The 57,671-nt window shown below is 54.4% G+C and carries 48 protein-coding genes and 1 pseudogene (2 of these 49 only partly in view); 35 read left to right on the forward strand and 14 right to left on the reverse strand.

The annotated features are described in order from the left end of the window. The 15 genes and pseudogenes from ACW17M_RS11120 to ACW17M_RS11190 all read left to right on the forward strand — a co-directional run. Positions 1-3,351 carry the 3' portion of an ATP-binding protein gene (locus ACW17M_RS11120; RefSeq protein ID WP_457547392.1) on the forward strand. 315 nt of this gene lie to the left of the window's left edge, so 3,351 of the gene's 3,666 nt are visible here — the last part of the coding sequence; the start codon falls outside the window, past its left edge; it ends in the stop codon at positions 3,349-3,351. Continuing rightward, positions 3,348-3,983 (forward strand): condensin complex protein MksE, encoded by a 636-nt coding sequence (locus tag ACW17M_RS11125; protein WP_144810569.1) that lies wholly within the window; start codon positions 3,348-3,350, stop codon positions 3,981-3,983. Before ACW17M_RS11120 ends, ACW17M_RS11125 begins: the two co-directional genes overlap by 4 nt. After that, a complete protein-coding gene (locus ACW17M_RS11130) occupies positions 3,980-5,221 on the forward strand; it encodes a hypothetical protein (protein WP_457547393.1) in 1,242 nt (413 codons plus the stop codon). The genes ACW17M_RS11125 and ACW17M_RS11130 overlap by 4 nt, the downstream gene beginning before the upstream one ends. Continuing rightward, positions 5,218-6,087 (forward strand): DUF7281 domain-containing protein, encoded by an 870-nt coding sequence (locus ACW17M_RS11135; RefSeq protein ID WP_457547394.1) that lies wholly within the window; start codon positions 5,218-5,220, stop codon positions 6,085-6,087. The genes ACW17M_RS11130 and ACW17M_RS11135 overlap by 4 nt, the downstream gene beginning before the upstream one ends. Before the next feature lie 173 nt (positions 6,088-6,260). Further along, a complete protein-coding gene (locus tag ACW17M_RS11140) occupies positions 6,261-7,004 on the forward strand; it encodes a hypothetical protein (RefSeq protein ID WP_457547395.1) in 744 nt (247 codons plus the stop codon). Between the two features lie 347 nt (positions 7,005-7,351). After that, positions 7,352-9,529 carry a KAP family P-loop NTPase fold protein gene (locus ACW17M_RS11145; RefSeq protein ID WP_457547396.1) on the forward strand — a complete coding sequence of 726 codons (2,178 nt, stop codon included), beginning with the start codon at positions 7,352-7,354 and terminating at the stop codon, positions 9,527-9,529. Positions 9,530-9,627: 98 nt separating this feature from the next. Then, positions 9,628-10,545 carry a hypothetical protein gene (locus ACW17M_RS11150; RefSeq protein WP_457547397.1) on the forward strand — a complete coding sequence of 306 codons (918 nt, stop codon included), beginning with the start codon at positions 9,628-9,630 and terminating at the stop codon, positions 10,543-10,545. A gap of 228 nt (positions 10,546-10,773) precedes the next feature. Then, a pseudogene (locus ACW17M_RS11155) lies at positions 10,774-10,973 on the forward strand (MBL fold metallo-hydrolase); the annotation flags it as partial. 104 nt (positions 10,974-11,077) lie between these two features. Continuing rightward, positions 11,078-11,905 carry an EamA family transporter gene (locus tag ACW17M_RS11160; protein WP_457547398.1) on the forward strand — a complete coding sequence of 276 codons (828 nt, stop codon included), beginning with the start codon at positions 11,078-11,080 and terminating at the stop codon, positions 11,903-11,905. A 381-nt stretch (positions 11,906-12,286) separates the two neighbouring features. Further along, positions 12,287-13,129, forward strand: a complete 843-nt coding sequence (locus ACW17M_RS11165) for a Dimeric alpha-beta barrel (protein ID WP_457547399.1) — start codon at positions 12,287-12,289, stop codon at positions 13,127-13,129. 84 nt (positions 13,130-13,213) lie between these two features. Continuing rightward, the gene (locus ACW17M_RS11170; protein WP_427769243.1) at positions 13,214-13,912 is read left to right on the forward strand and encodes a class I SAM-dependent methyltransferase; all 699 of its coding nucleotides are present in this window, start codon (positions 13,214-13,216) and stop codon (positions 13,910-13,912) included. Between the two features lie 98 nt (positions 13,913-14,010). After that, on the forward strand, positions 14,011-14,418 hold the full coding sequence (locus ACW17M_RS11175; protein WP_427769242.1) for a GFA family protein: 408 nt from the start codon (positions 14,011-14,013) through the stop codon (positions 14,416-14,418). A gap of 244 nt (positions 14,419-14,662) precedes the next feature. Further along, entirely contained in the window at positions 14,663-15,625 is a 963-nt protein-coding gene (locus tag ACW17M_RS11180) for a ribonuclease Z (RefSeq protein ID WP_427769241.1), read from the forward strand. Positions 15,626-15,734: 109 nt separating this feature from the next. Then, entirely contained in the window at positions 15,735-16,013 is a 279-nt protein-coding gene (locus tag ACW17M_RS11185) for a type II toxin-antitoxin system RelE/ParE family toxin (RefSeq protein ID WP_457547400.1), read from the forward strand. A 10-nt stretch (positions 16,014-16,023) separates the two neighbouring features. Continuing rightward, complete coding sequence (locus ACW17M_RS11190; RefSeq protein ID WP_022520034.1) at positions 16,024-16,311, forward strand: HigA family addiction module antitoxin; 288 nt, start codon at positions 16,024-16,026, stop codon at positions 16,309-16,311. Positions 16,312-16,417: 106 nt separating this feature from the next. On the opposite strand, the gene ACW17M_RS11195 is transcribed toward ACW17M_RS11190, so the two are convergent. Together ACW17M_RS11195 and ACW17M_RS11200 are read right to left on the reverse strand one after the other, a co-directional pair. After that, on the reverse strand, positions 16,418-16,837 hold the full coding sequence (locus tag ACW17M_RS11195; RefSeq protein ID WP_457547401.1) for a hypothetical protein: 420 nt from the start codon (positions 16,835-16,837) through the stop codon (positions 16,418-16,420). A gap of 546 nt (positions 16,838-17,383) precedes the next feature. After that, entirely contained in the window at positions 17,384-17,905 is a 522-nt protein-coding gene (locus tag ACW17M_RS11200) for an NADPH-dependent FMN reductase (protein WP_138800923.1), read from the reverse strand. A 665-nt stretch (positions 17,906-18,570) separates the two neighbouring features. Here ACW17M_RS11200 and ACW17M_RS11205 point away from each other — a divergent pair. Then, entirely contained in the window at positions 18,571-19,224 is a 654-nt protein-coding gene (locus tag ACW17M_RS11205; RefSeq protein ID WP_457547402.1) for a DsbA family oxidoreductase, read from the forward strand. Between the two features lie 99 nt (positions 19,225-19,323). On the opposite strand, the gene ACW17M_RS11210 is transcribed toward ACW17M_RS11205, so the two are convergent. The 3 genes from ACW17M_RS11210 to ACW17M_RS11220 all read right to left on the reverse strand — a co-directional run bounded on the left by ACW17M_RS11210 (position 19,324) and on the right by ACW17M_RS11220 (position 23,206). Beyond that, entirely contained in the window at positions 19,324-20,517 is a 1,194-nt protein-coding gene (locus tag ACW17M_RS11210) for an E22 family MetX-like putative esterase (RefSeq protein ID WP_457547403.1), read from the reverse strand. A 265-nt stretch (positions 20,518-20,782) separates the two neighbouring features. After that, positions 20,783-22,024, reverse strand: a complete 1,242-nt coding sequence (locus ACW17M_RS11215; RefSeq protein WP_022520027.1) for a PDDEXK-like family protein — start codon at positions 22,022-22,024, stop codon at positions 20,783-20,785. Positions 22,025-22,033: 9 nt separating this feature from the next. Continuing rightward, entirely contained in the window at positions 22,034-23,206 is a 1,173-nt protein-coding gene (locus ACW17M_RS11220) for a UbiH/UbiF/VisC/COQ6 family ubiquinone biosynthesis hydroxylase (RefSeq protein ID WP_457547404.1), read from the reverse strand. A gap of 106 nt (positions 23,207-23,312) precedes the next feature. Here ACW17M_RS11220 and ACW17M_RS11225 point away from each other — a divergent pair, with 106 nt between their 5' ends. Continuing rightward, positions 23,313-24,170 carry an NAD-dependent protein deacetylase gene (locus tag ACW17M_RS11225; RefSeq protein ID WP_457547405.1) on the forward strand — a complete coding sequence of 286 codons (858 nt, stop codon included), beginning with the start codon at positions 23,313-23,315 and terminating at the stop codon, positions 24,168-24,170. A gap of 50 nt (positions 24,171-24,220) precedes the next feature. Here ACW17M_RS11225 and ACW17M_RS11230 read toward each other — a convergent pair whose 3' ends face one another. Both ACW17M_RS11230 and ACW17M_RS11235 read right to left on the reverse strand, forming a co-directional pair. After that, positions 24,221-24,721, reverse strand: coding sequence for a PIN domain-containing protein (locus tag ACW17M_RS11230; RefSeq protein ID WP_138800933.1), 501 nt, complete (start codon positions 24,719-24,721; stop codon positions 24,221-24,223). Continuing rightward, entirely contained in the window at positions 24,702-25,925 is a 1,224-nt protein-coding gene (locus ACW17M_RS11235) for a helix-turn-helix domain-containing protein (protein WP_201304174.1), read from the reverse strand. Before ACW17M_RS11235 ends, ACW17M_RS11230 begins: the two co-directional genes overlap by 20 nt. 167 nt (positions 25,926-26,092) lie before the next feature. On the opposite strand from ACW17M_RS11235, the gene ACW17M_RS11240 reads away from it, so the two are divergent. The 7 genes from ACW17M_RS11240 to ACW17M_RS11270 all read left to right on the forward strand — a co-directional run bounded on the left by ACW17M_RS11240 (position 26,093) and on the right by ACW17M_RS11270 (position 32,855). Continuing rightward, positions 26,093-27,556, forward strand: a complete 1,464-nt coding sequence (locus ACW17M_RS11240; protein ID WP_457547406.1) for a protein adenylyltransferase SelO — start codon at positions 26,093-26,095, stop codon at positions 27,554-27,556. 44 nt (positions 27,557-27,600) lie between these two features. Next, complete coding sequence (gene dinB / locus ACW17M_RS11245; protein ID WP_457547407.1) at positions 27,601-28,647, forward strand: DNA polymerase IV; 1,047 nt, start codon at positions 27,601-27,603, stop codon at positions 28,645-28,647. Positions 28,648-28,777: 130 nt separating this feature from the next. After that, positions 28,778-29,605 (forward strand): alpha/beta fold hydrolase, encoded by an 828-nt coding sequence (locus tag ACW17M_RS11250; RefSeq protein ID WP_022520022.1) that lies wholly within the window; start codon positions 28,778-28,780, stop codon positions 29,603-29,605. Positions 29,606-29,614: 9 nt separating this feature from the next. After that, entirely contained in the window at positions 29,615-29,863 is a 249-nt protein-coding gene (locus tag ACW17M_RS11255; RefSeq protein WP_027957380.1) for a YkoF family thiamine/hydroxymethylpyrimidine-binding protein, read from the forward strand. A 133-nt stretch (positions 29,864-29,996) separates the two neighbouring features. Continuing rightward, positions 29,997-31,016, forward strand: coding sequence for a TRAP transporter substrate-binding protein (locus tag ACW17M_RS11260; protein WP_457547408.1), 1,020 nt, complete (start codon positions 29,997-29,999; stop codon positions 31,014-31,016). Next, the gene (locus ACW17M_RS11265) at positions 31,013-31,525 is read left to right on the forward strand and encodes a TRAP transporter small permease (RefSeq protein ID WP_457547409.1); all 513 of its coding nucleotides are present in this window, start codon (positions 31,013-31,015) and stop codon (positions 31,523-31,525) included. Before ACW17M_RS11260 ends, ACW17M_RS11265 begins: the two co-directional genes overlap by 4 nt. 25 nt (positions 31,526-31,550) lie before the next feature. Next, positions 31,551-32,855, forward strand: coding sequence for a TRAP transporter large permease (locus ACW17M_RS11270; protein WP_457547410.1), 1,305 nt, complete (start codon positions 31,551-31,553; stop codon positions 32,853-32,855). Between the two features lie 78 nt (positions 32,856-32,933). Here the strand turns inward: ACW17M_RS11270 and gabT are convergent, their stop codons facing one another. The 6 genes from gabT to csiR form a co-directional block, all read right to left on the reverse strand. Further along, the gene (gabT, locus tag ACW17M_RS11275; RefSeq protein ID WP_027957377.1) at positions 32,934-34,211 is read right to left on the reverse strand and encodes a 4-aminobutyrate--2-oxoglutarate transaminase; all 1,278 of its coding nucleotides are present in this window, start codon (positions 34,209-34,211) and stop codon (positions 32,934-32,936) included. Positions 34,212-34,305: 94 nt separating this feature from the next. Continuing rightward, complete coding sequence (locus tag ACW17M_RS11280) at positions 34,306-35,244, reverse strand: GGDEF domain-containing protein (RefSeq protein ID WP_457547411.1); 939 nt, start codon at positions 35,242-35,244, stop codon at positions 34,306-34,308. After that, positions 35,231-36,040, reverse strand: coding sequence for an EAL domain-containing protein (locus ACW17M_RS11285; RefSeq protein WP_027957375.1), 810 nt, complete (start codon positions 36,038-36,040; stop codon positions 35,231-35,233). Before ACW17M_RS11285 ends, ACW17M_RS11280 begins: the two co-directional genes overlap by 14 nt. 265 nt (positions 36,041-36,305) lie before the next feature. Next, positions 36,306-37,520, reverse strand: coding sequence for a CaiB/BaiF CoA transferase family protein (locus tag ACW17M_RS11290; protein ID WP_027957374.1), 1,215 nt, complete (start codon positions 37,518-37,520; stop codon positions 36,306-36,308). Positions 37,521-37,562: 42 nt separating this feature from the next. Then, positions 37,563-38,741: an acyl-CoA dehydrogenase gene (locus tag ACW17M_RS11295; RefSeq protein WP_022520013.1), complete on the reverse strand. Its 1,179-nt coding sequence runs from the start codon at positions 38,739-38,741 to the stop codon at positions 37,563-37,565. 136 nt (positions 38,742-38,877) lie between these two features. Further along, complete coding sequence (csiR, locus tag ACW17M_RS11300) at positions 38,878-39,597, reverse strand: DNA-binding transcriptional regulator CsiR (protein ID WP_022520012.1); 720 nt, start codon at positions 39,595-39,597, stop codon at positions 38,878-38,880. 361 nt (positions 39,598-39,958) lie between these two features. Here csiR and ACW17M_RS11305 point away from each other — a divergent pair, with 361 nt between their 5' ends. From ACW17M_RS11305 to ACW17M_RS11315, 3 genes are read left to right on the forward strand one after another with little or no spacing between them, the layout of a single operon-like run. Then, the gene (locus tag ACW17M_RS11305; protein ID WP_027957372.1) at positions 39,959-40,930 is read left to right on the forward strand and encodes a TAXI family TRAP transporter solute-binding subunit; all 972 of its coding nucleotides are present in this window, start codon (positions 39,959-39,961) and stop codon (positions 40,928-40,930) included. Positions 40,931-40,976: 46 nt separating this feature from the next. Next, positions 40,977-41,483 carry a DUF1850 domain-containing protein gene (locus ACW17M_RS11310; RefSeq protein WP_027957371.1) on the forward strand — a complete coding sequence of 169 codons (507 nt, stop codon included), beginning with the start codon at positions 40,977-40,979 and terminating at the stop codon, positions 41,481-41,483. Between the two features lie 32 nt (positions 41,484-41,515). Further along, entirely contained in the window at positions 41,516-43,534 is a 2,019-nt protein-coding gene (locus ACW17M_RS11315; protein WP_027957370.1) for a TRAP transporter permease, read from the forward strand. 118 nt (positions 43,535-43,652) lie between these two features. Here ACW17M_RS11315 and ACW17M_RS11320 read toward each other — a convergent pair whose 3' ends face one another. Beyond that, positions 43,653-46,178 carry a penicillin-binding protein 1A gene (locus ACW17M_RS11320; protein ID WP_027957369.1) on the reverse strand — a complete coding sequence of 842 codons (2,526 nt, stop codon included), beginning with the start codon at positions 46,176-46,178 and terminating at the stop codon, positions 43,653-43,655. Between the two features lie 202 nt (positions 46,179-46,380). Here ACW17M_RS11320 and pilM point away from each other — a divergent pair, with 202 nt between their 5' ends. The 8 genes from pilM to gltB form a co-directional block, all read left to right on the forward strand. Next, a complete protein-coding gene (gene pilM, locus ACW17M_RS11325) occupies positions 46,381-47,442 on the forward strand; it encodes a type IV pilus assembly protein PilM (protein ID WP_027957368.1) in 1,062 nt (353 codons plus the stop codon). 10 nt (positions 47,443-47,452) lie between these two features. Continuing rightward, a complete protein-coding gene (locus ACW17M_RS11330; RefSeq protein ID WP_027957367.1) occupies positions 47,453-48,025 on the forward strand; it encodes a PilN domain-containing protein in 573 nt (190 codons plus the stop codon). Beyond that, entirely contained in the window at positions 48,022-48,681 is a 660-nt protein-coding gene (locus tag ACW17M_RS11335; protein ID WP_027957366.1) for a type IV pilus inner membrane component PilO, read from the forward strand. The genes ACW17M_RS11330 and ACW17M_RS11335 overlap by 4 nt, the downstream gene beginning before the upstream one ends. Beyond that, complete coding sequence (locus tag ACW17M_RS11340; protein ID WP_027957365.1) at positions 48,678-49,244, forward strand: pilus assembly protein PilP; 567 nt, start codon at positions 48,678-48,680, stop codon at positions 49,242-49,244. The genes ACW17M_RS11335 and ACW17M_RS11340 overlap by 4 nt, the downstream gene beginning before the upstream one ends. Before the next feature lie 13 nt (positions 49,245-49,257). Next, positions 49,258-51,318: a type IV pilus secretin PilQ gene (gene pilQ / locus ACW17M_RS11345; protein WP_027957364.1), complete on the forward strand. Its 2,061-nt coding sequence runs from the start codon at positions 49,258-49,260 to the stop codon at positions 51,316-51,318. Beyond that, on the forward strand, positions 51,318-51,896 hold the full coding sequence (gene aroK, locus ACW17M_RS11350; protein ID WP_009286772.1) for a shikimate kinase AroK: 579 nt from the start codon (positions 51,318-51,320) through the stop codon (positions 51,894-51,896). The genes pilQ and aroK overlap by 1 nt, the downstream gene beginning before the upstream one ends. Then, positions 51,893-53,011, forward strand: a complete 1,119-nt coding sequence (gene aroB, locus ACW17M_RS11355) for a 3-dehydroquinate synthase (protein WP_027957363.1) — start codon at positions 51,893-51,895, stop codon at positions 53,009-53,011. The genes aroK and aroB overlap by 4 nt, the downstream gene beginning before the upstream one ends. Before the next feature lie 544 nt (positions 53,012-53,555). Then, positions 53,556-57,671: the 5' portion of a glutamate synthase large subunit gene (gene gltB, locus ACW17M_RS11360; RefSeq protein ID WP_457547412.1), read on the forward strand. The gene runs 327 nt beyond the window's last position; 4,116 of the gene's 4,443 nt are visible here — the first part of the coding sequence; the start codon lies at positions 53,556-53,558; its stop codon lies beyond the right edge, outside the window.

Below are 57,671 nucleotides of genomic sequence, written 5' to 3' on the forward strand. Positions count from 1 at the left end.
CCCTATCTGCCGGAAGAGTATCTGGTGGAGAGCGATGCGGGCGTGGCGGCGCTGGACTACACCCAGTGGGCCAGTGGCCTGCGGCGTAGCGGTACGCCGGTGTCGCCCAAGCTGGGCGCGACCTCTGAATTTCGCTCGGTGATCCAGAACGACTTTACCCAACTGCACGGCAACAGCCGCGATGGCCTCAAGCTGCGCCAGATCGCGTCGCAGTTCAGCCTGGTCAAACCCGAGCGGCGCATCCGCCATATCGAAAAGCTGGTTTCTGCGGTGCATGCCAAAGAGGGCAAGATGGACACCCTCAAAACCATGCTGGCGGCGATTTTCGAAGAGGATGGCGTCGAGCTTCCGGTGACCCGGATTCGCAACACCAAGGCGCGGGAGTGGATCGCCCAGATGCGCCAATCCATGCGCCTGGAACCGCTGCAGGCATCGCTGGCCAGGCTGGCCGGTATCGATCGTGAACTCGCCGACCTGGATGCCACGCTCTGGCAACTGAAACCCCAACTGGAAGACGACCGCCAGCAAGCAGAGCGCCGTATGGCCGATGTGGATGCTGAGCTTGCCCGCCACCAGCGCGAATTCCAGCAGCGGGAGAGCGACTACGCAGAAGCGCGGGATAAGCTGAACGACAGCCACAGCGAAGTGGTTAGCGATCTGCAGCAGACCCAGTGCCGCCTCAACGACCTGCAAACCCAGTACGAGCACTACGCCGATGCGGACATGCCCGCCCTGGAGCGTGACATCAACGCGCTGCCCCAGTGGCGGGAGCAGCGCGACCAGCTGCGCACCCACCTGAACGTGATGCAGGACGCGGTAAAAGAGAGCCAGGCGCGGCTGGACGGGCGACTGCGCGAACTTTCCGAGGCGCTGGCCCGCCAGACCCGTGAATCCCAGGAACTGATCGACGCCCTAGTCGAAGAGAAAGCCCTGCGCCGGGAGCAGCAGTGGGAGTCCGAACAGCAGCTCAACGAACGCTATCAGCAGGAGCGTCAACGCCTGGAGGGCGAGTACCAGGCGCAGCTGGAACTCGGCGTCGAGCAGTTAGCCGAACTAAAAGCCCAGCTCTCGCTCTCGACCCAAACCGCCGAAGAGGCATCCGAAGCGGAGCTTGCCCAGGCGCGCCTGGATCAGGCCCAGCAGGAGCGCAACGCATCGGCCGCCACCCTGGATGGCCTGCGCCGGGAGTTTGAAAGCCGCAAACGCGAACGTGACAGTGCCGAACAGCAGTTGGTGCAACTTCGCCAGCAGTTAGAGCGCGCCGAGCAGCGCTGCTTTGCACTCTATCAGCAGCGCGACCCGGAGCAGGGCAGCCTGCGCCACTTCCTGCGCTACCACCGCCCCGGCTGGGAGCAGCAGCTGGGCAAGGTGATTGCCCCGGAGCTGCTGGAGCGGCGTGATCTTGCCCCGCAGCTGGCGGAAGGCGCGAGCGATGACCTGTTTGGGCTGGCGCTGGATCTCTCCGCCATTGCCCTGCCCGATTACGCCCAGGATGAAGCCAGCCTGCTGGCCGCCATCGAAGAAGCCGATAGCGCCAAACGCCGGGTGCAGTCAGAGAGCCAGGCCGCCGAGAAAGCGCTCAAACAGCATAACGAGCGGGTGCAGCAGGCCGATGAAGCCCAGGATCAGGGCCGCATGGCCCACAAGCGCGCCGAGCAGGAAGTCGAGTTTGCGATAGAGGCCCGCCGCCAGCAGCAGGAGCGCCACACCAAGCGCCAGCAGGAGCGCCGTGCGGCCCATCAAACCGCGTTAGCCAGCCAGGAGCAGGCGCAAAAGGAGCTGCGCGAAGAGAAGCAGCAGGCGCTCGCCGCCCTCAGCGAGACCCATCAAAGCCAACTGCTGGAGCTCAAGGCCGACGGCCAGAGCCAGGTGGATAGCCTGGATGCCCAGCTGCGCCAGTATAAGCAGCAGTTGAGCGATGCCAATGCCGAACACAAACGCCAGCGCGCGGAACTGGAAGAGGCCTTTAGCCAGGAGCTGGCCGAGCAGGGCGTCGACCCCGCCAAGCTAAAAGATACCAAGGAGCGGCTGGCAAGCCAGGATGAACGCATCCGCGTCACCGCCGCCCGCCAGGATGAACTCACCGAATACACCCGCTTTATGCGCGTCGAGTGGGGGCAGCACAAGCCGCAGCTGGTCGCCCAGGAGGCAGAGCTGGAGCAGGCCGAACAGCAGCTGCAGCGCGATAAAGAGCACCTGAAAAACGACTTTCAGGCGGCGCGCAAAACCCACCAAAGCACGATCAGCACACTGAAAACCCAGCGGGAGAGCGAATACGCCTGCCTGGAAGCCTTAAAGCCGCTACTCACCCAACTGGAAAGCTTGGCCATCGAACCCGACGGCCAGGCGCCAGGCACGCCACTGGGCGATGTGGATGAGCGCATCGAGCGCGCCCGCCAGGCGCTGGGCAATCGCCACCAGCTCATCGAGCAACTGCGCCGTGGCTGCCTGGAGGTCGAAAGCCAACTGATTAAAGACGCCAGCAGCGGCTTTGCCGAAGCGCTGGAGAGCGAGCGCAGCAAGCTGCAGAGCGACAACCCGCGCCTACAGCTGCCGCTACTGCGCGACATGCTCAAGCTGCTGGAAGATCAACAGCAGCAACTGATTCAGGAAGGCCGCAACCTGAGCGACGACCTGGATAAATTCTTCACCGTGTTCCGCGATTTGAACCGACGTATCAGCGCCCAAAGCCGCCGGCTTTCTGAAGAGGTTGCTGATGATCTGCGCCTGGAAGGCATCACCAAGGCCGAAGTGCGCATCCAGTCCACCATCGATGAATTGGGCTTCTGGGAGCCGCTGAAGCTGTTTGCCCAGCGCTATAAAGAGTGGCGCGAATCCGGCCAGACGCTGCCCAGCGATGACTACCTCAACGCTCTGGCGGACGTGGTCGATTTGCTGCGCAGCGACCAGCAGTACAGCTTCGAAAGCCTGCTGCGCCTGGAGCTTCACCTGAACGAAGGCGGCACCGATCTGGTGATCAAAAACGACCGCCAACTGCTGGAGTCCTCCAGCCACGGCATGGCGTATCTGATTCTGTGCAAGTTCCTACTCGCCTTTACCCGCTTGCTGCGCGGCGATGCGGAAATCGCCATCCACTGGCCCATTGATGAGATCGGCACCCTGGCGTATCACAACGTCGAAAAACTGTTCGATGCCTGCGACAGCAACCGCATTCATATTGTCGGCGCCTTCCCCAATCCCGAGTCCGATGTGTTGCTGCTGTTCGCCAACCGCTACCTGATCGATCGCGATGAGGCCAACCCCAACAAGCGGGTGTTAAAACGCATCGAGCCACGGCTAAGCCGCCTGGCCGAACGGCTCCAGGAACGCCAGCAGGAGGTGACGGTATGATCGAACATGGCCCACTGCTAGAGCGCCTGCTGGCCGGGGAGTTTGTCTGCCCGATCAGCGATGAAAGCGGCTATCGTCATCTCACCAATGAAGAGACCCGGGAAGAGATCGACACCTACCTGCGGCCGCTTAACCGCCGCCTGGCCAGCAACGAAGACGGCAGCGTCTATTTTCTGGCCTGGCGTCAGCTCAATGACAACGCACGGGATCAGCTCTCCCGCCAGCTCGGCGATACGCTCAATAGCCTGCTGCCGCTGCTGGAGTGGCTGCAGCTGGTTCAAGAGGCGCTGGGCCGCGATACCCTGGCCGCCCCTGGCGATGTGCTCAAACCCGCCGAGTTCAGCGCCAAGTGCGAAGATAACCAAAGCCTGCGCGAACGCCTGGAGCGCCTGGCTACCGACAGCTTTTTTGGCTCGCAAAGTGATCAGCTCGATGCCCAGGTAAAGCAGGTCTTCAAGCGCCTGAAAGAGCACGGCTACTTGCTCCAGCCCCACGCCGAGCGGCAGGTATTCGTGGTCACCGGCAAGATCGACTACCTGGTGGATCTGGTGCGCTTTATTCGCGATGAAGAGAACCTGCCCATCGAAGAGGGTAGCGAGGAGGGCTCTGGCGCTCAGGAGGCCCTTCTGTGAGTGGCGGTGAGCATGCACTCGAAAGCCGCCTGCTAAAAACCGGCAGTGAACGGCTGGCGCTGCTGGGTAAGCATGCCGATGTACTGATGCAGGCCTACACCCGCGATGAAGTGCCGCTGGAATCGCTTAGCGATAGCGCGCTGCGCAAGCTGCTGGCGGCGCGCATTCTATGGCGTCCGGATGAGCAGAGCGGCGTGAAGCTGGCGCCCAAGGTGCGCGAACTGATCGCCGAGATGCTCGCCGACGAGACCCGCCGCCATGTGAATGCCGATGTCGCGGAAACCCTGGAGCTGATTCGCGCCCTGGTACACAGCTACCGGGAGGCCCGCAGCCGCGGCGAACACTGGCGGCTGGAGCAGCAGTTGATGCGCCTGCGCCAGGAGGTCGACGACCTGAACGGGCGCTTCGCCGATGCCATCGACAGCTTATGGCAGCGGCTGAATAGCGATTTTGGTTTCGTCAGCCAGCTCAACGACAAAATCCGCGAGAACGACCGCGCCCAGAAGCAGATCGCGAGGCTGCTGGATGGCCTAGCGCTGATCGACTTCGACGAGCTGATCGAGCTGGTGGGCAGCGATGGCAGCCTGCGCAAACTATTGATCAGCCAGCTACAGCAGCAGCTTAGTCACCACTACACCAGCCTGCGTGAAGTGCAGCGGCGCTTGATCGAATTGATGGCGCGCTTTCGCAAGCAGCAGGCGCGCAGCCGCCTGATCAGCGGCATGGCCGCCTTTATGCGCGAACACCCCGGCTTTGTGCCGGGCAACTATGCAAGGCGCAGTGAGGTGCCAGGGTTGGTCAATCAAGCCGCCCCGCTAAGCGCCGCCGCCGCCCCGGCGCTGGATCGCAACCTGGAGTGCCGGCTGCTCGCCGAGCTACTGCACCAACTCCCCCAGCCGCGCCACACCACCCAAACCGTTGAAGCCGCCGCCCCGGCCCAAGCCCAAGAAAGCAGCCTCGCCGCCGCCCGCCAGCAGGCGCTCAAGCAGGATGTGGAACACTTCTATTTGAGCGTGATCGACCAGCCCCAGGCGGAGCCGGTCAGCGCCCTTGAGTACCTACACGAAAGCCCGCTGGAATGGCCGGAGGAAATCTGGCTCTTCCAGGTGATTTCCGAATACCAGGGCCTGCCACGCAGCGATCAGAAGGCGTTTCGGCTCAAACAGCAGGAGAGCCAGGCCAGCCAGTTCAACCACCTGCGCCTGATCCACGATGTAGAACTGCAGCTGGCCGTATGAACCTACCCAGCCGCGCACGCAATGGCCTTAACGGCGTCTCCCGCGAACTTCTCCGCCAGCCCGCGGTGGAGAAGCCACGCCGCCAGTGGGTAGACGACGTAGTGGCCTGGTGCCACCAGCACGACATTGACCTGGCCTCGCGAATCAACAGTAAAGCGCTGCGTTTTGATGCCAACTTGCTGGCACAGATCAATGACGTGTTAGATAGCGCCCGCATAGCGCCTCTAGGCCGCTCCCTCAGCGGCCTGACCAGCAGCGCCCAGGCCAAAGAGGGCGTAGAGGAAGACAAAGCAACCCGCGAAAGCCCCCGTGCAAGAAGGGTACTCGTCAGCTTTCCGCCCCAGCCAACAATCGGGCTTGCCAACGAGCCACGCGCCATTCGCGATGTGGATGTACTAGGACTAAAGCTGAGCGCGTTTAGCGCCTTGATTCAGGTCGAAAACCTGGACAGCTTCTATGAGTTCTCGCCGGAACTCCCTGCGCTAAGTGGCTATGCAAACCCGCTGGTCGTTTACCGCGGCGACAGCCACTACGGCGGTGGTTTTGCCTTACTGGCTGATGCTTGGCACAAAACCCGCCGAACACATATCTACGCCGGTGACTTCGATGTGAAAGGTGTCACACTAGCGCTCGACAGCAACGCCACTCACTTACTCTTGCCCACCATCGAATGGCTCACTCAACACGCCACGCCATTGCATGTGCCTGCTGAACAGTTTCCTTACCAGCGCAGGCTTCGCAAGCACCTTGCTTCACTACCATCTGCTCATCCATTGTGTGAGTATCTAACGCTGTTTCTGGAAAAGCAGCGGGGGCTTAAGCAGCAGTGGTTTGGTGGGGAGATGGTGTGTGTGGGTTTGGTGTGAGGGAGAAGTAGCAAAATGCACCAGATCGTAAGTTATAGATATACTGCCAAGGTTCGCTTTGTTTACGTAGGGTCTTTGGAGAGAGCCAGATACACGGTGGAGTAACGCCCATCAACTCTCTGTCAGGTTTGTTTAGAGTATAGTCATCCATCTAATAATTCTTAGGTATAGTTATGGAACCGTCGCAATATTCTCACATCGATCAGGTGCAACAAGCTGCGATTCAGTTCGGCTTGGCTTGTGTCAAAACTAGGATTGGTCATCTTGGTACAGGGAAAGACAAAATTATCTTCGATGTGCGAGATAGCCTGATTTATCGCAATTGGGCGGTTCGATGGCATCTACAGGTTCTTCGACAACATCATCTTGCAATCGAAAAACGCCTGATGCTGGACATGAATGGGGCTCTGAATGACCCACAGTATCTGCATCACAGCCAACAAATAATGTCCTATATCTTTGACGATGTTATTTTCAATCTGGCTGCAATGTTTGATTACGTCGGCAATTTGGTTGGTCTTGCATACCGAGGTCCGGCGAAGTCCCGAACGAAATGGAATGGTGCCGTGAAAGGGGCTCGAGATTCAAACAACACAATCAGCAAAGCACCAGTCGGAGAGCTGCTAAAAACCGTTCACGCATCTTGGGTTAACCATCTGATGGACTTCCGAGGCGATCACATTCATCACAAAGCAGAGCTTGGCAACGCTGCACATACCCTCAATTTGAATCAAGAGCGTTTGAAAGTAGAGGTCAACGTTTCGGTACCCAGATCTTTAGCTAAGAGATTACTCACGGCTGATGATCAAGAGGTTGATGTAATGGCAGGGGCAGATAAAATCGCTGAAACTTCTGCTATGCATTGCAATGCTATCCTCAATAAGATGACGGAGACTTTAGAGCCTGCCTATTGGTAATAAAATATCGTACCCATGAGAATCTCAGTCAAAACTTAGGTGTCGGGAAAGTCCATCGGATGGATGGTGGTACATACGCTCTCAAGGTTGCTTGTTATGGCGACCATTAGTGCCAAAGGTCTGATTTTCATAGATGAGTAGTGGTTTTATATACAAAATTATTGGCCTTAGCAAAACGCGATGACAATCGACTTTTGGGTATGTTGACAATGATTTCTTTGCCTTAATGCGAATCAGTAGGATAGAGTCAAATCAAGTAGCATCATAACCTCAATAAAGGCACTGACAAGTTTGTTAAGGTTATATAACCTTCCGTATAAATAATTTTAGATTCTTAAAGGAAAGATATGGAAGATAAAAACTACTCCTCAGATTCACCAATACACGAACACGGGCAAGATAGGTTTTCTCGCTGGAGCTTCTCTAAAAGAGTGGCCCAAGTAATATCAAAACGAAGTGATCCAAGTAGTATCGTTATTGGTCTCTACGGTATATGGGGTGATGGTAAAACATCTGTTCTCAACTTTATCGAAAAGTCACTTGAAAATGATGAAAACGTAATATGTATAAAATTTAATCCTTGGCGTTTCGGTACAGAAGATGAGCTGCTAACTGGCTTCTTTTTTGATATAGCAGAAGCATTAGATGCGGAACTAATTAAGACAGGGGATAAGCTTAAGGATTTCGTTAAAAAGGCAGCACCTGGTGCTAGTGCAATTATAGGAGCAAGGGGGGCGGGTGAGGCTTTTGGTTCATTTATCTCAGGACCCGATACAAATGAACTTAAGAAGAGAATAGAGCGCGAGTTAGAATCAGCTAAAAAACGTGTTCTTATACTAATCGACGATGTGGATAGGCTGGAAAAAACTGAAATTCACGCACTTTTTAGATTGGTCAAATTGACAGCAGATTTTAAATTTACATCATATATTTTGGCATTTGATAAAGATGTTGTCGCCGCATCTTTGCAAGATCGCTACTCTAGTGCTTCTGAAAATTCCGGTGAGGCATTTTTAGAGAAAATTATTCAGGTTCCCTTGAATTTACCAGCCGTCGAAAAGAAAGTGCTTAGAGAGTTCTGTTTTCAAGGAGTGGAAGAAGCATTAGATATTGCAGGAATTACGCTCTCCGAACAACAAGTTCAGGAGTTTGTTCGAGACTTTAGTGTCGCTTTCGATGACTGCTTAACGACTCCAAGAAAAGCCAAGCTTTATGGGAATATACTAATGTTCTCTTTGCCAATCCTGCAAGGGGAGGTAAATCCAGTAGACCTAATGCTTTTAGAGGGGATAAGAGTCTTTTGCCCTTCTTTGTATGAAGTGCTGAGAGTAAATAAGACACTATTCACAGGTGCTTTCAGAGATAGCAGTTACTCGAGAAAAGATGGAGAAAAGGAATACATAAAAAATCTCGTAGATAATGCACTTAATTGCGGTAAAAACATCAACAAAGTGGGGTTTGTTGAGCTCTTGAAAAACATGTTTCCAAAGCTTCAGTCTGTTTATGGAAATATGAGCTATGGATCAGACTGGTATAATAGGTGGGATAATGGACAGAGGATATGTTCTGAGAATTATTATTCTAGATATTTTACTTATGCTATCCCAAGAGGAGATGTATCAGATAAAGAAATTCAGGAGTTAACCGATAATAGCGAAAAGTGGGAGAAAACCTTCGATTTAGAAAGAAACCCACTAAATGGAATTATAAGCGCTGCGTCAGCTGAAACCTTAATTAAAAAGTTGAGGAATAAGTCTGGCGATATGAATGCTGGTGCCTCGTTTGCTATGGCTGTTGCTATTGCGCAAAAAAGTCATGAAATCCCTAACCCTGAAGTGCTGTATAGTTGGATGACTCCATTTTCTCAGGCGTCCATGCTAGTTAGCGATTTAATTCAAAATATACAGAAAAGTGATCGAATTGACCTAGCAAAAACCTGCATAAAATCAGCATCAGTTCTTGAGTTTAAACTCGAGATTTTTAGATGGTTAAAGCGTGAAGATGAAAATAAGCCTGAAAAAAATGCTTTTTCTGAAGTGTGTATAGAAGAGATTGGAAAGTGCTTGGGAAGGCTTATAGCTGATAAGGTTGAAAATGATGAAGATATAACCAAGGTAGCACCTAAATCCATCCCAACAATATTCTATACCTTAAATAAATATGTACGGGATGGCTATGTAAATGATTATGTGGCTGGGCTGATTTCAAGGGATCCAAAATCTTTAGTTAGAATTATAGAATCTTATGTCCCCACTGCATGGGGGATGGAATCAGGTGTTTCTCACAAGGCAGATTTCGAAAGGGATCAATATAACAGTCTAGCTAGTGTTTTAGATGCCTCAATAGTTTTAAGCTCGATCCAAGAGCACTTCCCCTCGACAATAGGTGTTTCCGAGGACTTCCCAAGGGTGTACGATGATAATACTAATAAAGGGCTTCTATTCTTGGAACAATTTATTTGGCTTCATGGATACGTGCTGCGTGAATCGAAATCTGAAGAGGCATCGCATGATGGTGAAGAATAGGTTTAAAAAGGCGCTGCTGTCGGACAAGATTTTCATTGCACTCCAAACTTTCCGTAGAACGCGGCGTTAGATTTCTCGCATCATCATTAGGAAAAAATATGGAAAGTAGCTCGTTAGTTGGAAGTTTGACTAATTCAGTAAAGGAGCACTCTAGAGCCTTTGGCGTTGCTGGTGCAGTTATTGGCGCAATCTTGGTTATTTATTATTGTGGTAGTATCAATTTTTACCCATCGGGATTAACCTTAGCCGATACACTATTCTTCTTATGGGTTGTTGTGGTGTTTGGCTTCTATTATTCTGTAGTTGCGTTTGCTTTTTTTATTGCCAGTATTTTCTGGGTCGCAGTTTTTGCCAAGCCCATAAATTTTATTCTTAAGTCAAAAAAGAACAAGACTGATATCGTTGTCCCGTTACCAAAATCCGACTGGCTCATGGTTTTGGGAGGAGGTTTTTTTGCTAACCTTTTGATATTAGGAATAAGTTATTCTAAGGGGCATCCTCTTCTAGTTATATTTGGAGCACTATTTCTGATTGGCTTTATCTATACGCTAATAGAAAACGTATCAAAGCGCAGCAGCTCAAATGACCAGCTATTAGACTCAAATGGAAGGCCAATAAATGAAAGTCCTATATACCCCCTGATGGTAAGAAATGTTTTTTACGTATTAATATACGCCGCCCCTTTATTGTTTGGTCAGGTGGGTGGTGGTGTAACACGAACAACATTTGAAACTATGGGGGTCAGACAAGAGGGCGTTACGCTGCACGTAGAAGCGAAAGAGTATAAAACTATATTGGAGGACTATGAAAGTGAAGGTTTGATCTCTGGTTTGGCCTGTAATGAAGTATGTACTATCCAACAAGCTAATATATTATTCACAAATATTGGAACAAACACTAAGATTGAATTGAGTGGAAGTGTTGGTGATTTGCTTCTTGTGTTACCAACTAAGGCCATAAAATTGACAGCACAACCAAAATTTAATAAAACAAGCAAGGCGGTCGCTGAAAAGTGAACCTCTTCTTGAAGTTTAATGTGCCTAATTCGCTAATGTTTTAATCTTAAATGGCGTCAGCCAAGCTTGGCAGATGTAGATAGCTTTCAACATTTATAAGTGTACGCATAACCATGATCGTAAAAGCACTAACCCTTAAGTTTAGCTGACGGGCAGGTCACCACCTTGGTCTTAAAGTGAGATCACGAACAATGTAGGAATTTACCGTTCCTACGCACCTCTTCCGGTGTGTCCACTAAAACAAGAAACGCCTCCGGGATCGCTTTGCGAGAGATCAAGTTAAGGGCTGGTACCTGATATATTGTGGTAAGGGTACTCAGCATAAGGTATTGCATACCAAGCTGTCGTTCCATTCGCTGAAAGCTATCTTTATTACCCACGTCCACGGCGACCACTGCTATGGGTTGCCGGGCATACTGGCGAGTGCGGACACATGCGTGTCTAGGAATTTGGACTATGCTGGGGAAACTAGTTTTTCTTAACGTTGCTTCCTGCCGCTCAAGGGCACGGTGATATGAGCCTAGAAATAACAATGATTGTACTGCTCGCTGCTATCTTTAACGCCAGCTGGAATGCCATCGTTAAAGTGAGTGGCGACAGGATCGCCGTCATGGCGGTGATCACCTTATTGGGCAGTCTAGTTTCTGTATTCGCCTTGCCTTTCGTGGCGCTCCCCGGTCCTGCAAGCTGGCCGCTTCTAGGCTTAGCCATCTTGATTCATACGGCCTATCACTTCTGTTTGCCCATGGCTTACCACTACGGTGATTTTGGCCAGGTCTATCCCATCGCGCGTGGATCAGCGCCTTTACTCGTTACCCTTGGCGCTGCCGCATTCGCTGGCGAAATGTTGGGTTTTGTCCCGTTACTCGGTGTGCTGTTTCTTGGGGTGGGCGTGATGTCGTTAGCCTTTGATACAAGCACCGGTATCACCAGAAATCCCCGTGCTATCCTCCTTGCTCTCGGTACGGGTGCTTTTATCGCTTCCTACACGTTGGTAGGCGGCCTGGGGGCACGACAAGCTGGCTCGGTGCTCGGCTTTGCTGTTTTGTTAACGCTCGGCAACGGCTTACTGACGTTTGCTATTGCCCTGATATGGAAAGCCAAGGAGATAAAAAGAGTTATATCCAGCAATTTGGCTCCCGCTATTGTCGGCGGGGGAATGCAGGTCGGTGCGTATTGGATCGTTATCTGGGCCATGGCCTACGCCCCACTCGGCATGGTCTCGGCTTTACGAGAAACCAGTGTGCTGTTCGCCGCACTGATTTCTACCATCATTCTGAAAGAAGGCTTCGGCGTATGGCGATTTGTTTCTTCGGGCCTGATCGCTTGCGGCATTACGTTGACACGCTACAAGCCTTAATGAATGCTTCGTGCCGCTAATATTGCTTATCAGCTTCGCGATCGCCAAACATTTAGAACACCGCCAGCGGTCTCTCAGTTAGCTTTAACCTTGCTCAGTTTGGTTACGCTTATCCATAAAAGCGATGCGGCTCTTTCACTGTGATAACAAGGCCTGTTCCGTAATATGCCATCGTCTAAATGCTCATTGCCATGAGATGAGTGTTGTTAGGGCAGGCATGCGAATTTTGGGTATGCCACCAAAATTGGCTTTGCTCTCAGGGGGATCAATGAGATAGAGTCAAATGAGGTGGTTACATAATCTCAGTGACTGCGCCGAGACGTTTATTGAGGCCATGGAGTCTTCCGTAAAATTACTGCTAGGCTTGAGTGTGGAATCGAAATGAATATGTCCTTCTCAATTGATAAAGAGTCATTCAGTAAATCCTTAGAAGAGGCTAGCATAAGCAAAGTGGCTTTTGTTTTCCACCTGAGAGTTAAAGATATAAATGGCTATAGTAAGTTTTTGAAAGAGAGTGAGAATAGCTTCAACAGCAAAAGGCTGTTTCGAGTTAAGGCTGATCCTGTTGCACGAGAAGGGATGTGGATAGATGAAATTATCATCGATGAATTTCCATCCACCCAAGCGGCTTTCAAGTTTCTTTCGACCTTCGATGAAACTCTAGATCAGGTTTGCGCTGAGCATACTGTCCTTGCAGTTGAACCAGAACCATCAGTGATTTTTTATATAGTTAAAATCATCTCTAGGGTTGTTCGGTTATTCAAAGGTGTCACCGACAAAGGCATCCCCACAGCAACATGGAAAGCCGAGAATAACGCAGTCTGGCCCGATGAGAATCAAATGAAAGTAGCAAGAGCCCAAGATCTTGACGAGCCGCTTTTTGTTTACAATTTGAATAAATACAAACTGAATGCTGAATATAATAATTCTTACGAAACCGCTAAAGGTATTAGCGGAAAGGAGGCCTATGACCGCTATTCCAAAATTGCGGGGTTTGAATTGCTGCGAAGGGGGGCATATCCAGTTTATGGTGGAAAGCCCATTGGTTTATTCGGCAGTAACAAGGGGTGTATGCTAGCTGATCGCTGGGATCATTTCATATTTGTACGCTATCCTCAGCGACGTAACCTTCTGGCCACCATTGAGAGTGATGAATTTCGCAAAGGCGAAGTTCATCGCGACGCCGGGTTGGAACGAGTCGCAATTTTTATGGCAAAAGCCTAAAAAGAAAAATTAACTCGGATCCAAATTTCGCTGCGCTACATTTGCACCGGTTATTTGAAGTATTAGATGGGATCGGATATCTGCATGAACCAAGACGAACTTAAGGCTATTTTTGACCAACAGGCTTCTGGCTATGAACAGCGGCAAAAGAAGCTTGCGCCAGTCCATGAAGGACTTCATTTTCAGCTTGAATGGATATTGTCGGACTTGCCACGCGAGGCCCGTATACTTTGCGTCGGCTTAGGCACAGGCGCAGAACTTTCCTATTTAGCTAATAAATTCCCAAACTGGAGCTTCACCGCCGTCGAGCCTTCTGGTGCGATGCTCGATGAATGCCGTCTAAGAGCTGAGAAAGAAGGGTTTAGTTCTCGTTGTATGTTCCATGAGGGCTATCTGGAATCTTTGCCAGATGTTGAGCTTCATGACGCAGCTACATGTTTTATGGTTTCGCAATTCATTATTGATGATGAGGCACGCTCGAACTTTTTCCGTGCTATCGCGGACAGGCTGCACCCTGAAGGAATTCTGGTGAGCGCAGACCTCTCGTCAGAGGTTGGTTCATATGAATACAGAGCATTGCTTCAGGCATGGGTAGCCATGCTGCACGCTGCAAACGTTCCTTCTGGTGCTATAGAAAAGACCCATGCAGCATGGGCGAAAGATGTCGCAATACTCCCTCCCGACGATGTTAAATCCATCATCAGGCGTGGCGGTTTTGACTCACCAGTTCAATTTTACCAGGCAGGTTTTGTTCATGCTTGGTTCTCTAAGCGTTCGCCATAAAGTACCGTCTGCGGACATATTTTTCTTCGCTGCGCTGACAATGCAAGTATGCCCCTGCTTGGGCCATTACCTGTACAAAAGATAGGGGTTCATTACAAATGAAGTATCCAATTACCGGCTCATGTCTATGCGGACATATCACCTACAAGCTTTCTAAGCCCCCGATTGCTGTCGCCGCATGCCACTGCAAACAATGCCAAAAGCTTTCGACGAGTGCTTTTAGCATTACCGCAATGATAGATTCAGACGCCATTGATATAAGCGGAGAAATGAATGAGTGGAGCAGGATTGCTGCGAGTGGGAATACAAGCTCAGCTAAGTTCTGCCCCGTGTGCGCTAACCACATCTACCATTACAATCCAAGCAATCCTCATCACCTCATGTTGAAGCCTTCCACGCTTTCAGATACAAGCGATATCAACCCCACCATTCACGTTTGGGTCTGTGAAAAGCAAGACTGGTTCCAAATACCAGAAGGTGTGTTGACCTATGACACACAGCCGTAGCGAGCTAACAATCCTGCCAATTAGGACGCTAGCAAGCTAGCGCCTATTGCGCGTGCCCTCTGAGTTAGGTTCGCTAATGCTTTAGCCACACATGGCGTCAACTCAGTTTGGCGGATGTAGGTAAGCCTTAACTGTATTAATGTATGCCTAGTCATTGTATAAGCACTACTGTTTTCATTTAGCAGATTTGAAATCTGCATCCTTACCCTCAAAGCGAGTGCATAAGCGAGCGCAAGAACAAGATATGAATTTACTCTTCCTCGGCACCTCCGCCGGCGTACCCACCAAAGCCAGAAACGTCTCCGGCGTCGCTTTGCGAGAGAGCAAGGGGAAGGGCTGGTACCTGATCGATTGTGGTGAGGGCACCCAGCATCAGGTTTTGCACACGAAGCTGTCTTTCCATTCGCTGAAAGCCATCTTGATTACCCACGTGCACGGCGACCACTGCTATGGGCTGCCTGGCATACTGGCGAGTGCGGGAATGGGTGGCCGGAAAGCACCTCTGACCATTGTGGCGCCCGCAGGTATCAAGGCATGGTTGGAGGCTACCTGTGAGGCTACGCAGCTATGTTTGCCCTTTGCCCTGGAGTTTATCGACTCGGACGACCTGCCCAGCGTTGAGTTTGAGAGCATTGCGGTTACCACGTTCAGCCTTTCACACCGGGCGCCGTCCTATGCTTATGGGTTTACGGAGACAAGGGTCGACGCTGCCTTGGATGTGGATAAACTAGCGCAAAAGGGGATTCCAAGAGGGCCGTTGTGGGGGCAGTTGAAGCAAGGGGTTGATGTTGAGTTTAAGGGTGAGCGGTTAAAAAGCCATGACTACCTGATCTTCAAACATAAGCCGAGAAAAGTGGTGATCGCAGGGGACAATGATCAGCCTGACTTGTTGATGAATGCCTGCGCGGGCGCGCAGGTGCTGGTGCATGAAGCCACCTACACCGAAGAGATGGCCCAGAAGGCCGGTGATGTCGGGCATAGCTACGCCAAACTTGTCGCCGCGTTTGCCGAATCGGTACAGTTGCCCAATCTGGTGCTGACGCACTTCAGCCCCCGTTACCAGCTCAATCCTAACGCGTCGCCTTCCATTGAGGACATTCGCAAGGAGGCCCAGCGTGTCTACTCGGGCTCGCTTTATTTGGCGCGGGATTTTGGCGAATACACCCTGGATAAAGCGGGCCACTTTACTGAAGTGGCGGGCGAGTAGTCTTTAACCTAATTGTGTTATCAACGGTAGGGACATAGCACGTTTATCGACTCTTTTTGATTTGCACCATGTTTTTGACACCTGATACGTTGCAGGGTACATTTTATAGATGATCCGAAGCTTCAAACACAAAGGCTTGGCAAAATTCTTCAAATCCGGCAGCACTGCAGGGATTCAGGCTGCGCATACAAAGAGGCTTCGGCTTATTCTTGGTCGACTTAATGCAGCGTCAGATGCCAACGATATGGACTTGCCAGGTCTTCGCTTGCACGAACTCTCAGGTAAGCGCTCTGGAATCTGGTCAGTCACGGTTAGTGGTAACTGGCGCGTGACGTTCCGGTTCGAGGACGGAGATGCCGAGATAGTGAATTATGAAGATTACCACTGAGGTACCGCCAATGCTGATGCACAACCCTCCCCATCCTGGTGAAGTATTACGCGAGCTTTGCTTGGAGCCCCTAGGCCTGACTGTGACAGCCGCTGCGGAAGCGCTCGGCGTAAGTCGCAAAACGCTCAGTGCTGTGCTGAACGGCAAGGCCGGTATTAGCCCTGAAATGGCGGTGCGGCTTTCTATCGCGTTTGATACCTCTGCGGAAAGCTGGTTGAACCAGCAGTCCCAATACGAGCTTTGGCATGCCGAACAGCATCGCAAAGAGCTTAAAGTAAAGAGGCTGGTTGCCGCTTAAAGCAGCGGTGGTTTAAGTACACCCTGGATTAAGCGGGCCACTTTGCTGAACTAGCGGCTGAATAACTGCTTTTATCCCGCCGCTCCTTGAGTGACCACCGCTCAGGTCAGTCGCGGCAATAGCCTTCACCTGTTGCGACTACCAAGCAGTCTTCCTTTTCCAATAGCCACTTCATGCCGGTGGCTTCGCCGTCGCCCGCACGAAGCAGCTGTGGGCCGCCCCCGCGGTTGAAGCTAATGCCCTCGGCGGTGGCCTGCCCTTCGAAAGTGCCGATTTGATCGGCATCCAGGCCGTAGCGCATGTGAAGGAGATAATGGCCCGGGCCTGCAGACTCGTCCTTGCTGATTTCCAGGAATAACCCTTCAACGCCAATCCATCGGCCGACCCATTGGTCGGTCATCTGGTGGTGGGGTTGGTTTTGCTCGGTTGCAGTATCTGAAGCGGGTGCGTTTGATGCGGTGGTATTGCTGTTGCTACACCCGCTTATCAGCATCGTAGCGATTAGCGCTAATAATGCTTTTTTCATAGCTGGCTCCTTATCGTTACTGGGTGTTGCTCAGTATAGGACGAAATGTACTCTCATCAGTTTGAACGTATTTTGGTATATGTCGATGGGCTATGTGCTGCTGAGGTATTTTAAAAACTTACACACCGGCTTGCTGATTATGAACAGGGGTACGTCCGGTGGTTGCTTCAAACACTGCTGAATTTATTTTTGCTCGTGAGGGAATCAATGGGGTAGAGTTAAATTAATTTATGAAATCACTGTTAACTAGGTATCTTCAGGATTTCCCATGTATTCAGACACCTGGCTTCAACGCTGGTTACCTCTTATCACTGATCGAGCTGACTGCGGGCCAGTCCTAGAGCTTGGTTATGGTGCTGACCCATATTGCGAAGAGCTTAACGTGAAGAAGCTTGTTGCGGCCTGAAATAGCACATAGCCAGGCCATTCTCCAGGTGTCATATCCTTCGAGTCGCAGCGGTTTTGCCACTGGTGATGGCAGGCGCTATAAGTTTCTATAGCGCCTGTGATGACAGACTGCAGACGATTTCCCAAAAATAGACAAAATTAAATTTTAATTAATATTCCATGTAAGTCTCGGTTAAACTGCTGGTTAGTGACAACACCCTGCTCTAAGTCAAAATTGTCAAAAAAGCTTGGTAAGGAAAGCGCGCCTATAACGGTTGCTGAAAAATAGGGAGCTGACGCTTGTGCGGAAGCTAAGACACTTTGTGCCCCACCTTGACCAGGTGAGGTAGATAACATAAGAACGGGTTTATTTTGAAATACTTTCATATCTATTCGTGATGTCCAGTCAAATAGATTTTTATAGGCTGACGTATAAGTCCCATTGTGTTCCGCGAATGACATTACGATGACATCTGCTTCACCGATAGCGTTGTAAAAAGCATGCGCCAATTCAGGGATGCCAGACTCCTTTTCTCTTTCTCCGCTAAATATTGGCATTTCAAAGTCGTTAAGATCGATTAACGAAATATCTGCATCGCTGACTTGTTGTGCTGCATAAAAAGCCAGTTTTTTGTTAATGGAGCTTTTGCTGTTGCTAGCGCCGAAGGCAAGTACTTTCATTTTAAAATCCTCTGAGTTGATTTTTTCAAGGGTGTTGGTTTGGTTTTAGTTACACGTTTTTAATAAAAATGTTATCTGAAGCGATAAGATTGAGTTGGCTTTGACGTAGGGCTATTCTGAAACCTCAACTAAGGTTGAGGTCAAGAGGGGCGCGAAAAATAAACTTATAGGCATTTTATTTGAGCTTGAAGAGCTTCCGAATCAGACCCGTGTCACTCTTGTTGATTGGGACAAATTGGGCTCTAGGTGGCGAGGCGAGCTAAATAGGAAGATAACGCAGTTAATTGAACTGAGAGATATGATGACAGACTGCATCGGGTGTGGTTGCCTTTCTCTTGATAAGGTGCAAGCTACATTCTTGAAAGTCATGACTCCTTAATCTTCAAACACAAACCAGGGAAAGTCGTGATCGCCGCGTTTGCCGAATCGACAGAGCTGCCCACTTGGTGCTGACGAACTTTAGTCCTCGTTACCAGTTCAACCCCCAGCGTCGGAGCCAGTAAGATGCTAAGCCGTGAGTAAGAGGCTTTTGCTTACCAACGCCGTCAATGGGTTGGAAAAAGTGCACAACCGACTAGGCGGGTTGCGCTTAGGTGTTGCTTGATAAAAGCCAAGGCTTAGCGCAGTTTGTGCGCTGATGACCGAACCCAACGAGGAGATCCATCATGCAGAAGGTAAGAATTGATCTAGTGTTCGATGTAGCCTGCCCATGGTGCGCGATCGGCTATCGGCGCTTGGAACAAGCGCTAGAAACCCTTGATGGCGAGATCGACGTTGAGCTCTTCTGGCAGCCCTTTGAACTCAACCCTGACATGCCGCCCGAGGGCGAGCCGATCCTGGAGCACTTGTGCCGCAAGTACGGCAAAGATGCTGCCAGCATGGCGCAGTCCCAGCGTGAGATTATGGCGGTGGCCGAAGAGCTTGGATTAAATTTTCGTGGCGCCCAGGAGCGTCGAGCGAACAATACCTTCGATGCCCACCGCGTGCTTGCGTGGGCTGCAACGCAGAACCTAGAGACGCCCCTGCAATTGGCACTGTTTGATGCCTATTTTGGTGAGGCGAAAAACCCTTCAGACCCAGAGGTTCTACGCGAGAAGGCCATTGAGGTCGGGCTTGACGGTGACGTTGCCGAGTCCATCGCCCGGTCTGATCAGTACGCAGACGAAGTTCGAGCGGCAGAGCAGCGATTCATGGAAGCAGGGGTCACTGCCGTGCCGGGATTCATCCTCGACGGGCGCTACCTGATTTCGGGCGCCCAGCCAGCTGAAGTGCTTGTCGATGCGCTTCGTCAGGTGGCCGAAGAGAACGCCAGCCGCTAATGTTTTAGAGGCTCTGGCCTGAGATGCGGCTGGTAAGGCTGGCTCATATTGCAACTTCTTCAGCGCTGGGTTTAAGACTCAAAGTCAGCGCTCAATCCCTTACTGCAAAAACGCCCGCAATGTATCGCTAGCTTGGTCGATGGAAACAACGCCATCCAAATGGCCTCGATCGCCTTCCAGGGTTTCAAGCGTCACCTCAGTGCCATCTGCCTCAATTAGCTCGGCGGTTCGACGCACACCTTCAGGCGCGAAGACGAGGTCGTTTTCGCTATACAGCATCAGTGTCGGTGCTTCGATGGCGGCAAGTCCTTCCTCTAGCGAGTCGCCGTGGCCTGCCATAAAGGTTTGGTTGGCGCGCACCAGATAGAGCAGATGGTTGGCATCGGAGGTGGCCGCGCGGGCGGCGACGATGTCATCCAGCGTTTTCTCAATCGCGTAGCGGGCGTTGATATCCTGGGCTGGGTCGCGTTCTTCGTCGGCCCAATCGCGGTTAAAGGTTTCGTTAGCCCACTGCCAGTGGTTGGCGTTGAGTGTCACCAGTTTTAGCGCTTCTTTTAGCCCGTCGATAGGCGGTTCGCCGTCGTAGTAATTACCCTCGTTCCAGTTGGCGTCTAAACGAATCGGCGCGGCCCAGGCGCTTAGGGTTGCCAGCAGCCAAGGGTCGGCAACGCCGCCGCCAATCACTGAGATTAGCCGTTCTACTCGGTCAGGATAGGCGCTGGCCCACTCGAAGGCCTGTAGCGCGCCCATTGAGGCACCCATCATCGCATGCAGTGATTCAATGCCTTGGCTTTCGAGTAGCTCGCGCTGTACCTCGACAAAGTCGCGGATGGTGACGACCGGGAAGTCCATGCCCCAGGGCTCGCCGGTGTCAGGGTTGATGGAGGCGGGCCCGGTGGTGGTGACGTTGGGGTCTTTGGCATTCAGGTTAACCAGCGTATCCGAGGAGATGATGTAGTACTCATCGGTATCGAGTGGCTTGCCGGGGCCAATGATGGCATCCCAGTAGCCGGTCGGCTGCCCATTTTCCTCATAGCGGCCTGCCGCATGGCTGGTGCCAGAGAAGAAGTGGGTGATTAGAATGACGTTATCGCGGGCGTCATTGAGCTCACCGTAGGCTTCCCAACCCACCGTGATGTTGGGGATCGTCTCACCGCCCTGGGTAGTGAAGCTGTCCATTTCAAAGGTCTGCTTCTCGACGACGCCATCCCAGGCCCACAGGGGAGAAGCCAGAAGGAGGCCAAGGCCGGAACAGAGCGTTGCCGTGAACAGCGCATATCGTGTAGATGCCATAGGGTTGCCTTTAACGAGGGGTTATTGTGATTGTTATGGGCCACCGGCAGTGACCACCCTCTCAGCGTAGTAGACCCTAGCGCATTTTGAATGGATTCAACCCGTTGGCTTGCTGCATCATCATTCAGCACCGTTTAACATATTAAGTGCTTGAGGAAGAACGAGTGGTTAACAATGTTTACCACGGGGGGCCACTACTAGTAATAGACGTCTTTGCTCCGCGCTGATGCCTTGATGCTACTGCGGCCTCTCGTCCGCCCTAGCCTCATGAGTCGGCTATATTGGTTTCTGTCTCGAAAGCGTGTTCATCCACCCATTTGGCTAAATCACCCAGTGCTTTCATCGCACCTGTCTTGGTGTACTCCCGGGGCCAAGCACTCAAAGCCAACCAGCGCCCAGCGGTTTCAGGCCAAGTGTCGTTGCCATGGCCTTCTCTGTACCAAGTACAGTCTGGGTGTTTGGTGACAGGCGTTACCTTTAAAAATGCCCGTTCGATTTTTTTCAGCCAAGGGTCACTGCTTACCTGGCTTTCCAAGTAGGCCCGAACTTCAAAACCGATGCTTTCATCACCTTCCGACTCTGATGAAGGATAATAAACGAGGCATATTTGGGAGGCTCCTGTATTACTCCAAGCACTGGGGAAGAAACGCCATACTCTTGTCTCTTCACTCCAAATTTCCGGCTTTTTCTTGGTATGGATATCGCTGGTAGCTATTTGCAATGCAGCCGCAATATGGCTTTTACCTTCCGCCATCAACTCCTGTTCGAATTGCTCCAAACGCTGAGATGCTTCATACAGGTCATTGAAATGCTTCAACGAAAAATTCAGTTCGACTTTCGTCATTGTCTTTTCTTCAGTTGGATGGGCGATAGAAGTGAGGTGCTGTAACAACTCTTGATAGAAAATTTGCCATTTCGTCTGATCAGATGGGGCTACGTCTTTCCCGTACAGTTCATAAGCTGAGACCAATACTTCCGAGTAGGATAACGTTGGCCAGCCTGCGTTAGTGGCGGGTGCCTGAACGCCTTCCTTGGAGTCATCTGGGCATAAAACGCATTTGTAGATATTAACTTCATAGCTTTTCAGCAAGTCGTCATAGGCATAAAACGGATTATTAGTCGCCGAAGCCCATACTTTATGCTCAATGCCCAATACGAAGTTGTTTCCTGAAACCAATAAGTCCAAGCGCTTGATCGATTCGCTTTCGACATTCCAGCTCCCTGCTTCCCGTTCGGTAGTGACTGCTTCCCAGTCGACTTGCTGTAGATGGTCATGATCGAATCGCTCTTTACGAACTAGTGCATGCAGAACGGCCTTGGCTAACCAGTGAGGCGCACCGGGATAACCGCCCATAAAGAAGGCCATTAAGTCGGATAGTCGGTTCTCATTCTGACCAGGTCCTGCAACCGAAAACAAATTGGGTGTCAGGGGTTCTGGCTTGGGCAGCAGTGCCAGCTTCTCGAAAAACCGCTCCAAAGCTGCCAAATCATTCGATTCTGAATACATTGATGAATCCTAATGGAATTTAAACGGATTCAACCCGTTGGCTTGCTGCATCATCATGCGTTTGGCGAACGGGAAGCGCTCGGCTATTTGCAGGCTTAGATCGCCTAGTTGGCGCAGCGGCTTGGCGCCGGTAAACAGGTGGTGAAAGCTGTCGGTGGCAGCGATCATCGCCTGGTTGGCCGCGCGGCGCTGGCACTCAAAGCGGAGTAGGTTGATATAGTCGCCGGGGTCGCGGCCCTGGATAATGATCTCGGCAAGGGTGTCGGCGTCGTGCAGGCCGATATTTAACCCCTGGCCTGCCAGCGGGTGCACCACATGGGCCGCGTCGCCAATGAGTGCCAGACGCTTGCCGATGTAGCGGTGGGCATGTTGGCGCTTGATGGGAAAGCTGGCCCGGGCGACGATACGGATGAGGTTGCCCAGGCGTTTAGGGAAGGCCATTTCGATGGCTGCTTTGAGTGCGTCATCGTCCAGCTGTTCGCGGGCTTGGGTGGTTTTATCTGTGTCGTACCACACCAAGGAAGCGCGATGGCCGGGCAATGGCAGCATGGCAATGGGGCCCGTGGGGGTGAAGACCTGCCAGCTGACATCCTGCTGGGGCAGCTCGGTTTCCACGTTAATGATCATCGCCCGCTGATGGTAGTCGTGGCTACTAACGTTGATCCCCGCTAGCTCACGTAGGGTCGATTGCGCGCCGTCGGCGCCGACGATCAAACGGGCGCTTAGGGTTTTGCCATTATCCAGCTCCAGCAGGCGGCCAGTGCTTGAGGTGATCGTACTTAACGGCGCGCATTGGGTGTAGCAGGTGACGCTGGGCAGTTGTTCTAGCCGTTGCCATAGCGCGTACTGCAACGTGCGGTTTTCGATAAAGATGCCGAAGTCATCCATGCCACTATCCTGAGCGGAAAACAGCGAATGGCCGGTGCCGTCCTGGTTGGAGACATCGATATGCCGAAAAGGGCAGCAACGCTCCTCAGGTAACGTCGTGCCGCTGGCCTTAACGAACGCTAACGAGCGCGCATTCAGCGAGGAAATACGCAGGTCATAGTCACCGCTAGGGGGAGTAGGGGCATCGCCGTGCTCCACCAGCCCTACGGAGAAGCCCGCATGACCCACGCGGGCCGCCAGGGCGGCGCCCACCATGCCGCCACCGACAATAATAATGTCATGATCGTGCTGCATAAGAGTATCTCCTGGGTGCACAATAACCGTTAAAGGGCGCGTTGCATGGCCCGCTGTTGCTATACAGTATCGTTGAGTTTGAGCCACATTGCCTAGAGGTGAACGATTGACGCAGGCCGTGGAAATTGCAGAAAGCGTTGCCCAGGCGGGCGAGGAACTGGCTGATTTTATTCAGCGGCACCCCAAACTGTGGGTGATTACCGGTGCCGGTGTGAGTACCGACAGTGGCATTCCGGACTATCGCGATGCGGATGGTCAGTGGAAGCGGCCACCCCCGGTGCAGCATGGCGACTTCATGAGTTCTCATCACGTTCGCCAGCGCTACTGGGCCCGCGCGCTGATCGGTTTTAGCGCCATGCGCGAAGCCCAAGCCAGCGGCGCACACCGTGCGTTGGCCGCGCTGGAGTCACAGGGTTATATCCAGCAGTTGGTGACCCAAAACGTTGACCGTTTACATCAGCGCGCTGGTTCCCGCCGGGTGATCGACCTGCATGGTCGAGCGGACATGGTGAAGTGCATGGTGTGCGACTATCAAATGATGCGCCACGCCATGCATGCCGAAATGGCGCGCATGAATCCGAGCTTTACTGGTTTGCAGGCGGGGCACGCTCCGGATGGCGACGCCGACCTAGAAACTGACTTCAGCACTTTTCGTATTTTCGACTGCCCGCGCTGTAGCGGCATCCTGAAGCCCGATGTGGTGTTCTACGGCGATGTGGTACCCGCCGAACGGCGGCTGGCAGCGCAGGTAGCGCTGGCCGAGTCGAATGCGGTGCTGGCTGTGGGCACCTCGTTGATGGTGTTTTCCGGCTACCGTTTTTGCCGCGCCGCCCATGAGCGGGGCATGCCGCTAGCATCGCTATCGCTCGGCGTCACCCGGGCAGACGCGCTATTGACCCACCAGTGGCGGGCGCCGTTGACGCCGGTGCTCGAGCAGGCTGTGCGCTGTTTGCACGGAAACTAGAGCGCCTGAAACACTGATAGCATTTCCTGGGTAACTTTTTACCATGCTCCTCATTGCCTGGAGCCAAAGTTTGCCCGTTCGATATGTTTTTTGGCATCGTCCCAAGGCAATCTGCGTTTGCGTGCTTTCATCAAATCAAGGGAGGCTAAGCTCTCCTCATTGGACAATAGCCCGAACTCAATCATCTCAGTGAACACCCATAGCGTGCCTCTTATATCAACACCTTCGCGCCCAGCAAGGGCGCGCAGATTATTGTCTCCCGTAAGCAACGGGCAGGCTTCCTGCTTAGCTAAAGCCAGCGCTAGCCTGTCGTACAAGCCGGGCTCTTCGCCATGCTCTTCTCCCAAGGTGATCGCATAATCGATGTATAAGGATTCAACAACGAGTGTTTTTAACCCCATATCAATTAGGTACGGGCTGCCGTCTTCAATTTCTTCTTCATAAAGCACGTCAGGCATAGCGAAAACATAAGGAAGCTGAAAGAGTGTTTCCAGTATGCCCCCAGCCTCTAAATCAATTATTACGTTGGCGTCACTGATGAGTAACAGCATCAGCAGACTCCATTAGGCGTTCTCGATAGAAGCGCATCCTTGGGATGCCGAGCAGTTCAGCCGCCTTTGCCTCGGAAATAAGGTCTTCTGCTAATGCCCGATATACTAGCTGCTCAAATAGAGAAGGGGCTTCGTTAGGTAGCACCTCGCCGGGCTCGTTAGTCCTCCAGCCGCGAGCCGAGAACATTCGCATCGTTGCCTCTCGCAACCCGTCATGGATAACGCCACATTGAAACGCACGCATTACCCACCCGGCCATTGAAAGGCCGTACTCATGCTTTAGATGGTAAAGTTCTTGTGGCTCTAAGCGCTTTCGCTGAGAGCCAAGCTCCTTAACAACGGACTCTCTTGGGGCTAAAAACGCGCCAGCAAAACGGTCGCATGCCTTTTCTTCATTTACTCCGTCCGTCAATCGACCTGCAAAAAGCACGTGAGCCAGTTCGTGGGCGAGAGTAAAACGCTGGCGATCCCCAGGCCAGCGAGAAGACACCACTATGACAGGGTAGTACTGCCCATCTACTGTCATTGCTGTAGCAGTCATGCCCGAAAATGCTTTGTGTTCCACGTCGACTGCCATTACCAACAACCCCAAGGGTTCAAGCTCTGCGGTCAGGTCGGCAATTGGATTTAACCCAAGCTCCCATGCGTGTCGTACATTCTCTGCGATGCCCTCAATCTCGTCCAAATCTTCTATTTGGCGAGGTACACAACCAGGGACTGCGAAGTGTGGAATGGGCAACTCGGGGAACGCGTTAAGCAATTCGACACGTTTCTCAATCATTTCCGTAATGCGGATTTGTATAGCGTCAGAACGCTTCTTCCCAAACGTGCTGTGTTTACGAAATTCGATGTTCGACAACGTTACCGTCGACTTTCGGAAAAAATATTCTGTGCGAACGCCACACGCTTTAGCGATCTTGAGCAATTTAGAGGAGTCGGGTGTTGCTTTACCTTTTTCATACTTCTGTATTGCCGCCTTGGAAACCTCAAGCTGCTGGCCCAACGCTTCAAGCGTCAAGTCAGCAGCAAGGCGTGCCTGATGGATTCGTTGACCTAGCATAGATGTCACTCGGTTTACTTTTATAAAAGTATTTTGTGAAAAGTAAACCTTGTGCCAAACAATAACCAGCGGAAAAAATTCACAGAAATCTTTATTAAGAGAAAAGTGACCGGACTTTATGCTCACGTACCAGCCAGCAGCCAAGCATATCTCTCGCCACTTCAAGCGTGTCCCGATTATAAAAATCCCTTGGCAGTGGCGTCAGCTCGCTGTTTTTAACATTTGGTATGTTTGGCAACATCGCCTCGGCGTTTAGTTGAGTAGAATGCTAGGGTATTAGATAGTTATTGCCACTAAAAGCGGAGCCTATCGTGCTGCCATTCGAACATCTCTATTCCACCTTGCCTGAACCCCTCTGGGTCGCCACCCAAGCAACGCCTGTGGCCAGCCCGGAGCTGATTGCGTTCAATGCGCCGCTTGCCCATGAACTGGGGGCCAAAGAGATACCTGACTCAACAACGCTTGCCGATTGGTTTAGCGGCAACCAGCCCATGCCGGATGCCAAGCCGGGCGCCTTAGGTTACGCCGGGCATCAGTTCGGCAACTTTGTGCCGCAACTGGGCGATGGCCGTGCGCTGTTGCTGGGCGAAGTGATCGATCAGAATGGCGTTCGCCGCGATGTGCAGCTAAAAGGCAGCGGCCGCACACCGTTTTCCCGTGGTGGCGATGGTCGTTCGCCGTTAGGGCCGGTGCTGCGTGAATACCTGGTCAGCGAGTTCATGGCCGCCATGGGGATTCCCACCACCCGTGCCCTTGCGGCCGTGGCGAGCGGCGAGCGAGTGGTACGGCAAATGGCTGAGCCCGGCGCCGTCTTTACCCGCGTGGCGAGCAGCCATATTCGCGTGGGCACCTTTCAGTTTGCCGCTGCACAGCGGGATGAAGCATTGCTCAAAGCCCTGGCGGATCATGTGATTGCGCGCCACTACCCGGATGCCGCCAACGCAGAAGATCCCTATATGGCGCTGCTGGAAGCGGTGGTCGCTCGTCAGGCGGTGCTGATTGCCCGCTGGATGAGCGTGGGCTTTATTCACGGCGTGATGAACACCGATAACTGCAGCATCGCCGGTGAAACCATCGATTACGGCCCCTGTGCCTTTATGGAGCAGTTCGATCCGCAAAAGGTGTACAGCTCCATCGATCAAGGCCGACGCTACGCCTTTGCCAACCAGCCAGCGATTGCCCAGTGGAATCTGGCCCGCTTTGCCGAAACGCTGCTGCCGCTGATGCGGGAAGAGGGCGACGCGGTCGTGGAGCAGGCCACTGACGCCATCCGCCGCTTTGAATCACTGTTCAGCGCCGAGCAACTACGACTGCATGCCGATAAGCTCGGTTTAGCGGCGGCAAGCCCCCAAGCCGAAGCGCTAATGGAAGGCCTCGAAAGCCAGATGCATCAGGGGCGGATGGACATGACCGCCACCTTTGACGCGCTCACGCAATACGCTTCCTCGCCGAGCGATGAGTACCGCCAGGCACTGCTGGCACTGACGACTCAGCCTGACGGTTTGACCGCGTGGCTGGATACCTGGCAGCAAGCGCAGATAGCCAGCCAAGATAGTGAGCGTTTTGCGGCCATGCGAAGCGCCAACCCGGCCATTATTCCCCGTAACCACCGGGTTCAAGAGGTCATTGATGCCGCTTACGACGGTGATTTTTCGCCTTTCCACACCTTATTGGCAGTTGTGACTAAGCCGTTCGATGAATCTGTTGAAGCGCGCCGTTTAGCAGAGCCCGCCACGGAAAATGAGCAAGTGCTAAGAACCTTCTGTGGTACATAACGCCTATGCTAGACTGTGTTTTTTTACAGTTGGGCGGGTAGCCGGTGCGCAAAATCATTCACTGCGACTGTGACTGCTTTTATGCAGCAGTGGAAATGCGCGATAACCCCGCGCTGCGGGATATACCGATTGCCATTGGCGGCAGCGTCGAGCAGCGCGGGGTGGTCGCCACCTGTAACTATCCCGCCCGCGAATTTGGCATTCACTCGGCCATGCCCATGGCCCAGGCACTCAAGCGCTGCCCACACCTCACAGTGATTCGCGGTGAGATGGCCAAATACAAAGAGGTCGCCCGCCAGGTCTTCGCCATTTACCGCGATGTGACTGAACTGATCGAACCGCTCTCCCTGGATGAGGCCTTTCTGGATGTCTCGGAGGTCACCCAGCATCACGGCAGCGCGACACTCATGGCCGAAGCGATCCGCGAACGGGTCAGCCGCGAAGTGGGGATCACCGTTTCGGCGGGCGTAGCGCCCAACAAGTTTCTGGCCAAAATTGCCAGCGACTGGAACAAACCCGACGGCCTGTGCGTGATTACGCCGGATAAGGTCGATAGCTTCGTACAACAGTTGCCGGTCAAGAAAATCCACGGGGTAGGGCCCCGCACGGCCGAGAAACTGGCGGGGCTGGATATTCACACCTGCGCTGACCTGCGTACCCGCACGCTAACCGACCTGGTCGAGCACTTTGGCCGTTTTGGACGGCGGCTGTATGAGCTGAGCTGGGGGCGGGACGAGCGCCCGGTGAAAACCCACCGGGAGCGCAAGTCGGTCAGCACCGAACAGACCTACGCCCAGGATTTACCCAACCTCGACGCCTGCCGCCGTGAGCTACCCGCGCTGATCGAAGATTTAGAGCGCCGCTACGCACGGCTTGACCCGCCACTGGCGGTGCGCGGGTTAATCGTAAAAGTGAAGTTCAACGACTTTACCCAAACCACCGTCGAACACGCCGACCCCGCGCCTAACCTTGAACAGTTTGAAACCCTGCTTAACGTTGGCTGGGCACGTGGCGAGCGCCCCGTGCGCCTGCTTGGCGTAGGGTATCGGCTGGCGGACAACAGCCAGGAGCATCAGCTGTCGTTGTTTTAATTAGCCTGTTAATCCTTTTGTCGATTGACGCTCATACAGTAGCGCGTTAAAACAGATGTATGATAGGCGGCATAAATAACCATGTTTCACATTAGCCGTCTTCCTGCCTTTTTAACGCGCGAGCCTTGCCATGTCTGCTAATGCTGCCCAACGTCCCCGTTTAGTGTTTGCCCATGCCAATGGTTTTCCGGGCTTAAGCTATCGCAGCCTGCTGAACCCACTGGCAGAGACCTTTGATCTGCACCCTCTGGATCGCCTGGGTCACCACCCTGACTACCCCGTTAATCATAACTGGGGCAACTTGGTGGATGAGCTGCTGAGCTATCTACCCGAGACGGATACGCCGCTTCTGGGCGTGGGGCACTCTTTGGGTGGCACGCTAATGGCCATGGCCGCGGATAAACAGCCCGAGCGCTTCTGCGGGGTGATTATGCTTGATCCCCCTTTGATGCTGGGGAAGGACGCCTGGGCAATGAAAGCCGCCAAGCGGTTTGGCTTTGTGGATCGGGTTACTCCTGCTGGAAAAACCTTGGGGCGGCGCACCGTGTGGCCGAGTCGCGAAGCGATGGCAAGCTCGCTGGGTCGCCGGGGGCTGTTTCGTCGCTTTACCCCGGAGGCGCTCAACGACTACATTGAAGCAGGGACGCGTTTGCTAAACGATGGCAGTGCAGAACTGACCTTTGATCCTGGTATTGAGGTGGAAATTTTCCGCCACCTGCCGGATCACCTCTCGCGCCTGCCGCAGCGTTTGGGCGTGCCGTTAGAACTGGTGGCGGGCAAAGAGTCCCACCTATTGACCGCTTCACGTATAAAACGCTTGAAGCGTAGAGGGCTATCGGTGAGTGAAGTCCCCGGTACGCATATGTTCCCGATGGAGCATCCGGACGAGACCCGTGCCGCTATTTTGGCTGCCTGGCAGCGTTTATCCAGCGTCCGTCAGCCCCAAAACACAGCGTAAGGAGGCGTTATGTATCTTTCCGTACAGCTTAGCTATTACCCGTTGGCCGATGACTTCAAGCCGGTGGTCAAAGAGGTGGTGAAACGCCTTGAGGCGACAGGGTTGGAAGTACACCCGAATCGCATGAGCACCCAGGTATTTGGCGAGTTCGATGCGGTCATGGCGGGACTGAGCGAGGTGATGAAGTGGTCGTTCGAAACCCACGGCAAAGCGGTCTTCACGGCTAACTTCCTCGAAGGCGATCGTCGGCCACGCTAATCACGCAGCATAGGCAACGCCGCCCACTGGGCGGCGTGTCGTTGTCTGGTCCGTTCGCGTCGCTATGGGACATAAATGGTTCCCAAATGACTGTAGTTTAATCCCTATACCAATCAAAATAGGGGTTAAAAGAATGTTCCATCCTGCTGATTTAAATAACAAATTCCCTCATGCGGGTAAAAAGCTCTCGATAGCGCTAGGGGCACTACTCGTCAGTGGCTATGCGCATTCCCAGTCGGTCAGTATGGACTTCTCCAATGAGTATAATGCGTCCTCCATTCATGCTCAGGGCGATGCCTATTTTATTGATAAGCTTGCCGAGTTAACCGATGGCGAAATTGATATCACGCTGCATACGGGTGGCTCGCTCGGCTTTAATTCCGGCGATCATTTTTATGGCGTGGCCGATGGCGCCGTCGAGATAGCGGATACGCTCTCGGGCACCATGAGCGGTATCGATTCGCTGTTTCTACTCTCTTCACTGCCCTTTATTGTCGACGACGTTGCCGATGCGCGGCGGCTTTATGACATAGCAAAACCCTATTACGAAGAGGTGTTCGCCGATAATAACCAGGTGCTGCTATATGCCTCGCCCTGGCCGCCGAGCGGCATCTGGTCTGAAGACGAGATCGCGAGCCAGGACGATCTCGAGAACCTGAAGATTCGCACCTTTGACCGTAACGGTACCGAGACATTTAGAAATGTAGGCGCCTCGCCTGTCAGCCTGTCCTGGGCCGATGTGGTACCCCAACTGGCCACCGGCGGTATCGAGGCGGTGTTAACGTCCGCCGAAGCGGGGGCCAATGCCAGCTTCTGGGAGCACCAGAATTACTTTGCCGGGGTCCAGTACGCCATTCCCCTCAACATGGTGCACATGAATCGCGATGCGTTCGAATCGCTTACCGACGCTCAACAGGATGCGGTCATGGAAGCGGCCAGCCTGACTGACCAACACAACTGGGAAGCGGTTGAAACGCGTACCGAAGAGAACTACCAGACGCTGGGTGAGCACGACGTCGCGATCAGTGATCCCGTTTCGGACGAGCTGCTGACGCCTCTCAAAGAAGCCGCCAGTGGCGTGGTCGAGAGCTGGCTGGAGAATACCGGTGATGACGGCGAGTCTATCCTGAGCGAGTTCCGAGGCGAGGAATGAGAGCGCTCAACATCATCGAGCGTATCTCTCAACTGCTCAATCGGGTTGGTGCTGTCATTGCCGTGCTGCTCATTATTTATATGCTCGGCCACATCCTGTTAGAGATAGCGCTCAGGCTATTTGGTCACTCGACGTTTATCCTCGATGAGTATATCGGCTATGCCGTGGCCACGATGTCATTTTTAGGCCTGCCTTATGTGCTGGAGAAGGGCGGGCTGATCCGTGTCTCGCTGCTGCTGGAGCGCTTTCCTGAAACCATGCGCTGGCCGCTGGAGCTATTCAGCAGCTTGGTAACGGCAGGCTGCTTTGTGTGGCTATCGACCTTCTGGTTTCAGAACGTTCAGCGTAGCTATAGCCGCGGCACCGTCAGCGAAACCATGGCAGAGACGCCTATTTGGCTGCCGGAGAGCGCCATCCTCGTGGGCATGTGGTTAATTTCCATCACGCTGTTAGTCAGAGCTCTGAAAATAATGGTTCTGCGTTCAGGCTACTCGTCTCGCGTCAATTGAAGCAGCGACTAATAGGAAAGGCGTTATGGATATTTTTTGGTCGGCCGTCGGGGTCGGCGTACTGCTGTTGTTCTTTTTGTCGATGGGCACCTGGATTTTTGCGTCCATGCTGGCCGTGTCCATCGGCTCGCTTTGGCTGTTTGGCGACTTCGGTGCTGATCGTATTGGCCTGATTTTCTCGCGAATTCTCTACCGTGCCAGTAATAGCTGGGAGTTATCGGCCATCCCGCTGTTTATATTGATGGGCGAGCTGATTTTTCGCTCCAACATTTCCGAGCGGCTTTTCAAAGGGCTGGTGCCGATTACCCGCCATTTGCCGGGCGGCATTCTCCACACCAACGTGCTCGGCTGTACGCTGTTTGCGGCAGTGAGCGGCTCCAGCGCGGCGACGACCGCGACGATTGGCAAAATCACCACCCAGGAGCTGAAAACGAGGGGGTACGATCGCAACCTGTCGATCGGTTCGCTGGCGGGCGCCGGTAGCCTTGGGCTGTTGATTCCGCCTTCGATCGTGATGATCGTCTATGGCGTTCAGGCGGAAGTCTCCATCAGCCAGCTGTTCATGGCGGGGGTGGTGCCGGGCCTGTTAATTGCGCTGCTGTACAGCGTGTATATCGGCGCGAGGACCTATCTGTCGCCGTCGTTGGCACCCAAGCAGGAGGCGACTGACCAGAGCGTAGGGCAATCCATTTTGTTGCTGCTGCCCGTGCTGGTGTTGATCAGCATCGTGATCGGCTCTATCTATAGCGGTATTGCCACGCCCTCGGAGGCGGCTGCGGTGGGCGTGGCCGCGACGTTGGTGCTGCTCGGTGTCGAGCGCCAGCTTTCGGCGCGGCTGTTTATCGAGGCGTTCAGAGGCACATTGATCACCAGTATCATGGTGTGCAGCCTATTGATTACTGCCACGCTACTCTCCACGGCGATGGGCTACCTGCACCTGCCCCGGGAGCTTGCGGAGTGGATCGCCGCGCAAAACTTTACCCCGATGTCGTTGTTGCTGGCGCTGGCGGTTTTCTATGTGGTGCTGGGGCTTTTCCTGGACGGTATTTCGATCACCGTGATGAGCCTGCCGATTACGCTACCGATCGTGCTGTTGGCGGGGTTCGATCCGATCTGGTTTGGCATCTTCCTGATCATCATGATCGAGCTTGGCCAGATAACGCCGCCGGTCGGATTCAACCTGTTTGTGCTGCAAAGCCTGACGGGGGAAAGCATCAGCCGGGTGGCCCTGGCAGCGCTACCTTTCTTCCTGCTGATGTGCGTGGCGGCCTTGATCATCAGCTTATGGCCGGATATTGCCTTGTGGCTGCCTCGCTTTATGGCGGAATAAGCAGGTTAGGTATCCACACAAGTAAAAACGCCGCCCCAAATTTGGGCGGCGGTTTAGTTCTTGCTGACTAACGCTTAATTACACCAGTGAATCCAGGCAGGACTCAATAATATCCAACCCTTCATTGAGCACGTCATCTTGAATGGTGACAGGCATCAAGAAGCGGATGGTGTTGCCGTACATGCCGCAGGAAAGCAGGATCAAGCCCTCTTCGCGGGCTTTCTTGCACAGCGCGGCAGCCAGTTCAGGGTTAGGCGTGTGATCGGCTTTATTCGACACCAGCTCAAAGGCAGCCATGGCGCCCATGTTGCGCACGTTGTCGATGCAATCAAACTTATCTGCCCAAACGTTGAAGCGCTTGGCCAACTTGTCGCCCAAAGCCTGGCTCTTCTCCAGAATGTTCTCTTCTTCAAACACTTCCATAACCGCCAACGCGGCCGCACAGGCGGTGGGGCTGCCGGTGTAGGTGCCGCCCAATGAGTTAGGGCCTGAAGCATCCATCACCTTGTCAGTACCCACGATGGCGGAGATCGGCATGCCGTCGGCCATACTCTTGGCCATGGTCATAATGTCCGGCTCAACACCGCTATGCTCGATGGCAAACATTTTGCCGGTACGGCCAAAGCCTGACTGCACTTCATCGACTATCATCAGCATGCCGTGCTCATCGCAGATTTCGCGAACCTTGGTCAGGAAGCTGGTAGAGGCCGGGTAGAAGCCGCCTTCGCCAAGCACCGGTTCGAGCACGATGGCCGCGGTATCTTTGGGGTTGGCATCGGTTTTCAGCGTCATTTTCAGGCCGCGAATAGCTTCGTCTTCGCTAACGCCGTGGTAAGGCACCGGGTAGGGCGCACGGAAAACGGTGCCCGGCATGGGGCCGAAGTCGCTCTGGTAAGGCGCCACCTTGCCGTTCATGGCCATGGTGAAGAAGGTACGGCCGTGGTAGCCGCCATCGAAGCAGATAACGTTAGAACGGCCAGTGGCGGCGCGGGCGATCTTGACCGCATTTTCCAGCGCTTCCGCACCCGAGTTGGCCAGCATGACTTTGGCATGGCCACGAACGGGCACGATGTGACTGAGTTTTTCCGCGACTTTCACGTAGCCTTCATAAGGCATGACCGTTTGGCAGGTATGCATCAGCTTATCGAGCTGGGCTTTTACCGCTGCGACCACTTTGGGGTGACGGTGACCTACGTTGAGTACGCCAATGCCGCCTGCGAAGTCGATAAAGCGGTTGCCGTCCGCGTCCCAGATTTCAGCGTTTTCAGCGTGGTCGGCGAACGCCGTTGCGGGGCTTGCAGCGCCAGCAGCGACGTATTTATGTTTTAGCTCGTTTAGTTCGGCATTGCTGCTCATGGCTTACTTCCTAATTGATGAGGATTGATCTTTTAGCATAGTGCTTAATAGGGGTGCCTGATAGGGGCCTGATTGTGAAGTTTAAAAGCGTTGCCTACATGGATGACGAGGCAATGACAACACGGTTGCGCCCCGTCTGTTTAGCTTGATACATAGCTTTATCAGCACGATCAAGTAGCCGTTTGCCCGAGGCTTCAACGTAGCTGGCAATCCCCGATGAGAGCGTCATCGTTAATTGGTGCTTAGTAAACGTTTGTTGCGCGACGCTTTCACGAATGCGTTCCATGCCTTGGTAGGCTTCTTCAGAATTTACGCCTGGCATAATGATTAAAAACTCTTCACCGCCCAATCGTATGTGCAAATCGGTATCGCGCAGTACAGCACTCACTAAGGAGGTGATCTGTTGTAAAACGCTATCGCCCGCGCTGTGCCCATAGGTATCGTTGATCGCTTTGAAGTCATCCAGGTCATAGATCGCGATGCTGAAAGGTGTTCCATACCGCTCGCAGCGCTTGATCTCTTCATCCAGGCGCTGCAAACCGGCACGACGGTTGAGCAGCTCCGTTAGCTCATCGTGGTGAGCCAAATGATCCAAGCGCTCATTAGCCTGCTTGAGCCGCTCTTCTAGCTGTTTGCGCTGGGTAATGTCGATTATGAAAGTGACTTTACGCGGTTCGCCGTCGTCAGCCTCAATACGCGCAGCTTCGGCGATGATGGTGCGTCTTCCGCCGTTTTTGAGAACCACATCCCACTCTTGGCGCAGCTCTTGATCCTCGTTGCCCTGCATAAACTCAGTATGCAGCGCTGATAAAATCGCATGGTTCTCTTCGGGCACTACGTGGGTAAGGTGCTGGCCTAAAAGCTCTTCCTGCCGGTAGCCATAAAATTCACAGTAAGCTGGATTGACCATTTCAAAGTGACCCGAAGGGGTTGTAATACAGATTCCAATCGGTGCCGCTTTGATAACGTTTTCGGTATTGCGCTTTGAGCGGTTAAATAACTGGTAGAGTCTGTCGAGACTAATCTCTTTCATACACCGCTCCTGAGCTGCTATCTACTTCATTTTTTAACCCCACTAATAGCGGAACAATATTGGTGCACAAAGTGTTAATCGCCGGTTTTGCGTAGTAGAAACCCTGCTGATGAACAATCCCCGCGCGGGCGAGCCATAAGGCTTCGGCACGAGTCTCGACACCTTCGGCGATAAGAGTCATATCGAGCTCTTGGGCAAGCAGGATAATCGCGTTTAACAACGCTTGGCGGCGAAGATCATTATCGCAATTCATCACCAGCTCACGGTCGATTTTGAGCTTGTCAGGTGTCAAATCGGTCAATAAGTCCAAATTGGCGTACCCATTACCAAAATCATCCAGCGCCGTTTTAAAGCCCATGGAGCGGTAAGCATCGATGATATTGCACAGGTGCTGCCGGTCGCGGACGCGCTCGGTTTCGGTGATTTCAAAAATTAGCCGATGAGTTGGCCAACCCACCCGTTTTGATACCGCTAACGTTGCCTGGATGCAGGCTTCGGGCTCATAAACGGCGTTGGGCAGAAAGTTGATCGAAAGGTCGGTTTGCATATCCAGTGCGCTGGCCATTTCGATTGCTTTTACCCGGCAGGCCTGATCAAAACGGTAGAGGAGCTCATCAGTCACTTGCGAAATGACGCTCCAAGCGGATTCACCGCACGGCCCACGAACCAGTGCTTCATAGGTGACGATTTGGGCCAGCGATAGATCCACGATTGGCTGAAAGGCCATGGTGAACTCAAAGGGCAAGTCGCCTTCACAGCGTTTGCAACTGCCATTGACGCGTGCGCACTGGCTCATAGCTGCTCCTGAGGGATGGGTGTTGGATGGCGCTGTTAATGCCATAACATTAGATAGATTAATGCCTATAGCCTATGTTGAAGCATTCAACGCTCTTAACTTTAGGTCTTAATATACGTTTTGTATAGCTTTTGTACAACAATGGGTTGCGAAGCATTAGCCAGATGCCTGCTTCTTGGCTTGCAATATTGGTCGGTTCTTTTGGCTTAAAAAAAGGCGCCAAGTAGGCGCCTATAAGAGGGAAGTGCATAAACCATTAGTGCTATTAAATGATGCCTGCTGCGCGAAGCGCAGTGCGCTGCTCCAAGCTAATACCAAGTTCTTCCAGCACGCTTTCCGTATGTTGGCCTAAGTGGGGCGGCGCCGTAGTGGCGCTCATTTGGGCACCGTTAAAACGGATAGGGTTAGCGACCAGATCCACCTGACCTGCTTGGTCGTGGGGCAGGGTCTGCTTAAGTCCGCGGGCTTTCACATGGGGGTCGTCGAACACCCGATCCAGCGTATTGATCGGCCCGCAGGGAACGCCTACGGCTTCAAAAGCGGCTAGCCATTCATCAGTGCTGCGCTGGGCCAACGCCGTTTCCAGCTGCGGAACGAGCAGAGCACGATTGTTTACCCTGGCTCCATTGGTGGCAAAGCGTGGATCTTCCGCCAAAGCCGGTAGTGACAGCACCGCGCAAAAACGCTTGAACTGCTCGTCGTTGCCGACAGCCATAATCATATGGCCATCCTGGGTGGCAAACGCCTGATAAGGCACGATGTTGGGGTGAGCGTTACCCAATCGCTGGGGCACATTGCCCGAGGTGAGGTAATTCAGTGCCTGATTGGCGAGCACGCCTACCTGCACATCCATTAATGCCATATCGATATGGCAGCCCTCGCCGCTATCACGGCGCTGATAAAGCGCCGCTAAAATTGCATTAGCGGCATATAACCCGGTGAATATATCGGTAAAGGCGACGCCACTTTTTACCGGGCCACCGCCGGGTTCACTGTCGGGCTTGCCAGTTAGGCTCATGATCCCGCCCATGGCTTGGATCATAAAGTCATAACCGGCGCGGTGAGCGTAAGGGCTCTCCTGGCCGAAACCGGTAATCGAACAGTAGATCAACCTAGGGTTGAGCGCCTTTAAGCTGGCGTAATCCAGCCCGTAGCGTTTCAGGCCGCCAACTTTAAAGTTCTCTATCAGCACGTCAGAGTTAGCGACTAGCTGCTTGATCACTGCCTGGCCTTCGGGCTTGGCCATATCGACGGTCAGAGAGCGTTTACCTCGGTTAGCGCACAGGTAGTACGCCGACTCTTCGCTGCCCGCCAGCCAAGGAGGGCCCCAGTGGCGGGTGTCATCGCCGCTACCGGGGCGCTCTACCTTAATCACATCTGCCCCCATATCCGCGAGCATTTGTCCGCACCACGGCCCGGCCAGTACGCGGGAAATATCGAGTACTTTTATACCGGCCAGTGGTTTGGTTAGCTCGTTCATAGAGGCTCCGTTAATAAGTGACAAGTGATCAAGGTGCGGTGATTAAAAGAACGACTGAATGCCTGTCTGGGCGCGACCCAGAATCAGAGCGTGTACATCGTGGGTGCCTTCGTAGGTGTTTACCGACTCCAGATTGACCATATGGCGAATAACACCGTATTCGTCGGAGACGCCGTTACCGCCGTGCATATCGCGAGATTGGCGGGCGATATCCAGCGCTTTGCCGCAGTTGTTGCGCTTGATCAGCGAGACCATTTCCGGTGCCCAGTTGCCGCTATCCATTAGCCGGCCCACCTGCAGGGCTGCCTGCAAGCCAAGGGTGATCTCGGTCTGCATATCGGCGAGCTTTTTCTGGATCAGTTGGTTGGCGGCCAGCGGGCGGCCAAACTGCTTGCGGTCGAGGGTGTATTGGCGCGCTGCGTGCCAGCAGAACTCTGCCGTGCCCATCACACCCCAGGCGATGCCGTAGCGGGCTTTGTTGAGGCAGCCGAAGGGGCCTTTCAGGCCACTGACGTTGGGCAGCAGGTTCTCTTCGGGAACAAAGGCGTTATCCAGCACGATCTCACCGGTAATCGATGCGCGCAAAGAGACTTTGCCTTCGATTTTGGGCGTGGTGAAACCTTCGGTGCCGCGCTCGACAATAAAGCCTTTAATCTGATTGTCGTGAGCCGCTGATTTCGCCCATACCACCGCGATATCGGCAATTGGGCTATTGGTGATCCACATTTTTGCGCCAGTCAAGCGGTAGCCGCCGTCGACTTTTTCCGCGCGGGTAATCATGCCACCCGGATCAGAGCCGTGGTCGGGTTCGGTCAAGCCAAAACAGCCAACCATTTCACCGCTGGCAAGCTTAGGCAGGTACTTGTGCTTCTGCTCTTCAGAGCCATAGGTCTCGATGGGGTACATTACCAACGATGACTGCACACTCATGGCCGAACGGTAGCCGGAGTCTACGCGCTCCACTTCGCGGGCAATCAAACCGTAGGCTACATGGTTAACGCCTGCGCCGCCGTACTCGGGGGAAACGGTGGCGCCCAGCAGGCCAAGCTCACCCATTTCGGTCATGATCTCGCGGTCAAAGCGCTCTTCACGGAAGGCGGTTAGCACGCGGGGCTGAAGGTTTTCCTGGCAGTAGTCGTAGGCCGCATCGCGGATCTGGCGCTCTTCATCGGTGAGCTGTTGTTCCAGAAGTAGCGGGTCGTCCCAGTTGAAATGCGTCATGGCGTAGATTCCTCGGATAGTGGGAAGGAATAGATGCAAAATAGCTTGCAGCCAATGTATCGCCGTTTTTTTAAAATATCTACATTTTTTTAAAACGTAGAACTTTGGTCTGGGACGAAGAGCCAAAGCGAAAAGCTCAGCCGATGCCGCGCTCTTGAAGGACGCGGGTAATGATCGGTACGGGGGTCATCAGGTGATCGCGCATCAGGGTGTCGGCTTCGGCGGTATCGCGCGCCAGAATGACATCGACCAGCGCAGCGTGCTCCTGGCGCTTAAGCTCCAGCGCCTGGGACGACATCACGGTTTCCTGCAACCACAGGTGGCGGTAGCGCTCTACCTGGTCAAACAGGGTGTTGCGCATTTGCAGTAGGTGAGGGGAGTTGCAGCCGCTGGCAATGGCGGTATGGAAGGCTTTGTGGCGCTGATCCCAGATGTCGAGCAGGTCGTTGGGGGTGTTGATGTCGGTGACCTTGGCCAGCCGATGTGCGGTAGCCAGCACCGTGGCTTCCCAATCGTCGTCGCCGCGCTCTATAGCCAAGCGCAGGATCAGCCCTTCAAGCTGAGCCCGGGCGTCGTAAATATCGTTGAGTTCGGCCAGCGACATAGGTGCTACCCGGTAGCCGCGCTGGCTTATCGCGACCACAAGGCGGTCAGAGACTAACTGCGATAGCGCTTCCCGTAGCGGCCCGGTGCTGGCGCCGTACTGCTCTTTGAGCCTGCTCATCAGCAGCTTCTGCTCAGGCGCATAGCGGCCACGAATAATGTCGTGCTTGAGTTGGCGGTAAGCACTAATGGCGAGGTTCTGCCGCGGCGCGCCTTTATCCCGACTATTGTCCTCTTTAAAACCGGGCTCCATAGCAGTGTGGCTCCTATCCTGAATCAATAATAACGGTGGGGTGGGCGAAATTGACGGCCATTATCAATAAATAATAACAATTCGGCATAAAATAAGACATTTATGCGGGATTTCAGGATTTTAATAGCTGGCTATTCGATCCAGCTGCTGGGCGGTTACACCTTCTGAGGCACTCATGGCTGTATGAGGTAAAGGCACTGCTGCGCTGATAACGCCCTATTAGCATCCAACGCATAAGCCGTGCTAACTTCACCTCCACCGCTTCCGGTTCGTCGTGACGGCAGCCAGAAGCTGGGGCTTCAACACCTCCTTTTTATCGTCAACCATACCTATAAGTCCAAGCAGGACGGAGGAAATGCTCATGAAAACTCTACGCTCTCTATACGCCACAGCCGCTGCCGCTTCTATGCTCGCGGTTGCACTTCCAGCAAGCGCTCAACAACTCTCAATCGCGACTGGCGGTACTGGTGGCGTTTACTACCCTATCGGCGGTGGTTTTGCCGAAATGATCAACAACCATATCGAAGGCGCTCAGGCGACTGCTGAAGTGACCGGTGCCTCGGTTGAAAATATGGGCCTGATCATGCGCGGTGACGCGGATCTCGCCCTGGCTCTGGCCGATACGGTCTATCAAGCCTATACCGGCACGGATGATTTTGAAGGTCGCCAGATTGAAAATACTCGCGCACTGGCGTCGGTTTATCCCAACGCGGTACAGCTGGTGACCCTGGCCGAGTCGGATATCGAATCGATTGCTGATCTAGCGGGTAAGCGCGTTTCCGTCGGTGCACCGGGTAGCGGCACCGAGCTGAACGCCCGTGCATTGCTTGAAGCCAATGGCATTAGCTATGAAGACTTCACTCCCCAGCGCCTTAACTTCAACGAAACCGCTGATGCCATTCGCGACGGTGATATCGACGCCGGCTTCTGGAGCGTTGGGCCACCCACCAGCTCGATTCTCAACCTGGCAGCCACCCGCGATATTCGCCTGATTGGCTTGTCTGATGAAGAGGTAGCCAATGCCCAGGAAGAAGAAGCGGTATTTGCTCCCTACCAGCTTGCTGCGGGTATGTACGACGGTATGGACGAAGCCGTTCAGACCATCGGTATCCCCAACGTGCTGGTCGTTAATGCCGATATGGACGAAGAGCTGGCTTATCAACTCACCCAACTGTTGTTTGAAAACACCGATGAGCTGATTGCGGTTCACCCGGCGGCTAACGACACCACCGTTGAGTTCACTATGGAGTCGACCCCCGTGCCGCTGCACCCGGGCGCACTGCGCTATTTCGAAGAAGTCGGTGCTGAAATCCCGGATCGTCTGCGTCCTTAATCGTGTAATGATATTTTCATAATCAGATTGCCATAAGGACATTGCCATGCAGTGGCAGCGACGACTGATGGCGCTACTGATTGCATGTTGTCCGTTCGCCGAAGTGGGGGCTTCCCCCGCTTCGGCGTTTATGCGCCTAGCCGTGGTGACCGAACAAGGCGACACGCTAGTGGATGAAGCGGTGCCGGCTGACGGTCGCTGGTGTATTAAGTGGCAGCACTCCGTTGAACATTTCACGGTGCTGGACTGCTATCGTAATGTAGCGGGCGTCATGCAATTAGAGCGTAGCCATCAACCCGATTTCGCCGCAGGGCTTGGGCATATTTTTGGCCGCGGCGAGCAGGTATCAGACGGTGAGGGCGGTTACTGGATTAATGCCATTAACGAACCTGTAGCCAATAACCGTTATGTGTTGAGGGTAGGTTCACCGGCTGTTAATCATCGTGTGGTGTGGCCTGGCGGTGAGCATGCGCCAGTGAGCCTCAGTGAGCACGCCGCTGGACAACGCGTGACCATTCAGTTGATAGACCCTCACGCATCCCCGCGTGAATAAAAACGACATTAGTTAACGCTTCCGAGGACTTCATGAGCGAATCCAATCAGCCGTCGAGCGTGGTGCCTGGCGGTAATGTGATTCAACCCCGCATGGTGCTGTGGTCGATCACCATTGTGGCGGTGGGTCTTTCCCTGTTTCAGCTCTACTCTGCCGGTATTCAGCCCTTAGGGCTTTTTTATCAGCGCAGTATTCACCTGGCACTGATTATGGTGCTGGCATTTCTAATGTTTCCAGCCTTTGGGCCCACTCGCAAACGTGGTGTATTGGGCTGGGGGCTTGATCTAGTGTTTTTTGCCGGGGCGATTCTCACCGGTGGTTACTTGGTACTCAACCTGGATGAGATTTTTAGCCGTGCGGGTTTTTGGAACAGTACCGATATTCTGGTTGCCTGTATTGCTACGGTGACGGTACTGGAAGCCAGCCGTCGCGCGGTAGGTTTTGGTATGACCGTGATTGGCCTCTTGGCGATTGTGTATGCCTTTGCGGGGCCGCGGGGCGAGCTGCCGTGGCTTGGCGAGTGGATGCCGGGCATTCTTGAGCACCGCGGATACACCATTGATCGAGTTGCCGGTCAACTCTACTTGGGGCAAGAGGGTATTTTCGGCCTGCCGCTAGGCGTTGCGGCGACCTATATCTTTATTTTTGTCCTCTTTGGTGCTTTTTTGGAGTGCACCGGGGCGGGTAAATTCTTTATCGATATGGCCTATGCGGCGACCGGCCGCCAGCGTGGCGGGCCAGCCAAGGCGGCGGTATTGGCGTCGGCGGGCATGGGCTCGATTTCTGGCAGCGCGATTGCCAACGTGGTCACCACCGGTGCTTTTACCATTCCATTGATGAAGCGGCTGGGCTACAAAGCCAAGCAGGCAGGTGGTATCGAAGCGGCGGCCTCGACCGGCGGGCAAATCATGCCGCCGTTAATGGGGGCCGGGGCGTTCCTGATTGCTGAGTACACCAATACGCCGTACCTGGACATCGTCAAGGTCAGTATCCTGCCAGCGATCATGTATTTCGCGACGGTGTACCTGTTTGTGCATATCATCGCTCTCAAGCAGGGCATGCAGGGGCTACCCAAGGATGAACTGCCGCAGATGCGCCAGGTCATGAAGGATGGCTGGCACTTCCTGCTGCCGTTGGCGGTGCTGGTCTGGCTGCTGGCGATGAGTATGTCGCCCATGCGGGTAGGCTACTACGCAGTGATCACCATTTTGGCGGTAGCGGTATTGCGCTATGTGCTGTGGTTCTTCTTTGTGGCGCCCAGGCAGGGCCAGCCAGTGACCGCAACGGCCGTTAAAGACGTGGTACGTACAGGCTTTGCCAAGCTGATCGAGGGCTTGGAACTAGGTGCTCGCAATGCGGTAGCGGTTTCCATGGCCTGTGCAGTCGCCGGGATTATCGTTGGGGTAGTGGGTTTAACCGGCTTGGGACTGAAATTCTCCTCCATGATGCTGGCTTTCTCCGGCGGCAACCTGGTATTGGCGCTGGTGATGGTACTGTTGGCAAGCTTAGTACTGGGGATGGGGCTGCCCGTTACCGCCAGCTATATCGTGCTCATCGTCCTCGTCGGCCCTGCACTGACAGCCGAGTTTGGTGTGCCGCTGCTGGTCGCCCACCTGGTCGTGTTCTGGTACTCCCAGGATTCCAACGTGACGCCTCCCATCGCCTTGGCAGGCTTTGCCGGGGCGGCGATTGCGGGCAGTAAGCCGATGGAAACCAGCTTCCAGGCGTGGAAGTTTGCCAAAGGGCTCTACCTGATCCCACTGTTTATGGTCTTCAACCCTGAGATTATCATTGGTGGCCCGGTGCCGGTGGTGATCTGGAATGGAGTGATTGCCATTCTGGCATTAGGTGCCTTTGCCGCGGCGCTGGAAGGCTATCTGTTTACCAAAATGTCGTGGCTACCGCGCATCGCGATTACCGCCGCGATCTTTGGGGTGTTCTATCCCAATCTGATGACCGAAATTGCTGGTGTCGCGGTCATGATCGTCGCCATTGGCGCTAACTGGTTGGCCAGTAAGCGCGAAGTACCTGCGACCCCCGTTAGTGGTTAAACGTTAGGCGACCCTATATACAGACCCAAAGGTAGCCAGTAACAGAAAAGGCCCGGAGAGATAATCTCCGGGCCTTTTGTTTGGTGTGCTACAGGATTGACTGGTTTAGAAGATCGAGTTAGAAGATCGACTCAGCGGTGCCTGAACCCTCAGAACCACTGGCTTCTTCCAGCTCGCGGCTGATACGGCGCTGCTGGTAATCCGGCAAGTGATCCTTATGGAACAGTTCAGTGATACCTCCAGACTGGCCGTCAGATAAACGTTGGCCTGTCGTTGGGTCTACGCGCGCAGTGACAATCGTCGCGGGGCGCTCGGGCACGGCGTTTGGCGTACCTTCCAGGGCATCCCCCATAAACTCTACCCAAATGGGTAGCGCGGCCTGAGAACCATACTCAGAAATGGTCTCGTTGCTGTCCTTACCGACCCATACCGTAGTGACTAGATCGCTGTTAAAGCCCGCAAACCAGGCGTCACGCTGGCTGTTGGTGGTACCAGTCTTGCCGACGATATCCTCACGGTTAAGGCTCAGTGCGCCGCGGCCAGTGCCCGAGGTGATAACGTCACGTAGCATATCGCGTAGAATGTAGACAGCGGCTGGGTCGGCTACCCGTTTGGCGATCGGGTATTCGCGGCCATCAATTTCCACCGTCTCCTGGTCTTCGGCACAGCTGGGGCAGGCAACCTGCGGCGTGGCTTCATCAATCAGCTCATTGTCGTCGTCACGGGTAACCCGCTCAATAAACCAGGGCGACACCTGGAAACCACCGTTGGCGAGCACCGCGTAAGCGTTGGTCATTTCCATCGGCGTTAAGCTCGCGCTGCCTAGCGCTAATGATAAGCCACGAGGGAGCTGGGCGGGAGAGAAGCCGAAGCCCTCCAAAAAGTTAATCGTGTAATCCAGCCCCATGGTTTGTAGAACGCGAATAGTGACCAGGTTGCGCGAACGGGCAAGGGCTGGACGTAAGCGCATAGGGCCTTGGAAGTCACGGCTGGAGTTGACCGGCCGCCACAATGAGTTACTGCCATCGTCGAGCACCACGGGCGAATCATTAACGACGCTGGCGGCGTTCATCTCTCCATCCTCAAGGGCCGCTAAGTAAATAAACGGCTTGAAGATAGAGCCTGATTGGCGTCGTGCCTGTACAGCACGATTGAACTTGCTGGCGTTAAAGTCGAAACCGCCCTGGAGTGCCAGGATAGCACCCGTTTGAGGGTCTTGAGCGACCAGCGAGCCTTCGGTATCCGGCTGTTGAGAGAGGCGTAGCGAACCGTCTTCATTCTCAATGACGCGCACCATATCACCCCGTACAGCAATCTCCTCAGCCGAGCTGGGTGCAGCTCCGCGGCTCCGCGGGCTCAGGTAAGGGCGTGCCCAGTTCAAACCTTCCCAGCCGATCGTCTGTAGACCATCGTTGCGAGTTAGCACCTGCATTTCGCGGCCGCTACTTTCTACCACGATGGCGGGCTGAAGCAGGCCATAATTGGGCGTGCGCTCAAGCACCTGAACCCAGTTGCTGACGTCGCCCTCGATCCCTTCGACTTCCGTTTGGCTGCGCTGGGCGGCTTGGCGTGCGGTTTGGCGAATTTCGGGAGACTCAGAAAGCTCCTCCTCCAGGCCTTGGGTCGCGGTTTGCTCCTGGGCCTCGACAAGGCTTGCCGCGATCTCACGCTGCTCCGGCCCGCGCCAGCCATGGCGAAGGTCATAGGCCGTCAGGCCGTTGGCCAGCGCTTGGCGGGCAAAGGGCTGCAGCTCGCTATCAATCGTAGTGTAAATACGATAGCCACCGGTGTAAGCGTCATCGCCAAAGCGTTCCACGGCATACTGACGTGCCATTTCGGAGACATAGGCGGCATCGACTTCAGCTTGGGTATAGTGGCGGCGGGCCGTTACAGGATCCTGAACCGCTGTCTGATAGGTGGCATCATCGATGTAGCCGAGTTCGCGCATACGGAACAGAATCCAGTTGCGACGAATCAGCGAACGCTCGGAGTTAGCCAGCGGGTTAAAGGCAGAAGGTGCCTTGGGCAACCCCGCAATCATGGCCGTTTGCGCTAGGCTAAGCTCGGCGAGGGGTTTGTCGTAATAGGTTTCAGCGGCGGCAGCGATACCGTAGGCGCGATTGCCCAGGAAAATCTTGTTCACGTAAAGTTCGAAGATTTCCTCTTTATCGAGTATCTGCTCCATTTGTAGTGCCAGCAGGATTTCACGAATTTTACGCGTAAACGTCTGATCGAGTGTCAGCATATAGTTACGCGCGACCTGCATGGTGATCGTCGAGCCGCCCGATTGGATATCGCCACTCATCGCAAGTTGAACCACCGCCCGCGCCAAGCCCCGCGGGTCGACACCTGCGTGGTCAAAATAGCTGGCATCTTCGGCGGCGATCAAGGCATTGATCATATCCTGCGGAATTTCATCAAAATTGATCGCCATGCGGCGCTCTTCGCCGAACTCGCCAATCAATTTACCGTCTTGGGTGAAAATACGTAGCGGTGTGTGCAGTTCGAAGTCCTGCAGTTGGCGGACGTCGGGCAGCCCTGGGGCAAAGTAAATGGCGGCCCCCACCACGGCTAAGGCAGTGGCGCCCACCAACGAGACGATGAGGAAAAACAGCGACACAATAAGGGTTCGAAGAAACGTCATGTACGAAGAGCACCCTGGGAAGAATGAAAAGATCGGCATCTAAACGGCCGTATCATGCAATTGGCAGCCATTATAGGAACCTGAAGCGGCGGCCACCAGTGTTGATATGCGCTAAGTGGGTTCGCGTGTGACGGAACTAAAAATCATGTAACCTCAAATCACATGTGAAAACGGGCGACAAGCAGGTGGAGCCAGACCCAATATGCGCTTTCTAAAACCTGGTAAAGGGTTGATTGGCGTCGATATTACCTCGGCGACCGTCAAACTGCTTGAGCTAAAACAATGCCACGATAATTACCAGGTAGAAAGCTATGCCGTGCGGCCACTTCGCGAAGGGGCGGTTGTGGAGCGTCGAATTCGCGATATCGATGACGTTGCCAGTGTGCTTAGCCGTGCCGTGGAGCACGCTAAACCCTCTACCCGTAAAGCCGCAGTGGCTGTTCCCGCTAGCGCCGCGATTACCAAAACGCTGAGCTTCCCTATCGGGCTAAGCGATGAGGAGATCGAAGAGCGCATCGTGGCCGAATCCGACCGCCATATTCCATTTCCGTTCAATGAAGTGGCATTTGATTTTGAGTGCCTTGGCCCCGCACCCTTTGACGATGAGCACCAGCAGGTAGTGTTGGTCGCCTGTCGGCAGCAGGATGTGACGCAGCTAACCGACACGCTAGAACAGGCAGGTTTAGAGCCCGCGGCAGTGGACGTGGAGACCTTCGCCATGGAGCGTTCACTTGCCGAGCTGCGGCGCCAGCTTAAGGTGGAGAGTGACCCTACCGCCTGTGTTGGTCTGGTGGACATTGGTGCCAATATGAATGCTTTCCACGTCGTCCGCGGTGGGCATATCGTTTATACCCGCGATACGGTGTTTGGTGGTCGTCAGCTCACCGATGCGATTCGCGACCGCTACGGTTTAAGCATGGAGGAAGCGGGTTTCGCCAAAGAGCGCGGCGGGCTACCCGATGATTACCATGAGCGTGTGCTCAACCCTTTTTTGGAAACCGTGGTGCAGCAGGTGGGGCGTTCCCTGCAGCTCTATTACACCGCCGGGCGTCAGCAAGAAGTGCAACACATCGTATTAGCGGGCGGTTCGAGTGTGATTCCAGGGCTTGCCGAGCGCATTGCTGAAGATAGCGGTATGTCGGTGACCATTGCCAACCCCTTCCAGAGCATGCGGGTGAACAAGCGCTTGAACCTTCAGGCGTTGACTAGCGATGCCCCAGCGATGCTTACCGCGGGTGGCTTGGCCATGAGGGTAAGTCAATGAGAGTTAACCAATGAGCATGACGATTAATCTTCTGCCCTGGCGGGAAGCGCAGCGTGAACGGCGAACCCGCAAATTCTACGTCGTGGTGGCGGGCATGCTGGTGGTGGGTGTAGTACTGGGCCTGCTGGTCGCGCATTTTTACCAGCTCAAGCTAGCAGCCCAGCAGCAACGTAATGCTTACATTAGTAACCACATTGAGCGTCTTAATGCCGATATCGAGAGCGTCTCACGCTACTCCAGCGAAGCCGAGCGTTTAGGCGAGCAGATCGCGGTGTTTCAGGCGCTGCAGACCGAACGAATGGATGCTGTGCAGCTGTTTAATGATGTGGCAGAGAGCGTGGCCAATGGCGTCATTTATCAACGCTTATCAAAGAGCGGTAATAACGTCAGTGTTACTGCGGTGGCAGGCAGTGATCGCCAGGTTTCCGAGCAACTGCGCCGCATTGCCGCTCTACCGGGGTTAGCTGTGCCCTCGCTATTGGCGGTAGAGAGTGAGCAAAACGGTTCAGGACGGGTATTTCGTTTTGATGTGGAACAGGCCACCGCAGCGCTGTCGCAAGGTGCTGAGGAGGCGCTTCCATGACGCTTAACCGCGAGCAGTGGGCTATTGAGTGGCAGCGCCTGTGGGATGTCGACTGGCGGGATCTAGACGTTAAAGAGGCCGGCGGCTGGCCGTGGCTATTAAAAGTGCTGTGCTGCTGCTTGGCGCTGCTGGCAGCATTGAGCGTCATGCTGTGGCTAGTGGTGAGTGAACAGCGCGAGGCCTTGATGGTCGCCCAGCGCCAAGAAGCCAGGCTGCTGAGCGAATACCGCAGCAAAGCCTCGCAAGCGGCCTTCCTGCCGGAAATGCGCGATCAGTTGGCGACCCTGGAAGGGCAGGTGGGGCGCTTGCGTACCATGCTCCCTACCGATGCAGAAATCCCCTCGCTGCTGGATAGCATTAGCGATGCCGCCGCCGATAACCGCCTGACCATTGAAACGATTCGGCTGCGCCCAGCGCAAGCCCAGGCCCATTATGTCGAGCAGCCGCTGGATATACAGGTGCGTGGCGGCTATCACCAGTTAGCGCGCTTTAGTGCCGATATCGCCTCGCTACCCCGCATGGTGACCCAGCACGATTTTAACCTGGAACCCGCCGATGGCCGTGGCGAAGCGCTGCGTCTTTCGCTCTTGGCCCGCACCTACCGCTATGTGGAGGAGAGCGACCAAACCTCCACAGAGGGGGCGCAGGCGCCATGAGAGCTGAACAACTGCTTTTTGTAGCAACAAGAAGGGCAACCTCGGCCGTCACCTTGACGGTCTCCGCGGTGGTGCTCACCGGCTGTGCAGACGCCGACTTGGCTCAGCTTGAAGGCACGCTGGCCGATATTCGTCAGTCCCCTGGCGGGCAACCGCCGGTTATGGCTGTCGCGCTGCCCGAAAACCAAGATTTATCCTACTTGTATAGCGACGGGCGTAGCCCTTTTTTGCCTCCCGACGAGATTGCTCAGGATAGCGCTGATCGAGGCGAAGCTGCGCTCGCTCCTGACCAGCAGCGCACGCCAGAGCCGCTGGAGCGCTTCTCACTGCAAGAGCTGCGTTTGGTCGGTACCATGCGTATGGGAGAGCGACAAGTGGCGTTGATTGCATCGCCGGATGGCAACGTGACCAGCGTTAAAGAGGGTAACTATATGGGCACCGACTATGGGCGTATCGCTCAGATCAACGCCCAAGAAATACGCGTTACCGAACGGGTGTTCACTCAGTCTGAAGGGTGGCAGGAGCGGCAAGTGTCACTAGTCATCAACGAAAACAGCGAGTAAGCGGATACAGCTCATGGCAGTTACAGCTTGGCGAATCACTCTCTACATGGCCATGGCCGCACTATGCTTACTGTTGCCCTCATTGGCAGCTGCCTCGGTGCTGACCGGTATTGAGGTTCAACCCGCTAAGAACGGTGGAACCCATCTTGACCTGCGTTTTACCGGTGATATGCCTGAACTACGCAGCTACCGCTTAGACTCTCCTCCCCGAGTGACGCTAGATTTGGCAGCAACCCAAAGTGGTCTCACTGATCGGCGCATCAACGTTAATCGTAACGGTATCGAACAGATTACCGCGCTGGAGGGCAATGGCCGCACGCGTTTGGTGGTCAATCTGAGCGAGTCGCAGGCGTTCACATCACGGGTAATGGATGATCGCCTACGCATTACCTTTGCTTCAGGTGCCAGCCGCTTGCCTAGCCCTTCGCCCAGCATCGCTTCAGCGGGGCTTGAAACCGATGAAGGGCCGCAGGTTGAGAATATTGACTTTCGTCGCGGCACCGATGGTGCCGGACGGTTGATAGTCACCTTTGATCGCGAAGGCGTCGAGGCGAACGTGCGGGAAGGCGGTCCTGATCAAGTGATGGTGGATCTGCGCGATGTGGCGATGCCAGACTCGCTTAACCAAATCTACGATGTCACCGATTTCGCCACTCCCATAACACGGATTACGCCCCGCACCAGCCAGGACGCCACCCAGTTAGCGATCGCCACGCAGGGCGCTTATGCGATGATCTCCACGCAAAATGGCCGCACGCTGACTGTGGAAGTCCAGCCCGCCAGTCAGAAGGAGCAACTCTCCCAGACGACAGGTGAACGCTTCACCGGCGAACGGTTGAGTCTTAATTTTCAGGATATAGAAGTACGCTCGGTGCTAGCGAAACTGGCCGAATTTACCGGGCTAAATTTAGTCGCCAGCGATAGCGTATCGGGGCGTGTAACGCTCAATTTAAATGATGTGCCCTGGGATCAGGCGCTCGAACTGATTCTGCAAAGTAAGAGGCTATCGAGCCGTGAGCAGGGCAATGTGATCGTGGTAGCGCCCGCTAGTGAATTGGCCGATTTGGAACGCCAGGAACTAGAGGCGCGCAATCAGCGTGAAACGCTCTCGCCGTTGGTCACCGAGTTTATCGAGATCAAGTATGCACGGGCCAAAGATTTAGCTCAGTTGCTACGCGGAGGTGGCGATGACGGCTTTGGTTTGCTCACCGAGCGGGGGCGCGTCAGCATTGATAACCGCACCAATACGCTGCTGGTGCAAGATACCGCTGATCAAGTGCGCGATATCGCCCGCACCATTGACCGCCTGGATGTGGCTGTTCGGCAGGTACAGATTGAGGCACGCATTGTCATTGCAAGGGACACTGCTTCCCGTGAACTGGGAGTTAACTGGGGTATGTCGAGTACCCGCGGCTTTCAGGAGGCGGAAGACGGCACCTTCAGCCGACGCGATATCAACCCCGATGGCATCAACCGGGCACAGGGCGGCCTGGCTGTGGATTTAGGTGCTGCCACTGGGCCGGGCACCGGTTTTAGCTTTGGCTACTTATCTGGTGATATCCTGTTGGATTTGGAGCTGCGCGCACTGGAAAGCGAAGGGAAAAGCCAGACTATTTCTCAGCCCAGAATTATTACCGCCAATCAACGTACCGCCAAAATTAGCCAGGGTGAAGAGCGTGCCTTCCAGAGTGTGGATGGCAACGACAATCCGGATACCGAATTCAAAGAAGCCGAGCTTTCATTGGAAGTCACCCCGCAGATTACCCCGGATAACCGCATTATTATGGATCTGGTGATTAAAAATGACAGTTTTCGTGAATCGGAGTTTGGCGGTGAACCGCCGATTGATACCAACCAGATTGAGACCCAAGTGCTGGTAGATAACGGCCAAACGGTGGTGTTAGGCGGAATTTTGACCACCGAAGAGCTGCGCCAAATCGCCAAAACACCGCTTTTGGGTGATATTCCTTTGCTCGGTAGACTGTTTCGCTATACCGAAGAGAGCAATGAAAAGGTAGAGTTGTTAGTCTTTATTACTCCACGACTCCTAGACGATGGCTTAACGGTTCGCTGATGCAGGATTTACCCAATTTATTTCTCATAGGCCCCATGGGGGCTGGCAAAAGCACCATTGGTCGCCTATTGGCGGCCGAGCTTGCGCGCCCGTTTTACGACAGTGACCACGCCATCCAAGACCGCTGCGGGGCAGATATCCCGTGGATTTTTGATGTCGAGGGCGAGCAGGGCTTTCGCCTGCGGGAAATTCATATGATTGATGAGCTAACCCGGCTCTCTCCAGTCGTCGTCGCCACTGGCGGCGGCGCGGTGCTGCGCGAAGAGAATCGCCGCGCACTTCGCGAGCGTGGCACGGTGGTTTATCTGCTGACCACCGTCGACCAGCAGCTCAAACGGACAGCGAAAGATCGCAACCGGCCACTGCTGCAGTGCGCCAACCGCGAGCAGGTGCTCAACGATATGTTTGCCCAGCGCGACCCGCTCTATCGCGCCACCTCGGATATTGCCGTGCGCACCGACCGGCGCAGCCCGCGAGCGGTGGTCAATGAAATTCTGCGCCGGGTGCATCGGCTGGTGGATCCACTCGAGCCCTCATCATCGTCGGCTAAAACGCTTAACCATAAGGTATCACCATGAACTCGACAGCCAGCGCGCAACGCACCCTTCATGTTGCTTTAGACGAGCGCAGCTATCCGATTCATATTGGCACCGAGCTGATAGGGCGTGCCGATATGCTAACGCCCTATCTGGCCGGCCAGCAGGTGATGGTCGTCACTAACGAGACTATCGCGCCGCTCTATCTGGACACGCTTTGCGCTAGCCTGCCGGATCATCTGGAAGTGCGCACGGTCATACTCCCCGATGGCGAGCAATACAAAACCATCGAACAGGTCAGCCGTATTTGGGATGCGCTGCTAGAGGCTGGTTTTAACCGCCGCTGCACGCTAATTGCTTTAGGCGGTGGAGTGATCGGCGATATGGTCGGCTACGCCGCCGCTTCCTATCAGCGAGGTGTAGCGTTTATCCAAGTGCCCACCACGCTGCTTTCCCAGGTGGATTCGTCGGTGGGGGGCAAGACCGGCGTTAACCATCCGCTGGGGAAAAACATGATTGGCGCCTTCTGGCAGCCCAAAGCGGTGCTGGTGGATATTGATACGCTCAAGAGTCTGCCCCGTCGCGAACTCTCCGCCGGGCTGGCCGAGGTTATCAAGTACGGCCTGATCCGCGACGAAGCGTTTTTAAGCTGGCTGGAAGCCAACATGCCCGCACTACTTGATGTGGAGCCTGAGGTCGTCGCAGACGCCATTGCACGAAGTTGCCAAATCAAAGCAGACATTGTTGCCGAAGATGAGACGGAACAGGGCGTCCGCGCGCTGCTCAACCTGGGCCACACCTTTGGTCATGCCATTGAGGCGCATCAGGGCTACGGCAACTGGCTACACGGCGAAGCCGTGGGCGCTGGCATGGCCATGGCGGCAACGCTTTCCCGACGCTTGGGCTGGCTCACCGATGCGGCGCTAGCACGCAGCCTGGCGGTGATCGAGAGCGCCGAGCTACCGTTGGCGGCACCGGCGAATATGACCAGCGATGACTTTTTAACCCGCATGCGGCTGGATAAGAAAAATATCGATACGCGGCTGCGCTTGGTGCTGCTTAACGCCCTGGGCGATGCTTGTGTTAGCGATGCCACGCCCGTTGATGTCCTTCGCACGCTGCTCGATGATTACCCGCGCTGCCCAGTGGAAAAGTAATCCTTTCACCAGCTAGTCATTTTCAAAACTTATTCATTCCAAAAACTGGTCATTTCAAAACCTGGCCAGCTATATCCTACCCGCCCAATGGATCGCTCCTTACGTAGAGTGGTTTTCATTGGGCGGTTTTTTATTCGCTTGGCTGCATCATGAGCCCATTTGTCGAACGCTGTTTTATATAATCCGTATGCCTTATGCGCTATCGGCATGGGTTTGTGGGCGCTATTTAGACTAAAGTTTAATGGAAAATAAAAAGCGTTAAAATAGCGTTTTACCTTGTTACAAGTGGTTGAAGTATATGTATTTTTTCCTTGAATGAGGATGCAAATACAGGATTTGAAAAGAGTTTCTCTAACGATGTGGGCGCCAAGAGATTGCGCAAAGTGGCTAGCAATCGCTATGCTGACCGGCCATTTTGTTGCGGCAGCGAACTTGGGAAGTACCCCATTCTGGGCAGGTTATAAGCACTATAAAAAAAGCGAAACCGTCCTTTATACCATAAGCACGCTGCTAAAAAAATACGCTGACTAGTAGAGGCACGCCCATGAATAGAGGTCTTCACCAGCCTGGCGAGTTTCGCGATAACTGTGGTTTTGGCCTGATTGCCCATATGGAAGGCCAGGCTAGCCACGATTTGCTGAAAACTGCCATTGAATCCCTGACCTGCATGACCCACCGGGGCGGCATTGCTGCCGACGGCAAAACCGGCGACGGCTGTGGTTTGCTGTTGAAAATGCCCACCCCGTTTATGCAGGCGCTGGCCAAAGAGGCATTCGATGCCGAGCTGGGCGAACGCTTTGCTGTGGGTGTGGTGTTTCTACCCAACGATGATGCCCGTGAAGCGCGTGCTCGCGACACTCTGACGGGTGAGCTGGAAGCGCGTGGTCTTAACGTGTTGGGCTGGCGCGATGTGCCCACTGATTCCAGCGTTTGTGGCCCCATGGCGCTGGACTGCCTGCCACGTATTCGTCAGCTGTTTGTGCAGCCAGGCCAGGGTGAACACTTCGATGTTGACCTGTTTATGGCCCGCCGCCGTGCCGAGCAGGCGTTACGCGGTGAAGAGGACTTCTACGTCGCCTCGCTCTCGTCAGAAGTGGTCTCCTATAAAGGCTTGGTGATGCCGGAAGACCTACCGGCGTTTTATCAGGACTTGAATGACCCGCGTCTGGAAACCGCCATTTGCGTTTTCCACCAGCGCTTCTCGACCAATACCGCGCCGCGCTGGCCGTTGGCACAGCCGTTCCGTCTATTGGCCCATAACGGCGAGATCAACACCATTGAGGCCAACCGCGGCTGGGCGAACTCGCGTAAAGCCAATTTCGTTAACGAGCGTCTGCCGGATATCACCGAGCTGGACGAGATCGTTAACACCACCGGCTCCGACTCCTCCAGTATGGACAACATGCTGGAAGTGTTGCTGACCGGCGGTATGGAGCTGCATCGCGCGGTACGTATGATGGTGCCGCCCGCCTGGCAGAACGTAGAGACCATGGACGCCGAGCTGCGCGCCTTCTACGAATACAACTCCATGCACATGGAGCCGTGGGACGGCCCGGCGGGCGTAGTGATGACCGACGGCCGCCAAGCGGTATGTATGCTTGACCGTAACGGCCTGCGTCCGGCGCGCTGGGTAATGACCAAGAATGGCTACATTACCCTGGCCTCTGAAATCGGCACCTACGACTATAAGCCGGAAGACGTGGTCGCTAAAGGCCGCGTTGGCCCTGGTCAAATGCTCGCCGTGGATACCGAAACCGGCGAAGTGCTGCATACCACCGATATCGATGAGCGGCTGAAATCCGCCTACCCCTATAAGCGTTGGCTTAAGCAGGAGGCGAACTATTTAGAGTCGGCACTGACCGAGCTTGCGCGTTTCCAAACCATGGATGCCGATTCGCTCAACGTTCAGCAGAAGTTGTTCCAGGTTAGCTTCGAAGAGCGTGACCAGGTGCTGCGCCCGCTGGCAGAGAGTGGCCAGGAAGCCGTTGGCTCCATGGGCGATGATACGCCCATGGCGGTGCTGTCGAGTCGTCCGCGCCTGCTGACTGACTTCTTCCGTCAGAAGTTTGCCCAGGTTACCAACCCGCCCATCGACCCGCTGCGTGAAGCGATCGTGATGTCGCTGGAAACCTGCTGTGGCGCTGAGCTTAACGTCTTTAAAGCGACGCCTGAGCACGCGCATCGCTTGATTTTGACCACACCGGTACTGTCCCCACGCAAGTTTACCGCCCTGGTTAGCCAGGACGATCCAGCGTTTGCCAGTTATACACTGTCGTTGGGTTACGACCCCGAACAGCAGAGCTTGCATCAAGCGCTTAAAGCTTTATGTGAGGAGGCAGAAGCTCAAGTCCGCGCCGGGAAAGTCATTCTGGTACTCACCGATGCGGAGCTGACGAAAGGGCTGATTCCCATTCAGGCCGCCCTGGCCGTGGGTGCCGTGCACTCTCACTTAGGCCGGTTGGCGCTGCGCCCCAACGCCAACATCGTGGTGGAAACCGGTTATGCCCGTGATGCACACCAAATGGCGGTGCTGTTTGGCGTGGGCGCTACGGCGGTTTATCCGTGGCTCGCTTATCAGGTCATGGCGGATATGCACCGCACGGGCGAGCTGACCGGCAACCCGGCTGACGGTCGTGAGAACTACCGTAAAGGGCTGCAGAAAGGCCTGTTCAAGATCCTGTCTAAAATGGGTATCTCGACGCTGGCTTCCTACCGCGGCTCGATGCTGTTTGAAGCCGTGGGCTTGGCAGATGAAGTAATGGATCTCTGCTTTGTCGGTATGGCGTCGCGCATTCAGGGCGCCGGTTTTGCCGAGCTTCAGATGCAGCAAGCGCTGCTGGCGAAAGATGCCTGGATTCCCCGTAAAGGAATCTCCCAAGGCGGCATGTTCAAGTATGTCCACGGCCACGAATATCACGCCTACAATCCCGATGTGGTGATGTCACTACAGGCGGCGGTTCAGGAAGGCAGCTATACCAAGTGGAAAAAGTTTGCTCAATTGGTGAACGAGCGGCCTGTGGCCACTATTCGTGACTTGCTCAAGCTCAAGCCTGCGGAAGCACCGATTGCGCTGGAAGACGTAGAGCCGGTTGAAGATTTACTGCCGCGCTTTGATAGCGCCGGTATGTCACTGGGTGCGCTATCGCCGGAAGCCCACGAAGCGCTGGCCCAGGCCATGAACGAAGCCGGCGGGCGTTCCAACTCCGGTGAGGGCGGTGAAGACCCGGCCCGCTACGGCACCATTCGCAGCTCCAAGATCAAGCAAATTGCCTCTGGCCGCTTTGGTGTAACTCCGGCGTATCTGGTCAATGCAGAAGTACTGCAGATCAAAGTCGCTCAAGGCGCCAAGCCCGGAGAGGGTGGTCAGCTACCCGGCGGTAAGGTAAACCAACTGATTGCTCGGCTGCGCTACGCAGTCCCCGGCGTCACGCTGATTTCGCCGCCGCCGCACCACGATATTTACTCTATCGAGGATTTGGCCCAGCTGATTTTTGACCTCAAGCAGGTCAATCCTGAGGCTCAGGTGTCGGTGAAACTGGTTTCCGAGCCGGGGATCGGCACGATCGCCACCGGTGTGGCCAAGGCCTACGCGGATTTGATTACCGTATCAGGCTACGATGGCGGTACAGCGGCAAGCCCGCTGACCTCGATCAAACACGCCGGTTCACCCTGGGAGCTGGGGCTGCCGGAAGTGCACCAGGCGCTGCGTATCAACGGACTGCGCGACAAGATTCGCCTGCAGACCGATGGCGGCCTGAAAACCGGCCTGGATGTGGTGAAAGCGGCGATTCTGGGCGCCGAGAGCTTCGGTTTCGGCACCGCGCCCATGGTGGCGTTGGGCTGTAAATATCTGCGTATCTGTCACCTCAACAACTGTGCCACTGGGGTCGCAACTCAGGATGACTTCCTGCGCGGCGAGCACTTCCGCGGCACCGTGGATATGGTCAAGAACTACTTCCGCTTTATCGCCGAAGAAGTACGTGAGCTGATGGCTATGCTCGGTGTGTGCAAGCTCACTGATTTGATCGGGCGTACCGACCTTCTGGAAGTGCTTGAGGGTGATACGGCTTCCCAGCGTAAGCTCGATCTAACGCCGCTGCTGGCCAATGATTTTGTACCCAAAGATGCGCCGCAGTTCTGCAGGGTTAGCCGTAACGTGCCCCACGATCCGGGCGCTAAAAACCAGGAAGTGCTGGCGGCGCTGAAAGATGCTATCGAAAGCCAGTCGGGCGGTGAATTCCACTTCACCATCACCAACTGTGACCGCAGCGTGGGCGCACTCACCTCTGGTGCCATTGCCAAACGCTATGGTGAAGAGGGGCTAGAAGCGGCGCCGGTCACGGCCAATTTCGTTGGCGTGGCGGGGCAGAGCTTCGGGGTGTGGAATGCTCGGGGGCTGAATCTCTTCCTGGAAGGCGACGCCAACGACTACGTCGGCAAGGGTATGAATGGCGGCAGTATCGTGATTGTGCCGCCCAAAGTCAGCCAGTTTGAGAGTCATAAAACGGCCATTATCGGCAACACCTGCCTTTACGGTGCCACCGGCGGAACGCTATTCGCCGCCGGTACCGCGGGCGAGCGCTTTGCAGTGCGTAACTCTGGTGCCTCAGCGGTGATCGAGGGCGCAGGCGACCACTGCTGCGAATATATGACCGGCGGT

This window comes from Vreelandella sp. 2A-K22, assembly GCF_054065485.1.

Bases quoted from the DNA above. Each gene is read 5' to 3' on its own strand.
- ACW17M_RS11125 (WP_144810569.1), top strand. From the start codon at position 3,348: ATGATCGAACATGGCCCACTGCTAGAGCGCCTGCTGGCCGGGGAGTTT.
- ACW17M_RS11135 (WP_457547394.1), top strand. From the start codon at position 5,218: ATGAACCTACCCAGCCGCGCACGCAATGGCCTTAACGGCGTCTCCCGC.
- ACW17M_RS11140 (WP_457547395.1), top strand. From the start codon at position 6,261: ATGGAACCGTCGCAATATTCTCACATCGATCAGGTGCAACAAGCTGCG.
- ACW17M_RS11145 (WP_457547396.1), top strand. From the start codon at position 7,352: ATGGAAGATAAAAACTACTCCTCAGATTCACCAATACACGAACACGGG.
- ACW17M_RS11150 (WP_457547397.1), top strand. From the start codon at position 9,628: ATGGAAAGTAGCTCGTTAGTTGGAAGTTTGACTAATTCAGTAAAGGAG.
- ACW17M_RS11160 (WP_457547398.1), top strand. From the start codon at position 11,078: ATGATTGTACTGCTCGCTGCTATCTTTAACGCCAGCTGGAATGCCATC.
- ACW17M_RS11165 (WP_457547399.1), top strand. From the start codon at position 12,287: ATGAATATGTCCTTCTCAATTGATAAAGAGTCATTCAGTAAATCCTTA.
- ACW17M_RS11170 (WP_427769243.1), top strand. From the start codon at position 13,214: ATGAACCAAGACGAACTTAAGGCTATTTTTGACCAACAGGCTTCTGGC.
- ACW17M_RS11175 (WP_427769242.1), top strand. From the start codon at position 14,011: ATGAAGTATCCAATTACCGGCTCATGTCTATGCGGACATATCACCTAC.
- ACW17M_RS11180 (WP_427769241.1), top strand. From the start codon at position 14,663: ATGAATTTACTCTTCCTCGGCACCTCCGCCGGCGTACCCACCAAAGCC.
- ACW17M_RS11185 (WP_457547400.1), top strand. From the start codon at position 15,735: ATGATCCGAAGCTTCAAACACAAAGGCTTGGCAAAATTCTTCAAATCC.
- ACW17M_RS11190 (WP_022520034.1), top strand. From the start codon at position 16,024: ATGCTGATGCACAACCCTCCCCATCCTGGTGAAGTATTACGCGAGCTT.
- ACW17M_RS11195 (WP_457547401.1), bottom strand. From the start codon at position 16,837: ATGAAAAAAGCATTATTAGCGCTAATCGCTACGATGCTGATAAGCGGG.
- ACW17M_RS11200 (WP_138800923.1), bottom strand. From the start codon at position 17,905: ATGAAAGTACTTGCCTTCGGCGCTAGCAACAGCAAAAGCTCCATTAAC.
- ACW17M_RS11205 (WP_457547402.1), top strand. From the start codon at position 18,571: ATGCAGAAGGTAAGAATTGATCTAGTGTTCGATGTAGCCTGCCCATGG.
- ACW17M_RS11210 (WP_457547403.1), bottom strand. From the start codon at position 20,517: ATGGCATCTACACGATATGCGCTGTTCACGGCAACGCTCTGTTCCGGC.
- ACW17M_RS11215 (WP_022520027.1), bottom strand. From the start codon at position 22,024: ATGTATTCAGAATCGAATGATTTGGCAGCTTTGGAGCGGTTTTTCGAG.
- ACW17M_RS11220 (WP_457547404.1), bottom strand. From the start codon at position 23,206: ATGCAGCACGATCATGACATTATTATTGTCGGTGGCGGCATGGTGGGC.
- ACW17M_RS11230 (WP_138800933.1), bottom strand. From the start codon at position 24,721: ATGCTGTTACTCATCAGTGACGCCAACGTAATAATTGATTTAGAGGCT.
- ACW17M_RS11250 (WP_022520022.1), top strand. From the start codon at position 28,778: ATGTCTGCTAATGCTGCCCAACGTCCCCGTTTAGTGTTTGCCCATGCC.
- ACW17M_RS11255 (WP_027957380.1), top strand. From the start codon at position 29,615: ATGTATCTTTCCGTACAGCTTAGCTATTACCCGTTGGCCGATGACTTC.
- ACW17M_RS11260 (WP_457547408.1), top strand. From the start codon at position 29,997: ATGTTCCATCCTGCTGATTTAAATAACAAATTCCCTCATGCGGGTAAA.
- ACW17M_RS11265 (WP_457547409.1), top strand. From the start codon at position 31,013: ATGAGAGCGCTCAACATCATCGAGCGTATCTCTCAACTGCTCAATCGG.
- ACW17M_RS11270 (WP_457547410.1), top strand. From the start codon at position 31,551: ATGGATATTTTTTGGTCGGCCGTCGGGGTCGGCGTACTGCTGTTGTTC.
- gabT (WP_027957377.1), bottom strand. From the start codon at position 34,211: ATGAGCAGCAATGCCGAACTAAACGAGCTAAAACATAAATACGTCGCT.
- ACW17M_RS11280 (WP_457547411.1), bottom strand. From the start codon at position 35,244: ATGAAAGAGATTAGTCTCGACAGACTCTACCAGTTATTTAACCGCTCA.
- ACW17M_RS11285 (WP_027957375.1), bottom strand. From the start codon at position 36,040: ATGAGCCAGTGCGCACGCGTCAATGGCAGTTGCAAACGCTGTGAAGGC.
- ACW17M_RS11290 (WP_027957374.1), bottom strand. From the start codon at position 37,520: ATGAACGAGCTAACCAAACCACTGGCCGGTATAAAAGTACTCGATATT.
- ACW17M_RS11295 (WP_022520013.1), bottom strand. From the start codon at position 38,741: ATGACGCATTTCAACTGGGACGACCCGCTACTTCTGGAACAACAGCTC.
- csiR (WP_022520012.1), bottom strand. From the start codon at position 39,597: ATGGAGCCCGGTTTTAAAGAGGACAATAGTCGGGATAAAGGCGCGCCG.
- ACW17M_RS11305 (WP_027957372.1), top strand. From the start codon at position 39,959: ATGAAAACTCTACGCTCTCTATACGCCACAGCCGCTGCCGCTTCTATG.
- ACW17M_RS11310 (WP_027957371.1), top strand. From the start codon at position 40,977: ATGCAGTGGCAGCGACGACTGATGGCGCTACTGATTGCATGTTGTCCG.
- ACW17M_RS11315 (WP_027957370.1), top strand. From the start codon at position 41,516: ATGAGCGAATCCAATCAGCCGTCGAGCGTGGTGCCTGGCGGTAATGTG.
- ACW17M_RS11320 (WP_027957369.1), bottom strand. From the start codon at position 46,178: ATGACGTTTCTTCGAACCCTTATTGTGTCGCTGTTTTTCCTCATCGTC.
- pilM (WP_027957368.1), top strand. From the start codon at position 46,381: ATGCGCTTTCTAAAACCTGGTAAAGGGTTGATTGGCGTCGATATTACC.
- ACW17M_RS11330 (WP_027957367.1), top strand. From the start codon at position 47,453: ATGAGCATGACGATTAATCTTCTGCCCTGGCGGGAAGCGCAGCGTGAA.
- ACW17M_RS11335 (WP_027957366.1), top strand. From the start codon at position 48,022: ATGACGCTTAACCGCGAGCAGTGGGCTATTGAGTGGCAGCGCCTGTGG.
- ACW17M_RS11340 (WP_027957365.1), top strand. From the start codon at position 48,678: ATGAGAGCTGAACAACTGCTTTTTGTAGCAACAAGAAGGGCAACCTCG.
- pilQ (WP_027957364.1), top strand. From the start codon at position 49,258: ATGGCAGTTACAGCTTGGCGAATCACTCTCTACATGGCCATGGCCGCA.
- aroK (WP_009286772.1), top strand. From the start codon at position 51,318: ATGCAGGATTTACCCAATTTATTTCTCATAGGCCCCATGGGGGCTGGC.
- aroB (WP_027957363.1), top strand. From the start codon at position 51,893: ATGAACTCGACAGCCAGCGCGCAACGCACCCTTCATGTTGCTTTAGAC.